This window comes from Solimonas aquatica (assembly GCF_900111015.1).
GTDB lineage: Bacteria > Pseudomonadota > Gammaproteobacteria > Nevskiales > Nevskiaceae > Solimonas > Solimonas aquatica.
On record NZ_FOFS01000007.1, the window covers coordinates 113,533 to 167,785 of the forward strand.

Below are 54,253 nucleotides of genomic sequence, written 5' to 3' on the forward strand. Positions count from 1 at the left end.
CGCTCAGCAGCGGCGGACACCAGAGCCCGCCCCAGAGGCCGCGGGGCGCGCGCCGTTCCAGCAGCAGGCGGGATTGCGCGTCGTAGATCAGCAGCAGCTGCGCGCTGCGCTGCGGGCGGGCCTTGGCGGGTTTGGCGCCCGGATAGCGCGCGGTCTCGCCGGCGATGCGCGCCTGGCAGTCCTGCGCCACCGGGCAGATCAGGCATTGCGGCGCGCGCGCGCTGCATAGCGTGGCGCCCAGGTCCATGATCGCCTGCGTGTAGTCGGCCAGGCGCGTATGCGGCAGGCGGGCTTCGGCCTGCGCCCACAGCGCTTTCTGCACGGCGGGCAGGCCGGGATAGCCGGCGATGGCGGCGTGCCGCGCCAGCACGCGCTTCACATTGCCGTCGAGGATCGCGTGCCGTTCGCCATAGGCCTGCGCCAGGATCGCGCCGGCCGTGGAGCGGCCGATGCCGGGCAGGGCGGTCATGGCTTCGATCTCGCGCGGAAATTTGCCGCCGTGTTCGCGCATCAGCTGCTGCGCGCAGCGATGCAGATTGCGCGCGCGGGCGTAGTAGCCCAGGCCTGCCCACAGCGCCAGCACCTCGTCGGCCGGGGCCTCGGCCAGCGCGCGCACATCGGGAAAGCGGTGCAGGAAGCGCTGGAAGTAGGGGATGACGGTGCTGACCTGCGTCTGCTGCAGCATGATCTCCGACAGCCACACACGATAGGCGCTGCGCGGATGCTGCCAGGGCAGATCGTGGCGGCCGTACTGGTCGAACCAGTCCAGCAGGCGCGTGGCGAAGTCCGGCGCGGCGGCGGCCGCGGCCGGACGGGAGGGGCGAGGCTTCACGGCGTGGGCGGGCTCTGTGACGGGGCGCTCTCCGGTGCGGCGGGTGCCGGCGCACTTTCCGCCGGCGCGCCCGGCTGCGGCTTGGGCTTGCCGAACAGGAATTTGTTGAGCTGATCGCCCAGCTTCTGCTTCAGCTCCTCGCGCTTTTCCTTGATCTGCTCGCGCACCTTCTCGGTGGCCTTCTGGCGCACCGCCTGCTTCACGTCGATCTTGTACTTGGGCTTGAACAGATTGCCCGTCAGGCGGATTGGCACCATCACGCCGTTGAGATTTTCCAGCGCCTTGCCGCTCTGGCCGGTGGCGGTGTTCACCACCGTGGGCTTGACGGTGTAGTCGATGGTCTCGCGCGCCAGATCCACCGAGCCTTCGCCGCCGACACGGAACAGCGGGCTGGCGGCGTTCAGATCATTGCTGCTGAGCACGCCGTTGTTGACGGAGCCGCTGACGCTGATGGTGCTGAAGTCGGTTTCCGGCGCGGTGGCCGGCTCCTGGTAGTTCATGTTGCCGCTGAGCATGGCGTCGGCCTTGCGCAGGATCTGGCCCAGGTTGAAGCCCTTCACCGCGCCATTGCGCGCCTCGGCGGCGAGCTTGCCGTTGAGAGTCGCGCGCACCGCGCCCAGGGTCTTGCCGCGGCCGCTCAGGTCCATGGACAGCGCCGCCGTGCCGCTCACGTAATCCTTGCCGGTGAGATCGAGCAGGAAGGGCGCGGCCTGGAAGCCATCGAGATTGCCGCTCCAGGCGAAGCCCGGCGTGGCACCCGGCGTGTAACGCTGGTTGAGCTTCACGCTGCCGCCGTAGAGATTGGCGCTGATGCTCTGCTGCTTGGTGTTGCCGCCGCGTCCGGCGAGCTGCAGGCGGATGTTGCTGAGCTTGAGCTTGTGGATGGTCAGCTTGCCCAGCTGCGCCGTGCCCTCGGCGTTGAGCTTGTCGAGCAGGGCGGTGGGCAGGGGCGTGGCATCGCGCGCGGCCTTGGCGGTGGCGCTGTCCACCGGCGCGTTCTTCACCTCGGGCTTTTCCACCTTGGGCGGCAGATAGCGGTCGGCGTCGATGCCGTCCACGTTCAGGGCGAAGCCGAGGGCCAGGGTCTTGAAGTCGGTGATGTCGAGATGGCCGCTGGCCTTGCTCTGGTCCAGCGTCAGGTTCAGATCGCGCAGGCTTGCGGTCTTGAAGCTGCCCACGTAATTGGCGCTCAGGCTGGCCGTGCCCAGCGCCTTCTCATCGGTGGTCTGCAGCTTCATGCCGAAGCTCTCCAGCAGCTGGCGCGGCGAGAACGGCGCGATTTTCACCGGGCCGTAGAGCATCGGCTCTTCGCCGGAAAGGTTCTTGCCGGTGAGATCGGTCTGCAGCGTCAGCCCGCCGGCCTGCAGCTCGGCCTTGGCGAAGCGCAGCGCGCCGGCCGGGACGTTGTAGGCCAGGTCGCCGCGCAGCTGCACGGTCTGCTTGCCGCCGGGCAGGCTGGGGTTCGCAGCCTCGAGGCTGAGCTTGAGGTTCTGCAGATTGAAAATCTTGCCGGCGAGATCGGCGGCCAGCTGCGCGCCGAGCTGCGTGTCCAGCTCGTAGCCGGCGGCCTTGCCCTTCACCGTGAGCTTGAAGTTCTGCGAGGACAGCTTCTGCGTGGCGAAGTCGCCGTCCATGCGCCCGCTGAGACGCACATCCACCTGCGCTTCCGGCGCACGGGAAATCAGGGTGGCGGCGAAGTCCAGATCGAAGGGTTTCTTCAGATCCAGTGCGCCGGTGTCCAGCTTGAGCTTCTGCACCTCGTAGTGCTTGCCGGCCTGCTGATCGTCATAGACCAGGGCCGCGTCGCGGATCTTGATGCCGGCGATGTCGATCTGCGTGGGCGTCTTGCCGCCCTCGGGATTTTCTTCCGGCTTTTCGGCCTCGGCCTCCTGCTTCTGGCGGTCGAGCAGGTCCTGCCAGTTGCTGAGGCCCTGTGCGTTCCTGGCCAGGTTCACGTGCAGACCGTCCAGGGTCACGGTGCTGGCCTTGACCTTGCGGTCGCGCAGCAGCGGCAGCAGTTCCACGCCCACCGACACTTCCTTGACTTCGGCAAAGGGCTGCTCGCCGAAGCCCGGCGCATTGCCCAGCCTGGCGTCGCGGATGGAGACATTGAGCCAGGGAAAGATCTTCATGCCGATCTCGCCCAGCTGCAGGCTGCGCCCGGTTTGCTTCTGCACCGCCGCCGCGATCTGCTGGCGGTAGTCGTTGGGATTGAACATCAGCACCGCCGCCACCAGCGCGGCGATGATCAGGGCCAGGAGGCCGCCGAATACCAGCAGGACAATCTTCAGGGGTCTGGCCATGAGTGCGGTCCGCAGTGTCGTGAGAGGGGCGAGTCTAGGCAGAAAAATCTGGCCGGGGTATGAACCGGCGGCGCTCAGCGCTCAGCCGCCACCGATGGCCTGCACGATCAGCAGCTCGTCGCCCTCGGCGAGCACGGTCTGCGCGTGGCGTGAGCGCGGCACGATCCGGCCGTTGAGCTCCACGGCGACGCGCTTGTCGCCCAGCTGCAGCAGCACCAGCAGTTCACTCAGATTCATGGGGCCGGCGAGGCGCTGCGCCTCGCCGTTGACGTGGATATTCATGGCCGTTTGTTTTGACTGGTCGGAAGGCCCGGCTACAATGCTCGCTCGCCAGGCGGGTGTAGTTCAATGGTAGAACTGTAGCTTCCCAAGCTACTAACGTGGGTTCGATTCCCATCACCCGCTCCAGGATTTACATCCTTGTAACAGCTCGCGGCTTGGTATTACATCCATGTAACGGCTCGCGCCATCCATGGCGCGGGATTCAAACAAAGCGAACTTCATGATGAGTGAGAACACCGATTCCCTGGTCATTGCCGGCAAGGCGTATGCCTCGCGGTTGCTGGTGGGTACGGGCAAGTACAAGGATTTGAGCCAGACGCGCGCGGCGATTGTCGCCAGCGGTGCGCAGATCGTCACGGTGGCCATCCGCCGCACGAACATCGGCCAGAACAAGAACGAGCCGAATCTCCTGGACGTGATTCCGCCCACGGAGTTCACCCTGCTGCCCAATACCGCCGGCTGCTACACGGTCAAGGATGCGGTGCACACCTGCCAGCTGGCGCGCGAACTGCTCGACGGCCATTCCCTGGTGAAGCTGGAAGTGCTGGGCGATGCCAAGACCCTCTACCCGGATGTGCCGGCCACGCTGCAGGCCGCCGAGATGCTGGTGAAGGACGGCTTCCAGGTGATGGTCTATACCAGCGACGATCCCATCATCTGCAAGCGCCTGGAGGAGATCGGCTGCGTGGCGGTGATGCCGCTGGCCGCGCCCATCGGCTCGGGCCTGGGCATCCAGAACAAGTACAACATCCTGACCATCGTCGAGAACGCCAAGGTGCCGATTCTGGTCGATGCCGGCGTGGGCACGGCCAGCGATGCCGCCATCGCCATGGAGCTGGGCTGTGACGGCGTGCTGATGAACACCGCGATCGCCGAAGCGCGCGATCCGGTGCTGATGGCCAGCGCCATGAAGAAAGCCATCGAGGCCGGGCGTGAGGCGTATCGCGCCGGGCGCATGCCGCGTCGCCGGTTCGCCTCGGCGTCCTCGCCCAGCGAGGGCCTGCCGTTCTGAACGCGGCCGTGCGCGCATGAGCCTGTACACCCCGGAGAGTTTCCACAGCCGCGACCGCGCCGCCGCCGAGCAGCTGATCGCGGACTATCCCTTCGCCACGCTGATCACCAGCGTCGCGGATCAGGCGCCTTGCATCAGCCATCTGCCCTTGCTGCGCGAGGGCGAGCTGCTCTACGGGCACATGGCGCGGGCGAACCCGCACTGGCAGCAGTTCGCGGCCGGTCGCACGCTGGCGGTGTTTCAGGGTCCGCATGCCTATGTTTCGCCGCGCTGGTATCCGGTGCCGCAGAAGCATGTGCCCACCTGGAATTACGCGGTCGTGCATGTCGGCGGCCAGCCCGAGCTGCTGGATGAAGAAGCCAGCGAGGCGGCGGTGATGCAGCTGAGCCTGCACTTCGATCCGCAATTCATGGCGGCACCCGCACGGCTCGCGCAGCTGCTGCCGGGCATCGTCGCATTCCGCCTGCCGATGACGCAGCTGGAGATCAAATTCAAGATGAGCCAGAACCGCACGCCGCCGGAGCGCGCGGCGTTGCAGGCGCAGCTGCTGGCCAGTCGCGAGCCGCTGGCGCGCGCCACCGGGCAGTGGATGAAAGACCATGGATGAGGCGCCGGCGCACTGGCGCCAGATCCGCTCCTTCGTGCGCCGCGAAGGCCGCATGACCGAGGCCCAGCAGCGCGCCATCAGCGAGCTGTGGCCGCGCTATGGCGTGGAAACGCCGGCGCAGGCCCTGGATCTGGACGCGCTGTTCGGCCGCGCGGCGCCGCGCGTGTTCGAGATCGGCTTCGGCATGGGCGACTACCTCTGCAGCCGCGTGCTCGCCGAGCCGCAGCATGATTTCTTCGGCGTGGAAGTGCATCGTCCCGGCGTCGGCCGTCTGCTCAACCGCGTGGCGGAAGCCGGCGCGCGCAATCTGCGCGTGGCCAGCCACGATGCCGTGGAAGTGCTGCGCGACTGGCTGCCCGAGGCCTGCCTGGATGAAATCGTCATCCAGTTTCCCGATCCCTGGCACAAGGCGCGGCATCACAAGCGGCGTCTGATCCAGCCGGAGTTCGCGCGTCTGGCGGTGAGCCGCCTGAAGCCCGGCGGCCTGCTGTCCCTGGCCACCGACTGGCAGCACTATGCCGAGCACATGCTCGCGGTGCTCAATGCCGAGCCGGGTCTGCGCAACGAAGCGGTGGATGGCGGCTATGTGCCGCGCCCGGCCACACGCCTGAAAACCAAGTTCGAGCTGCGCGGCGAGCGGCTGGGGCATGCGGTGTTTGATCTGGCGTATCGGCGGGTTTGAGAGGTCCCCCTCTTCGCAGGCACTTCTCCCGCAAGGGGCGCGGGGAGACAGCGGCCCCGGGATGGCGAGCTCGTCGTCACCGGCTGACCCATTCCCCTCTCCGCTCGCGGGAGAGGGCGCACCGCCATTGCTTCGCCACGCAACTGCGGTAATCTGCACCCAGCTATGTCCATCCTCCATCCCATCATCGGTATCACCGGTTCCAGCGGCGCCGGCACCAGCACGGCGGTGCTGGCTTTCATGCGCATGTTCGCGGCACTGGGACTCAAGGGCGCGCTGGTGGAGGGCGATGCCTTTCACGCCTATGACCGCGAGCAGCTGCGCCGCACCCTGGAGCGCGCGCGCATCCGGGGCGAGAACTTCTCCTTGTTCTCGCCGGCGGCGAACCTGCTGGAGCGCCTGGAAGGCCTGCTGCGCGATTACGGCGCCAGGGGTCATGGCATCAGCCGCCACTATCTGCATCGCGAGGACGAGGCCGAGGCCCACGGGCAGTCCGCCGGCACCTTCACCGCCTGGGAACGCCTGCCGCCGGACACCGACCTGCTGCTTTACGAAGGTCTGCACGGCGGCTACGTGGGCGATGAGGTCAACATCGCCGCGCACATGGATCTGCTGATCGGCGTCACGCCAGTGATCAATCTGGAATGGATCCAGAAAATCCGTCGCGATGCCGGTGAGCGCGGCTACGATCCGCAGGACGTCACGCGCACCATCCTGCGCCGCATGCCGGACTACGTGAACTACATCGTGCCGCAGTTTTCGCGCACCGATATCAACTTCCAGCGCGTGCCGCTGGTGGACACCAGCAATCCCTTCGCCTTGCGCGAGATTCCGCGCAGCGAGGAGATTCTGGTGGTGATCCATTTCAACGAGCACAGCCGCGTGGCGCCGGATTTCGAGCTGCTGCAGCGCGAGGTGCCGGGCGCGTACTCCCCGCATCACCGCACCCTGGTGGTGCCGGGACCGCAGCAGGAACGCGCGCTGGAGCTGATTTTCAAGCCGGTGATCGAGCGCCTGATCGCGCGCCGTAATGCGGCGCGCAGCGCCTAGGCGCCGCTGCCCGCGCTTTCCTTTCGCAGCGAGACTGTCATGCAATACCGTCCTCTGGGCCGCACCGGGCTCAACATCAGTCTGATCGGCCTGGGCACCATGACCTGGGGCGAGCAGAACAGCGAGGCCGAAGCGCACGCGCAGATGGACATGGCCGTGGCCGCCGGCGTGAACTTCTTCGACACCGCCGAGATGTATCCGGTGGCGCCGCGCGCGGAAACGCAGGGCCGCACCGAGCAGTACATCGGCAGCTGGTTTGCGAAAACCGGCAAGCGTCGCGAGATCGTGCTCGCCACCAAGGTGATCGGTCCGGGCATGTTTCCCTATATCCGCGGCGGCCCGAAGCTGGATCGCGCCTCGGTGCTCGCGGCCTGCGAGACCAGCCTTGCGCGCCTGCAGACCGATTACATCGATCTGTATCAGGTGCACTGGCCGCAGCGCCCCGCCAATTACTTCGGCCGCCTGGGCTATGAAGAAGGCGGCGACGGCGGCGTGAGCATCGAAGAGACGCTGGATGCGCTCGGCGAGCTGGTGCGCCAGGGCAAGGTGCGGCACATCGGCATCTCCAATGAAACGCCCTGGGGCTTGTCGGAGTATCTGCGCCTGCATCGTGAAAAAAACCTGCCGCGCGTGGCCAGCGTGCAGAACCCCTACAGCCTGCTCAATCGCAGCTACGAGATCGGCCTGGCCGAATTCGCCGCACGCGAGGACGTGGGCCTGCTGGCCTATTCGCCGCTGGCGATGGGCGTGCTGTCCGGCAAGTATCTGGACGGCGCCAAGCCCGCCGGTTCGCGCATGGCCTTGTTCACGCGCTTCACGCGCTATCAGGGCGAGCAGGCCGAAGCCGCCACGCGCGCCTACGTGGAACTGGCGCGCGCGCAGCAGCTCGATCCCGCGCAGATGGCGCTGGCCTTCGTGAACTCGCGGCCGTTTGTTGTCTCCACGCTGATGGGGGCCACCACGCCGGCGCAGCTGAAGATCGCGCTGGACAGCGCCGAGCTGCGTCTGAGCAGCAAGGTCTTGCGCGAGATCGAAGCGATTCACCGGCGCCATACGATTCCCTGCCCGTGAGCTGGGGCCTGAGGCGGCGCGGTGCCGTGCTGATGAAACCCGGTGTCATGCCTGCGAAGGCGTGCATCCCGTGTGCGCCATCGGCCGAGTGCCGTGCCGGCTCACTGGATTCCCGCTGACGCACCAATGACAAAGGCGCCTCTTTTTTTGCCTCGTGCCTCACGCTGTCCACACAGCCAATCCCCGCTTGCAGCCTGCGCCTGGGCGGCGTAGAACTGGCTGCCCATCCGTGTTTCATCTGGAGGTGCGCCATGGCGGAATGGCTGCGTGAACTGTCGGTCGGGCAGTGGTTCGAAACCGGCGGCGAGCCCTTCGAGATCGTCGGCATCGATATTCCGGCCGAGCTGGTGCTGGTGCAGCACTACGACGGCACGCTGGAAGATTTTGACTTCGAAACCTGGATGACCCTGGCGGCGAGTCCCTGCGCGCCGCCCGAGGATTATTCCGGCGCCCTCGACATCGGTCCCGAGGACTACGCGGAGCGCGACGAGCCGCCCGCGCGCGGGCACTGGGACAGTCCCGCCGATCTGGTCGAAAGCTACGAGCGCTGAGCCGCGCCCAGCGGATGACGGATCAGATAGGCCGAGAGCAACAGCGCTGGCAGCGTCAGCGCGGCGGTGTAGAGAAAGAAATCGGCATAGCCCCAGGCGTCGACGATGCGCCCGGAAAAACCCGCCAGCAGCTTGCCCGGCAAGGGGAACAGCGAGCCGAACAGCGCGTACTGCGTGGCGGTGTAAGCGCTGTTGGTGAGGCCTGACAAGAAGGCGACGAAGGCGGTGCCGGCGATGCCGATGCCGATGTTGTCCACACTGATGGCAATGCCCAGATGCAGCAGCTCCGGTGCTGGCAGGCGCGCCAGCCAGGAGAAGAACAGATTGCCGCAGGCAATCACCGCCACACCGACGAACAAGGTGCGGGCGATGCCCAGGGCCGCCACCAGGCTGCCCGCGATCAGCACGCCGAGCATGGTCATGATGATGCCGTAGACCTTGGACATCGCCGCGATCTGCGTGAGCGTGTAGCCCTTGTCCAGATAGAAGGGATTGGCCATCACGCCCATCGCGTACTCGTGCATGCGGTATACGCCGATGAACAGCAGGATCAGCGCCGCCTTGCGCCAGCCATTGCGCGAGAAGAAATCCAGGAACGGACAGAGCAGCGCGCCGATCAGCCAGGCGGCGAGCTTGCGCAGCGACGCCGGCCAGTGTCGCGAGCGCTGCAGGAAATCCAGCACGCGCTGTTCCTGCGCGTGTGCGAAGTCGCCGATGCCGCGCTGCTGCTCGTTCATCAGCAGCACGGTGAGGATGCCCACGCCCGCCAGCAGCGCCATGCACAGATAGCTCAAGGTCCAGCCGTGTTCGGCGGCAATCAGCAGTGCGCCGGCACCGGCCACGATCAGCGCGATGCGATAACCCAGCTGATACGCCGCCGCCAGCGCGCCCTGCTGCTCGCTCGGCGCGCATTCGATGCGATACGCATCCAGCGCGATGTCCTGCGTGGCGGAGGAGAAGGCCACCAGCACCGCCAGCAGCGCGGTGCGTTCCAGGTTCTGCGCCGGATCGTTGAAGGCCATCAGCGCCAGACCCGTGGCGATGCCGCATTGCGCCAGCAGCATCCAGCTGCGGCGCCGGCCCAGCCAGGTCGTGAGCAAGGGCAGCGGCAGACGATCCACCACCGGCGACCAGAACAGCTTCAGCGAATAGGTCAGGCCCACCCAGGAGAAATAGCCGATGGTGGCGCGCGACACGCCGGCCTGTGCGAGCCAGGCCGAGAGCGTGGTGAACACCAGCAGAAAGGGCAGGCCCGCCGAGAAGCCGAGAAACAGCAGGCCGCGCACGCGCGCATCGGCGTAGACGCGCGCCGCCTCGCGCCAGCGCTGCAGCGTCACAGGGCGTAATCCAGAATCAGCGGTGCGTGATCGGAGAAGCGCTGGTCCTTGTAGACGCTGGCGCTGCGCAGCGCCTCGCGCAGATTGGGCGTGATGATGTGGTAGTCGATGCGCCAGCCCACGTTCTTGGCCCAGGCCTGACCGCGATTGCTCCACCAGGTGTAGGCCTCACCCTCGGCCTCGGGATGCAGCACGCGGTAGGCGTCCACCCAGCCCAATTCGTTGAACAAGGTGTCGAGCCAGGCGCGCTCATGCGGCAGAAAGCCGGAGTTCTTCTGATTGCCGCGCCAGTTTTTCAGATCGATGTTGCGATGTGCGATGTTCCAGTCGCCGACCACGATGTACTGGCGCCCGGACTGGAGCCAGTCGCGCATCAGCGGCAGGAAGAACTGCAGGAAGCGATCCTTGCTGGCCTGGCGCTCGGGACCGGCCGAACCGGAAGGCAGATACAGCGAGACCACGGACAGCTTGCCGTAGCGCAGCTCCAGATAACGCCCCTCGTCATCGAACTCGCGCTCGCCGAGTTTGTCGAGCACCTGATCAGGCTCTTTCTTCGCGAAGATGCCCACGCCGGCATAGCCCTTCTTCTGCGCATGATTGAAATGCGCATGCCAGCCCTTGGGCGAGAAGGTTTCGTCGCCTTCCAGATCGGAGAGCTGCGCCTTGATTTCCTGCAGGCAGAGGAAGTCGGCCTTCTGCGCGGGCAGCCAGTCGAACAGGCCCTTGCGTGCGGCGGAGCGGATGCCGTTGGCATTGAGCGAAATGACTTTCACGCGGGTGTCCTGTCGATGGGGCTGGATCAGGCCGTATCATAGCGGCCCGCCTTCGCCTTTCGACCGCCATGCTCGACCATCAGACCGATTTTCTGCAGCTGGCCTTGCAGCACGAGGTGCTCAAGTTCGGGCAGTTCACGCTCAAGTCCGGGCGCCAGTCGCCGTACTTCTTCAACCTGGGAAAAATCGCCTCGGGCGCCGCGATGCGCCGGCTGGCGCAAGCCTATGCGCGCACGCTCAAGGCCGCGGGCATCGAATGCGACATGCTGTTCGGCCCGGCCTACAAGGGCATTCCGCTGGTCACCGCCGTGGCCTGCGCGCTGGCGGAGTGGGGCACGGACCTGCCCTTTGCCTACAACCGCAAGGAAGCCAAGGATCACGGCGAAGGCGGCACCCTGGTGGGTGCGCCGCCGCGCGGTCGCGTGGTGATCATCGACGATGTGCTCACCGCCGGCACCGCGCTGCGCGAGGCCGTGGCCATGCTCAAGAAAGCCGGCGCACAACCGGTGGCGGCGCTGATTGCGCTGGACCGTCAGGAGAAAGGGCCTTCGGGTCTGTCCGCCGTGCAGGAAATGGAGCGCGACTCGGGCGTGCGCGTGATTCCCATCGTCAGCGTGCGCGAGGTGCTGAGCTATCTCGCCGAAGGCCGCGTCGATGCGGCGACGCTGGAGGCGATTCGCGCTTATCAGGGGCAGTATTGCATTTGAGGGTTCCCCCTCTCCCCTGACCACTCTCCCGCGAGGGGAGAGGGGAATGGTTTCGTTTGAATCTGAAGCCTTCAATCCGGCCGCGAAACTGAAGCCCCTCTCCCCTCGCGGGAGAGGGGTTGGGGAGAGGGGGCGCTCAGCCGTGAATCAGCGTGCCGATGCCGCGATCCGTGAACAGCTCCAGCAGCACGGAATGCTCGATGCGGCCGTCGATGATGTGCGCCGACTTCACGCCGCTGTTCACCGCATCCAGGGCATAGCGCACCTTGGGCACCATGCCGCCATAGATGGTGCCGTCGGCAATCAGGCCTTCCACCTGCGTCACGGTCAGGCCGGTGAGAATGTTGTTTTGCTTGTCCAGCACGCCGGGCGCATTGGTGAGGAAGATGATCTTCTCGGCCTGCAGCACGGCGGCCAGCTTGCCGGCGGCGACGTCGGCGTTGATGTTGTAGGCCTCGCCCTGCTCGCCGTAACCCACCGGCGCGATCACCGGAATGAAGCCGCCGGCCTCCAGATGCGCGACCACGCGCGGGTCGATCTTGTCGATCTCGCCCACCTGGCCGATGTCCTGATGGCCGTCGAGCAGCATCTTGCGCGCGCGCAGCAGGCCGCCGTCCTTGCCGGTGAGGCCCACGGCGCGGCCGCCCTGCTGATTGAGCGCGGCGACCACGGCCTTGTTGACCAGACCGCCGAGCATCATCTCGACCACGTCCATGGTCTCTTCATCGGTGACGCGCATGCCCTGGATGAACTCGCTCTTCTTGCCGAGCTTCTCCAGATGTGCGCCGATCTGCGGGCCGCCGCCGTGCACCACCACCGGATTCATGCCGACCAGCTTCATCAGCACGATGTCGCGTGCAAACGAGTTGATCATGGTGTCGTCCTTCATGGCGTTGCCGCCGTACTTGACGACGATGGTCTTGCCGGCGAAGCGACGGATGTAGGGCAGGGCCTCGGTGAGAACCCGGGCGATGTTCTGCGCGTTGGAAAGATCGATGCTCATACGCTGTCCTGTGTTGGTAGGAGCGGGCTTGCCCGTGACCGGGCGTTCAAACGAGCCACTCGGTCACGGGCAGGCCCGCTCCTACAGGAAAAGATCAATGCCGGCCGGTGTGGCCGAAGCCGCCTTCGCCGCGCGCACTGGCGGCGAACTCGCTGACGATCTGGAAATCGGCCTGCACCACCGGCACGAACACCAGCTGCGCGATGCGCTCGCCGGGATTGATGGTGAAGCTGGCCTGGCCACGATTCCAGCAGGACACCATCAATTCGCCCTGGTAGTCGGAGTCGATCAGGCCCACCAGATTGCCGAGCACGATGCCGTTCTTATGGCCCAGGCCCGAGCGCGGCAGGATCACCGCCGCCAGATTCGGATCGGCGATGTAGATCGAAAGGCCGGTCTTGATCAGGGTGCTGGCGCCGGGGGCGAGTTCCAGCGGCGCATCGAGCAGGGCGCGCAGGTCCAGGCCGGCGGCGCCGTCGGTGGCATAGGCGGGCAGGGGCAGTTCCTTGCCCAGGCGCGGATCGAGAATCTTGAGTTGGATGTTTTTCTTCATGGTGGTGGCGGATGCAAATGGGCCGCGCAATCGGGTGTTGGGGTCATGCCCGCGCCAGCGGGCATCCAGCTCCGGCCCTGCATGGGGGCGGTGAATGCTGGATACCCGCTGGCGCGGGCATGGCAGAAGTAAAAAAGGTTCTGGCCTGAGGGGGGCCTCGTCGTCCGCCTGCTTCAGGATTTTTTCGCCGCATAGCGCTGCGCGATCAGCGCCGCCAGCTCGCGCGCGATCCGGGTCTTGTCGGCCTGCGCCAGTTCCTGCGCGCCGCCGTGCCAGTACACGCTCAGCGCGTTTTCGTCGCGATCAAAAGCGCGGCCATTGCCCACCCAGTTGGCGGCAATCATGTCCAGCTTCTTGCGCTTGAGCTTGCCCAGGGCGTGCTCTTCCAGCTTCTCGGTCTCGGCGGCGAAGCCGACGATGAACAGCTGGGGATAAGCCTCGCGCACCTGCGCGATGATGTCGGGATTGCGTGCGAGGCTGATCGCCATCTTCGCCTCGTTCTTCTTGATCTTCTCGGTGGCCGGCGCTTCCACACGGTAATCGGCCACGGCCGCGGCGCCAATGAAGACATCGGCGATGCGCGCCGCCGCCAGCGACTGTTCCAGCAGCTGCTCGGCGGTCTCGATCTCGATGCGGGTCACGCCCGGCGGCGCGGGCAGGTTCGTCGGGCCGCTGAGCAGGGTCACCTGCGCGCCCAGCGCGCGCAGCGCGCCGGCCAGGGCGTAGCCCATCTTTCCCGAGGAGCGGTTGCTGATGAAGCGCACCGGGTCGATGGCCTCGCGCGTGGGGCCGGCGGTGAGCACCACCTTCACGCCCTGCAGCGGGCCTTCACTCAGGCGCTGCACCACCGCCTCGCGGATCTGCAGCGGCTCCCACATGCGGCCTTCGCCGGTTTCGCCGCAGGCCTGGCTGCCGGCGCCCGGCCCCAGGAACTGCACGCCGCGCGCGCGCAGCGTGGCCACGTTCGCCTGGGTGGCGGCATGCGCCCACATCAGGCGGTTCATGGCCGGCGCCACCGCCAGGGGCTTGTCGCTGGCCAGGCACAGGGTGCTGAGCAGATCGTCGGCCGCGCCGTGCGCGAGCCTGGCCAGCATGTCGGCGCTGGCCGGGGCGATCAGAATCAGATCGGGCCAGCGCGCCAGCTCGATGTGCCCCATCGCCGCCTCGGCGGCGGGGTCGAACAGGGCCGTGCGCACCGGTCGTCCGGACAGGGCCTGGAAGGTCAGCGGCGTGACGAACTGCTGCGCGCCGGCGCTCATCACCACCTGCACCTCGGCGCCGGCGTCCTTCAGGCGGCGGACCAGATCGGCGGCCTTGTAGGCGGCGATGCCGCCCGTCACCCCCAGCAGGATGCGGCGGGATGCGAGCGTGAGCACGGTTTCGTCGGCGGGATTCATCGCAGCATTTTAGCCGGTACGGACGGGGGAGTAGGGCCATGGCGATCCGCGACTGGCCGCAGGCCGAAAGGCCGCGCGAAAAACTGCTGAGCCGGGGGGCTGGCGCGCTCAGCGATGCCGAGCTGCTGGCGATCTTCCTGCGCACCGGCGTGGCCGGCAAAAGCGCGGTGGATCTGGCGCGGGAGCTGATCGGCGCCTTCGGCGGCCTGCGTCCGCTGCTGGATGCCGATCTCAAGCGCTTCAGTGCCGCGCACGGCCTGGGCGCGGCCAAGTACGCGCAGCTGCAGGCGGTGCTGGAGCTGGCGCGCCGGCATCTGGCCGAAACCCTGCAGCGCGGCGAGGGCCTCAACGATCCCATGGCCGCCGAGCGTTATCTGCGTGCGCGCCTGCGCGATCTGGACCACGAGGTGTTCGCGGCGCTGTTTCTCGACGCCCAGCACCGCGTGCTGGCCTTCGAGGTGCTGGCCAGCGGCACCCTGGACGGTGCCGCCGTCTACCCGCGCGAGGTGGTCAAGGCCGCGATCCGTCACCGCGCGGCAGCGCTGATCTTCGCCCACAACCATCCCAGCGGCAGCGTCGAACCCAGCGCCGCCGACCGTGCGCTCACCGAGCGCCTGCGCCAGGCGCTGGCCACCATCGACGTGCGCGTGCTGGACCACCTGGTGATCGGCGAAGGCCCGCCGGCCAGCTTCGCCGCACGCGGCTGGCTGTAGGCCTCAGTCGTGCTGGGCGTGGCCCTGCAGGAAACGCAGGATCTGCGCGCGGCAATGGTGGTAGCGCGGGTCTTCGGCCAGGGCCAGACGGTCGCGCGGACGCGGCAGGTCCACATCGAGAATCTGCGCGATGGTCGCCGCCGGGCCATTGCTCATCATCACCACGCGGTCGGCCAGCAGCACCGCCTCGTCCACGTCGTGGGTGATGATCATCAGCGTCATGCCCAGCTGCGCGTGCAACTGCATGGTCACGTCCTGCAGCGCGGCGCGGGTCAGCGCGTCGAGGGCGCCGAAGGGCTCGTCCATCAGCAGCACCTTGGGTTCCATGGCCAGGGCGCGGGCGATGCCCACGCGCTGCTTCATGCCGCCGGAGATCTCGCCGGGCCGCTTGTGCATGGCGTGGGACAGGCCCACGCGGTTCAGGGCCTGCTCGGTGCGCGCGCGCAGCTGCGCGCGCTTCTCCTGCGCGCCGAACACTTTCTCCACCGCCAGGTACACATTGTCGAAGCAGCTCAGCCAGGGCAGCAGGGAATGGCTCTGGAACACCACGGCGCGTTCGGGGCCGGGGCCGGCCACTTCCTTGTTGCCGCAGATCACGCCGCCGGTCGTGGGCATCAGCAGGCCCGCGAGCAGATTGAGCAGCGTGGACTTGCCGCAGCCGGAATGGCCGATCACGGCCACGGCTTCGCCGCGCGCGATATCGAGATTGACCTCGCGCAGCGCCTCGAAGCGCGCCTTGCGGGTCTGGAAGGTGAGGCCCACCTGCTCGATGCGCACGAAGCGCGCATCGGCGGGGGCGGAGCTTTGAGGATTCATGAGCAGAGAGTCGCTTGCGTCGAACATGGCGGCGGCGTTCAGCGGTAATCGAAGCGGCGCGCCGCCAGCAGCGCCAGCTGCTCGATGGCCAGACCCACCAGGCCGACGATGATGATGGCGATGAGGATGTGCGCGACGTTGAGGTTGTTCCATTCGTCCCAGACCCAGAAGCCCAGGCCGGTGCCGCCGGTGAGCATCTCGGCGGCCACGATCACCAGCCAGGCCACGCCGATCGACAGGCGCACGCCGGTGAGCACGCTGGGCAGCACCGCCGGGAACAGGATGCGCGTGAATACCTTCCATTCGGAGAGCTGCAGCACGCGCGCCACGTTCAGATACTCCTGCGGCATCTGCCGCACGCCGTCGGCGGTGTTGAGCACCATCGGCCAGAGGCTGGAGATGAAGATCACCCAGATCGAGGCGGGGCTGGCCTTCTGGAACACCAGCAGGCCGATCGGCAGCCAGGCCAGCGGCGATACCGGCCGCAGCACGCTGATGATCGGCGCCGCCAGATCGGCGATGAAGGGCGAGCGGCCGAGGATGAAACCCAGCGGGATGCCGATCAGCGCCGCCAGGCCGAAGCCCAGGCCGACGCGCTGCAGCGAGTGCAGGATGTTCCAGCCGATGCCCTTGTCATTGGGGCCGTTGTCGTAGAAGGGATGCGCAAACAGCTCCAGCGCCGAATGCCAGGTGGTCAGCGGTCCCGGCAGATCGGCGCGCACGGCGGCCAGCGCCGCCCAGATGCCGCAGAACAGCAGCACGCCCAGGCCCATCGCCAGCGCGCGTCGCGCAAGCAGTACACGATCCATGATTCACCTCCGTCCGTGGTGCGGTGATCAAGCCTTGAGTGCGAACGAAGCCGCGTAGGCGGCGGCGTCCTTGCCGTCCCAGGTCTTGCCGTCGAGCAGCTTGGAGCTGCGCGTGACCTCCTTGGGGGCGCTGATGCCGAGCATGGTGCAGGCATCGCGATAGACATCCAGGCGATTGATCTTCTGCGCCACCGCCAGATAGTCGGGTTCTTCCTTGAGCAGGCCCCAGCGGCGATGCTGGGTGAGGAACCACATGCCGTCCGACAGCCAGGGATAGTTCACCGCGCCATCGTCGAAGAAGCGCATGTAATGCGCGTCCTTCCACTTCTTGCCGATGCCGTTGTCGTACTCGCCCTTGAGGCGGCCGGCGATCACCGAGACATCGGTGTTGACGTAGGACTTGTCGGCGACGATCTCGGCCAGCTCGGCGCGATTGGCCTCGGCATCGCACCAGCGTGCGGCATCCAGCACCGCAGCGGTCATCGCGCGCGCCGTATTGGGATACTTGGCGATGAAATCCGCGGTCATGCCCAGCACCTTCTCGGGATGATCGGTCCAGATCTCCTGCGTGGTGATGGCGGTGAAGCCGATGCGATCGACGATGGCGCGCGCGTTCCAGGGCTCGCCCACGCAGTAGCCGTCCATATTGCCCACGCGCATGTTCGCCACCATCTGCGGCGGCGGAATGGTGGTGGTCTTCACGTCCTTGAAGGGATGCACGCCGTTGGCGGCCAGCCAGTAGTACAGCCACATCGCGTGCGTGCCGGTGGGGAAGGTCTGCGCGAAGGTGTATTCGCCCTTCTCCCTGGCGATCAGCTTGCCCAGACCCTCGCCGTCCTTCACGCCCTTGGCCTGCAGCGCATTGCTGAGCGTGATCGCCTGGCCGTTGCGGTTCAGGCCCATGGTGATGGCCATCTCGCGCTTCGGGCCGCCGATGCCCATCTGCACGCCGTAGATCAGGCCATAGAGCACATGCGAGGCATCGTTCTCGCCATTGATCAGCTTGTCGCGCACTGCCGCCCAGGAGGCTTCCTTGGACGGCACGATCTTGATGCCGTACTTCTTGTCGAAACCCTTGACCGCCGCCACCACCACCGGCGCGCAGTCGGTGAGCGGAATGAAGCCGATCTTGATTTCGGTTTTTTCGGGTGCGCCGGCGGCGTAGGCCAGATGCGCGGGTAGTGCGGTTCCCATGGCGGCAGCGGCAGCAAGCTTTGCGCCATTTTGCAGCATGCGGCGCCGGATTGGGTCAAAACTATTGAGATCGTCCATGGCAATGCCCTCGTGTCGGTGAATCAGAACTTGAATTCGGCCTGCAGCCAGAATTTCCCGGTGTCGCTGGAAAAACCCCGGGCGTCATAGCTCGCGTACTTGGCCAGCACGCTGAGCTGCTTGGTGATGGGCCGGCTCAGCGAGGCATCGAACTCCTCGCCATAGGCCGCGCCGGTTTCGTCGGCCTTGAAGCCGTGCCAGACCAGCGTCGCCGTGGTTTTCCACTGCGTCAGCGCCAGGCTCGCGTACTTGTGTTGCAGGCCGTTGTTGGGTGTGGTGAGGAACTGATCGGCCCAGCCGTCGAAGGCATGCAGCGTGGCCAGCGGCGTCTGGAAGCCATAGAGGCCGTCATGGCTGCCCAGCAGCTCGTAGCCCAGCTTGAGCGTGGCGTAGGCGTAGCTGAGGCCTGCTTCGGCGTTCCAGTAGTCGGCATCCACCTTGGACGTGGCATCCGCATAGCGGCGCTGCTGCGCGTACTCGGCGGCGTAGCTGAGCTTGAGCTGCGCGGGCAGGGCGTAGCTGCCGGTGGCGCGCAGGCCGGTGCTGCGCGAATCCTGACGATTGGCGGCCGTGGACGGCATCTCGAAGTCCAGCCAATAGCTGTAGCCGACCAGCTTCAAGGCATCGCCGAAGGTGTAGGCAATGTTGGCCAGATGCGTGGCGCTCATCGGCACATTGGCATAGGCCGGTGTGTTGATGTTGTGGAAATACGCGTAGTTGATTTCCAACGCCGGCAACGGCGCCGGCTTGATCAGAACGCTGCCGCCATCGTAGGTCTGTTCGTTCTGGCGCCAGCCGACATTGCCGACGAAGCGCTGATTGTCGAGCGTGTAACGCTGACGGCCGAGCTTCAAGGTGGTCCAGGGCAGGCCGGTGTAGCGCAGCCAGTATTGGTTGAGTTCATTGCCCACCGGATCGGCAATCGCCGGACGGTTCTTCACCGTGTTCAGGCCGCTGTTGTAGCTCTTCTCCTGATACGCGGCGGTGCCTTCGTATTCCAGCTGTGCATCCAGATTGTTCCACTTGCCGGTGGTGTAGCCCAAACGGGTGCGTGCGGTGAGCGCGGATGAATCGCGTGGATTGCTGCTGGTTTCGTTGTCGACGTGCTCGTAGCGCGTGCGCAAGTCCAGATTCGGTGCGCCGCCGAGCACGGCGAAGCTCAGGTTTTCAAGTGAATCGGCAGCGCCGGCGAATTGCGAGACGAGAAGGGCCGCGCCGGCCAGCGGCCAGCAATGAATGTGCTTCATGAGTGGGAGATTCCTGGAAATGAGAAAGGCGCCCGCCGCTTGTGCGGCTGGACGCCTTTGCCCGAGGTGATCAGTCTTCGTGATTCGAGGCTGTGCCCAACATTGAGTGCGCTTGCGCGCGAGCCTGGAATCGGAATTCTCTACCGCAAGCTGCGTGCCATTTCTGCCGCAATCGCGTCCAGATTGTTTTCCTCACGCAGCACCAGACGCGCGAAGTCCGGCAGCTTCTGCGCGCGGCGCATCGCCGCGCGACGCAGATGGTGATACGCCTCGGATTCCTTCATCGCATAGCGATCCATGAGCAGGCACTTGGCGCGATCCACATCGCGGCGGTCGCCCAGCTCGGCCTGCGCGCAGGCCAGCGATTCGCGCAGCACCTGCTCGCGCTGGAACTGCGCGAGCGAGACCTGCACCAGAGACTGCAGCAGCACCGGCGAGAAATCATCGACGGCGTAGAAGCTGAAGCCGGCGTGGCTGAGCTGCTGCTGCAGCGAGGATTCCGCCTTGGCGCAGATCGTCACCACCGGCTTGGGTGCCCGCTCGTGGAACACGGCGAGGTTTTCCAGGGTGTCGCGATCCGGCGATTCGGCGTGAATCAGAATCACGTCGGGTGCGAGATCCCGCACCACGGCTTCGAGATTGAAAAGAGGTTCCGGCGCGGTGAGCACCGTAAAGCCAGCTTGTTCCAGCGCGGCGCAAAGCCGCGCCTTGTAGCCGGCAGCGCTGCCAGCAATCAACACGCGAGTTTTCATTGTGATGAACCTGTGGACGATCAACGGCACCGCCCAAGCTCGCGCCGTTGCCAGCCTGAGGCACGCAGCTTCCGCCGCAAAACCGGTGCCAAATTGGGGGAAAGCCCGCAGTTTGACGGTAACTGCCGAGCCGTGCAGCCAAATCGCCCACACGACCGGCGCGCGTGATGGACGGCTCGGCGGCGTCACTGCGCCGCCTTGGCGCCGGGCCTGCGCCAAATGCGCGCGCCGGCGCCCGGTGCTGCTGCTTGCTGGCGCATCGCGGCGCTGCCGGCGACTGGCCGGCGCTGCGCAAAGACCGCACAATATTCATCGAGCGCTTGGGCAACCGGGCGCTTTTCTTTTTTGGCTCCGTTTGAAGAGGTGTGTCCATGGCCGTGAATCTTTCCGAACCCGCGCCGCTGCTGCCGATTGCCGGCCTGCGTCTGGGCAGTGCCGAGGCGGCGATCAAGAAGCCGGGTCGTCAGGACCTGCTGCTGATCGAACTGGCCGAGGGTTCGCGCGTGGCCGGTGTGTTCACCCAGAACGCCTTTGCCGCCGCGCCGGTGCAGCTGTGCCGTGAGCGTCTGGGCGCCAGCAGCGCGATCCGCGCGCTGCTGGTCAATGCCGGCAATGCCAATGCCGCCACCGGCACGGGCGGGCTGGACGATGCACGCGCCACCACCGCCGCAGTGGCGGCGGCACTGGGCTGCGCGCCGGAAGCGGTGCTGCCGTTTTCCACCGGCGTGATCGGCCAGCGCCTGCCGGTGGATCGCATGAGCGCCGCCATTCCCAAGGCCGCCGCCGCGCTGTCCGCCGAGGCCTGGAATGGCGCGGCGCGCGCGATCATGACCACCGACACCGTGCCCAAGGGCGCCAGCCGCCGCGTGCAGACCTCGCAGGGCGCGGTGACGGTGACCGGCATCGCCAAGGGCGTGGGCATGATCGAGCCGCACATGGCCACCATGCTCGCCTTCATCGCCACCGATGCGCGGCTCACCGCCGCTGCCGCGCAGACCGCGCTGCGCGATGCGGTGAACGAGTCCTTCAACTGCGTGACCGTGGACAGCGACACCTCCACCAATGATTCCTGCGTGCTCTGCGCCACCGCGCAGCTCGGCGCGCGCGAGGTCGGCGTGGACGATGCCGACTACGCGCTGATCTACGGCGCGATCCGCGAGGTCTGCGTGCAGCTGGCGCAGGCGGTGGTGCGCGATGGCGAAGGCGCCACGCGCTTCATCACCATCGAGGTCGGCGGCGCCGGCAGCGTGGCCGAAGCGCGGCAGGTGGGCTATGCCATTGCCAACTCGCCGCTGGTGAAGACCGCGATGTTTGCCGGCGACGCCAACTGGGGCCGCATCGTGATGGCCATCGGCAAGGCCGGCGTGGCAGGCCTCAATCCCGCGACCGTGGCGATCCGCCTTGATGATGTGCAGCTGATCGAAGGCGGCGAGCCGCATCCGGATTACCGCGAGGAGCGCGGCGCGGCGGTGGTGGCCAAGCCGGAGTTCACCATCGCCGTGGACCTGGGCCGTGGCAGCGCGCAGGCGCGGCTGTGGACCTGCGACTTCAGCTACGAGTACGTGAAGATCAATGCCGAGTACCGCACCTGAGGCGCGAGGCGTGACACCTGAGACGGGAGATGCGCTGCCGCTGATCCAGGTGGCGGCGGGTTGCCTGGTGGATGCACAGGGGCGGGTGCTGATCGCGCAGCGTCCGGAAGGCAAGATCGCGGCGGGGCAGTGGGAGTTTCCCGGCGGCAAGATCGAGCCGGGCGAGTCGGCGCGGGCGGCGCTGGCACGTGAGCTGCACGAGGAGCTGGGCGTGGAGGTGATCGAGGCCCGGCCCTTGATTGCGGTGACGCACGCCTACTCGGACCGCCGCGTGCGCCTGGATACCTGGAAGGTCACCGCCTGGCGCGGGCAGCCGCAGAGCCGCGAGCAGCAGGCCTTTGCCTGGGTGGCGCCGCAGGACATCGAGCGCTATCCGGTTCTCGCTGCCGACGGGCCGATTCTCGCGGCGCTGAAGCTGCCGGCGCATTACGTGTTCACCGCGCCGGCGCAGTGCGAGCCGGAGATCGTGGCCGGGCTCTCGCAGCTGCCGGCGAACGCGCTGCTGCGTCTGCGTCTGCCGGCGCTTGCCGATGCCGAGTACGCGGCGCTGGCGCAGCGGCTGCTGCCCCTGGTGCACGCCCGGGGCCTGCGTCTGCTGCTGGATCGCGCGCCGGCCCTGGTCGGCGAGCTGGGTGCCGATGGCTGGCACGCCACGTCCGCGCAGCTGCGGGCGCTGGACCAGAAGCCGGCAGGCCTGTGCATCGCTTCCTGCCACGATGCCGCAGAACTGCAGCGCGCCCGCGCGCTGGGCTTTGACGCCGCGGTGCTGGGCAGCGTGCTGGCCACCGCCTCGCATCCGGGCGGCGCGACGCTGGGCTTGGCGGCGGCGGGCGCGCTGACGCAGCAGGCGAATCTGCCGCTGTTCTGGATCGGTGGCTTGTCGCCGGCGGAACTGGACCGCGTGCAGCAGGCTTACGCGCAGGGCATCGCCGGCATCGGCGCTTACTGGCGGCGCTGAGAAGCCGCCATGTCCTCGCTCAGGGGCTCGTCCTCGGCGGGGATGCTGTAACGCTCCTCAAACCACTGGCCGAGATCGATCAGCTTGCAGCGTTCGCTGCAGAACGGCCGCCAGCGGTTCTCGGTTTCCAGCAGCGAAGGCTGGCTGCACTGCGGGCAGCGGCCGCGACGCACGGACCGGCTCACAGATTGCAGCACTGCAGGGCGAAGGGAATGTCCACGCGTGCCTGCTGGGCACGGGTGGCCAGATCACGCACCTGCATGAAGCGCACCGTGAAGCGGTGGCGGCCGGCGCTGATTTCCGGATAGACCTCGGCGCTCTGCTTCACGTGCACGCGCACCAGCAGGCAGGGGCCGGTGGGCGTGTGCAGATAGATGCCGCTCTGCGCGGACAGGGTTTCCGCCGGGGCGCTGGCGCGCAGCAGGCGCAGGTACAGCTCGATGCCGCGCTCGAAGGGTTCCAGATCGGCGAACCAGGCTTTCAGATCGCGGTCGATGCGCTCGTAAGGCTGCGACAGCCAGTGCTGGAAATGCGGCAGGTCGAAGCCGCAGGTGCCGCCGGGTATTGTCGAGCGGTTGAGCACGCTGACCAGAAAATCGCTGCCGCGCAGCAGGGCGCTGGCGAACTGCGTGGTGAGCTGCTGGAAGCCGTTGATGGCGGTGGCCAGCTCGCCGAGCACGCCCTGCAGCTGCTCGCGGTTCTCGGCCGACTGCGCGGCCAGGCGCGTCAGGTGCAGATGCTGGTCGGAGAGTTCCTTGACGATGTCGGACTTCAGGTCCGAGCGCGAAATCACCACCAGCAGGTCCAGCAGGGAATGCAGGCTGGCGCGCACGCCGCACTGGCTGTGATCGCGGCGATGGTGCCGGTGCTGGGCGAACAGCAGTTCCAGGCGCAGGAAGCTGCGCACCCGCTCGGTCAGCGGCTGCTCGAAAACCAGCAGAGACGGCGTCCCTTCCGACACGCGGCTTGAATCCCGAATCAATGGGGGCCGGAGATTCTGACGGACTCGGCAGGCTGCGGCAAACGCAGGCCCGGTGCACGCGGCGTGTTACGCGCCGCCAGATCGAGGTAATAGCGATGCAGCTCACGCACCGCCGCGCACAGGGCCTCGGGCGTACCCGCGTTGACCAGCACATCGTCGGCGGCCGCCAGGCGCTGGGCGCGCGTGGCCTGCGCGGCCAGCATCTGTGCGGCCAGCTCGGCACCGATGCTGTCGCGCGCCTGCAGGCGCGCCCGCTGCAATTCCTCGGGCGCATCCACCACCAGCACGCGCTGCACCAGGCTCTGCATGCCGCCCTCGATGAGAATCGCGACGCTGAGCATGGCGTAGGGCGCGGTCTGCTGCGCCAGCCAGTCGCGCATCTGCGCGCGGATCAGCGGATGGGTGATGGCCTCCAGCTCGCGTCGCGCCTCGGGCCTGGCGAAGACATGCTCGCGCATGCGGCGGCGGTCGAGCTGGCCATCGGCCTGCAGGAAGGCCGGCCCGAAGTGCGCGGCAATCGCCGCCAGCCCCGCCGAACCGGGCGCGACCACGGCGCGCGAAACCTGATCGGCATCCAGCACCGGCACGCCGAGCGCTTCGAACTCGCGCTGGGCCAGGGATTTGCCGCTGGCGATGCCGCCGGTCAGACCGATGCTGAGGCTCATGAAGTCAGGAACTCGAAATACCAGCGCTGCAGCTGCGGGCCGAACACCAGCACCAGCCAGCCCGCAGCGGCGAGATAGGGGCCGAAGGGAATCGCACTGTGACGGCCGGCGCGGCGCAGGACAATCAGCACGATGCCCACCAGCGCCGCCGAAATCGAGGACAGCAGCACGATGGCCGGCAGCGCCTGCCAGCCCAGCCAGGCGCCGAGCAGGGCCAGCAGCTTGAAGTCGCCATAGCCCATGCCTTCCTTGCCGGTGGCGAGGCGGAACAGCCAGTACAGCGACCACAGGCTCAGGTAACCGAAGGCCGCGCCCAGCAGCGCCGCCGGCAGCGGCGCGTAGATCGGCACCAGGGCCGCGAGCAGGCCCAGCCAGAGCAGCGGCAGGGTCAGGGCGTCGGGCAGCAGCAAGGTCTGAAAATCCATCACGGCCAGCGCCAGCAGCGTCCAGCTCAGCAGCAGGGCGGCGGCCAGCTGCGGGCTGTAGCCGAAGCGCCAGACGCAGGCCAGGGCCATCAGCGCAGCCGCCAGCTCCACCAGCGGATATTGCAGGCTGATGCGCGCGGCGCAGTGCGCGCAGCGGCCGCGCAATAGCAGAAAGCTCAGCAGCGGAATGTTCTGCCAGGGCCTGAGCGGGGTCTTGCAGTGCGGGCAGTGCGAGCCCGGCTGGAACAGATCCGCCGGCGGGGTTTCGGTCTCCGGCAGCTCCAGCACCGCGCGCGCCTCCAGACGCCAGGCGTATTCCAGCAGCGGCGGCAGACGCAGGATCAGCACATTGAGAAAGCTGCCGACGATCAGGCCGGCCAGACCTGCAAGCAGATACAGCAGGCTCGTGTTGCTGGCCAGCGCTTGGGTAAGGCTCATGCTCGCAGGACTAGGATTTTCTAAAGGGACTGGCCGAGCCGGAAGATCGGCAGATACAGGGCCAGCACCAGACCGCCCACCATGATACCCAGGATCAGCATCAGCAGCGGCTCCAGCAGCCGCGTCATCGCCTCGATGCGCGCGTCCAGCTCTTCCTCACAGAGCAGGGCCAGACGCAGGGCCATGGCCTCCAGCTGCCCGCTGCTTTCGCCGATCTGGATCAGCTGCACCGCCAGCGGCGGAAACAGTGCATCGTCCTGCAGGGCTGCATGCAGCAGCGTGCCGGACAGCACCTGCTCGCGCAGGCGCGTCACGGTGCGGGCGTAGGCCGCGTTGCCCGCAGTGTCGGCCACGGCCTGCAGGGCTTGGGCCAGCGGCACGCCGGCCGCCAGCAGGCTGGCGAGGCTGCGCGCGAGGCGCGCCAGCGCCGCTTGCCGCAAGAGCGCGCCGAACAGCGGCAGATGCAGCAGCAGCGTGTCGCAGCGCAGGCGAAAGGCTGCCTGCTGGCGGTAGCGCTGGCGCAGGATGAGCGCGGCGCTCAGCAGCAGCGCGCCGGCCGGCAGCGCCAGTCGCTGCGTCCAGGCCGAGAGCTGCAGCACCGCGCGCGTGAAGGCCGGCAGCTCGCCGCCGAAGCTGGCGTAGAGCGCGGCAAACTGCGGCACCGCAAAGCGCAGCAGGCCGAAGGCCACCAGCATCGCCACCAGCAGGACCGCCAGCGGATAGCTCAGGGCCTTGATCAGCTTGCGCCGCAGCGCCTCGGCTTTTTCCTGATCCAGTGCCAGGTCGGCCAGGGTTTCGCTCAGGCTGCCGGCACGCTCGGCGGCGGCGATGCGCGCCCGCAGCGAGCCGCTGAACACGCCCTCGGCCTGGGCCAGGGCCTCGGCGAAGCTGCTGCCGGCTTCGATCTCGGCGCTCAGCGCGTCCAGCAGCGCACGCAGCGGCGGCCGGGCCTGCTGCGCGGTACTGCGCAGCGCGCTCAGCAGCGGCAGGCCGGCCTTGAGCAAGGTGGCCAGCAGGCGCAGCCACACCGCCAGCTCGCGGGCGCGAAAGCGCAGCCGCTGGCGCGGCGGGGCCTGCAGCCGCTGCGGGCGTATGCCCTGGCGCAGCAGCTGCAGGCGGGCTTCTTCCGGGCTGGCGGCGATCAGCTCGCCCGCCACGCGCTGCTGCTGCGGGTCGAGACCCTGCCAGCGGAAGCGCAGCGGCCGCGCCATCAGTCCGCCACCGTCGCGGCGTAGACCTGCGCCAGATCGGTGAGCCCGGCTGCGGCCTTGCGCAGCGCCGCGCGGCGCAGGCTCAGCACGTTCTCGCGCGTGGCCTGCGCAGCCAGCTCGCGCGCGCTGGCGCCGCGCAGCAGCAGCGCGCCCATGGCTTCGGAAAACGGCATCACCTGAAACACCCCGCAGCGACCGGCGTAGCCGTCCTGGCACTGCGCGCAGCCGCGCGCGCGATAGAGCTGAAAATCCGGCGCCTGCAGGTCTTCGGCGCTGAAACCCTGTTCGAGCAGCGCCTCGCGCGGCAGCTGCAGCACCTGCCGGCAGACCGGGCAGAGCTTGCGCACCAGGCGCTGCGCAATCACCAGACTCAGGGTCGCCGCGATCTGATAGGCCGGCAGGCCCATGTGCAGCAGGCGCGTCACGCTCTGCGGCGCGTCGTTGGTGTGCAGGGTGGAGAGCACCAGATGCCCGGTCTGCGCGGCCTTGATCGCGATCTCGGCGGTTTCGCTGTCGCGGATTTCGCCGACCATGATCACGTCCGGGTCCTGGCGCAGGAAGGCGCGCAGGGCCGTGGCGAAGTTCAAACCCGCTTTGGGATTGATGTTGAGCTGGTTGATGCCGGGCAGATCGATTTCCGCCGGATCCTCGGCGGTGGCGATGTTGCGCGACTCGCCATTGAGCTGCGCCAGTGCGGCGTACAGCGACACGGTCTTGCCCGAACCCGTAGGACCGGTGACCAGAATCAGGCCCTGCGGCTGCGCCAGCGCGCGCTGATAGGCCTCGCGCTGCGCGGGCTCATAGCCCAGGGCATCGAGGTCCAGGGGCATGGCCTTGGGATCGAGAATGCGGCAGACGATCTTCTCGCCGTGCAGGGTCGGGCAGCTGGACAGGCGCAGGTCCACGCGCTGCGCGCCGCTTGCGCCCGGCAGGGCGTAGTCGATGCGGCCATCCTGCGGCAGCCGCCGCTCCGCCAGATCCAGGCCCGCCATCACTTTCAGGCGGGCGGCCAGGCGCGGCGCCAGACTCGCCGCGGGCCGTGCCACCACGCGCAGCTCGCCATCGAGACGGCGACGGATGCGGTAGCGCTGCGCATAGGGTTCGAAGTGCACATCGGAGGCGCCGGCGGCGATGGCCTCGCGCAGCACGCGGTCGATCAGGCGCACGGCGGATTCGTCCTCGGCGTGCTCGCTGCTGCCGGGTTCCGCCGGCGTCTGCGCGCGGCGTCGCTGCAGCGCGCGCTGCAGCTGATCCTGCGCCACCAGCACGGGAATGAGCGCGGCATCGGCCGGCAGGCGCTGTGGATCGGCCAGCGCCACCACCAGCGCCTGATCCTGACGACACAAGGGCAGCAGCTGCGCGTCGGGCATCGGCAGCGCGAGTGCCTCGCTGTCGAACACAAAGGCTTCCAGATCCAGCAGCGGCCAGCCGGTTTCGCGGCTGAAGGCCTGGGCCAGGGCGGATTGCGGCAGGCTGGTGTCCTGCAGCAGCTGCTGCACCACGCCGGTGTTCTGCAGTCTTGCCCGTTCGCGCAGCGCGCCGAGCTGTGCGCTGCTGAGCAGGGCTTCGGCCAGCAGGCGGCGCAGCAGCGGCTCGGCATCGGCAGCGTAGTCGGCGCGGTTCTGGCTCATGGCGAACGGCAGCGGCGGGCTTGATGCGAATCTAGGCCCGAGGCCGCGACAGCGCCTGCGCACTGCCGCACAAAACAAAACGGGCGACCCGATGGGCCGCCCGTTTGCGATACCGCTGCAGCAGACTTCTAGTTGCGCTTCATCGAATCGAAGAAGGCGGCATTGGTCTTGGTCTGCTTCATGCGGTCCATCAGCAGTTCCATGGCGGCGATTTCGTCCATGTCGTGCAGCAGCTTGCGCAGGATCCAAACCTTGTTGAGGTCGGCCGGGTCCATCATCAGCTCTTCCTTGCGGGTGCCGGAGCGGTTGATGTTGATGGCCGGGAACACGCGCTTCTCGGCGATGCGGCGCTCCAGGTGGAGTTCCATGTTGCCGGTGCCCTTGAACTCTTCGTAGATCACCTCGTCCATCTTCGAGCCGGTTTCCACCAGCGCGGTGGCGATGATGGTCAGCGAGCCGCCTTCCTCGATGTTGCGCGCGGCGCCGAAGAAGCGCTTGGGCTTCTGCAGGGCGTTGGCATCGACACCGCCGGTCAGCACCTTGCCGGAGGACGGCGCCACGGTGTTGTAGGCGCGGGCGAGGCGGGTGATGGAGTCGAGCAGGATCACCACGTCGCGCTTGTGTTCGACCAGGCGCTTGGCCTTCTCGATCACCATTTCCGCGACCTGCACATGGCGGCTGGCGGGTTCGTCGAAGGTGGAGGCCACCACTTCGCCGCGTACCGTGCGCTGCATGTCGGTGACTTCTTCCGGACGCTCGTCGATCAGCAGCACGATCAGATAGGCATCCGGATAGTTGCCGGCGATCGACTGCGCGATGTTCTGCAGCATGATGGTCTTGCCGGCCTTGGGCGGGCTGACGATCAGGCCGCGCTGGCCTTTGCCGAAGGGCGCCACCAGATCGATGATGCGCGCGGTGATGTCCTCGGTGCTGCCGTTGCCGCGCTCCATCTTGTACTGCTTGTCGGCGAACAGCGGCGTGAGGTTTTCGAAGCTGACCTTGCGCTTGGAGACTTCCGGTGGCTCGAAGTTGATGGTGTCAACCTTGAGCAGCGCGAAATAGCGCTCGTTGTCCTTGGGGCTGCGCACGCGTCCGGCGATGGAATCACCGGTGCGCAGCGCGAAGCGGCGGATCTGGCTGGGCGAGATGTAGACATCGTCCGGGCCGGCCAGATAGGAGCTGTCCGGACCGCGCAGGAAGCCGTAGCCGTCCTGCATGATTTCCAGCACGCCCTCGGTGTAGATGTGCTCGCCGCGCTTGGCGGCGGCGCGCAGGATCTGGAAGATCAGGTCCTGCTTCTTGATGCGTGCGATGTTCTCCAGGCCCTGCGCTTCGGCCAGCTCCAGCAGCTCGGAGGCGGTCATGCGCTTCAGGTCCGGCACGCGCACGATCTTCGGCGGTTCCGGCGGCGTGGCCGGCATGACCTGCACGGTCACGCCTTCTTCGCTGCCGTCGTCCGACATCTGCGGCGCCGGCATGGCCGGCTGGCCGGCATGCGCCTCGGCGCTCAAGGACAGGGCCGAAGCCTCATCACCACCCTCGACATCCTCGGGCTGGATGTCTTCGGGAAAGCCGTTGCCGTTGAAGGGATGATTCTGGTTTTGGTTTCCCTGCTGGCGGTTGTTCTGACCACCACGCGAGAAACGGCGACGATGCTTCATAAGGGGGAGCGACTCAGGCGACGGAGAGATGAGGAGCGACGAAGGCGGCGAGCTGCGCCTTGTGCACGGCACCGACCTGGGTGGCGGCCGGCTGGCCGTTCTTGAACAGGATCAGCGTGGGAATGCCGCGGATGCCCATGGCGGCGGGCGTCTGCGGGTTTTCATCGACATTGAGCTTCACCACCTTGAGCTTGCCGACGTTGTCGGCCGCCACCTGCTCCAGGATCGGCGCGATCATGCGGCAGGGGCCGCACCACTCCGCCCAGAAGTCCACCAGCACCGGCTGGTTGTTGCTGGCGGCGCGGACGTCCTGCTCGAAGCTGGCATCGGTGACTGCGGAGATGTTTTCGCTCATGTGTTGCCTCGTGGGGAGAAGAAGAGTACGGGCCAGGCCCGCACGTTCCGGTAGTGGGGATCGCGACCTGCGAGCCGGAGCCGCGCAAAAAGCGCGGCGGATCGCTATGATTTGTCTTTCAGAGACGGGGAAGTGACTCGGCTCGGCAGCTCGAAGCGATGAACCAGACGCCGCAGCCTTCAAAGATACCCGTTATTTGAGCCGAAACTTATCCGCCTTGCAAGAGCCGCCCGCCGGCCGCCGCAGGACGCTCATTCCTCATACGCAATGCAACCCGACCATCTCTCCAGTCTCGCTTTTGCCGATCTGCCCTTGCATCCGCGCCTGCAGAGCGGCCTGCAGAAACTTGGTTTCTCGCACTGCACGCCGATCCAGGCGCAGGCGCTGCCGCGCGCGCTGGCGGGCGAAGATCTCGCCGGACAGGCGCAGACCGGCACCGGCAAGTCCGCCGCGTTTCTGCTCGCCACCATGCAGCGCCTGCTCACCGTGCCGCGCGCCGAACAGGACGAACCGGGCCAGCCCCGCGCGATCATCCTGGCGCCCACGCGCGAGCTGGCGGTGCAGATCTACAACGATGCCGTGGGCCTGGGCGTGGACAGCGGTCTGCGCCTGACGGTCTGCTACGGCGGCGCCGGCTACGAGCTGCAGCGGCAGAACATCGAGGCCGGCGTGGACATCCTGATCGGTACGCCGGGCCGTCTGATCGACTACTTCAAGCAGGGCACGTATCACCTCAAGCAGATCGAGGTGCTGGTGCTGGACGAGGCGGATCGCATGTTCGATCTCGGCTTCATCGCCGACATCCGCTATCTGATCCGCAAGATGCCGCCGCCGGCGCAGCGCAAGAACTACCTGTTCTCGGCCACGCTCTCGCAGCGCGTGCTGGAGCTCGCCTACGAGCACATGAACAGCCCGCAGAAGATCGAGATCGCGCCCGATCAGGTCACCGCCGAGCGCGTGCGTCAGCAGCTGGTGCATGTCGCCAATGACGAGAAGCTGCCGTTTCTGGTCGGTCTGCTGCGCAAGCTCAATGCCTTCCGCTCGCTGGTGTTCATCAACACCAAGCGCGGCGCCGAAGATCTGGAGCGCGGCCTGCGCGCCAATGGTTTCGAGGCGCGCGTGCTCTCCGGCGATGTCTCGCAAGGCACGCGCCTGCGCCTGCTGGAGGACTTCAAGGAAGGCAAGCTGCCGGTGCTGGTGGCCACCGATGTCGCCGCGCGCGGCCTGCACATCCCCGGTGTGGATCTGGTGGTCAACTACGATCTGCCGCAGGACCCCGAGGACTATGTGCATCGCATCGGCCGCACCGCGCGCGCAGGCGCTTCCGGCGACGCCATCTCGCTGTGCTGCGAGACCTGGGTGTACTCGCTGCCGGAGATCGAGAAGTACATCGGCAACCGCATTCCGCTGATGGCCGATGCCCATGCCCTGATCCCCGAGGACGTGGTGCGGGTGGCGCGTGAGGGCCGCTCGCGCCCGCGCAACGGCGGTGGCGGCGGTGGTGGTGGCCATGGCCGTCGGTCGTCGCGCCGCCGGCGTTGATCAGGGAATCCCCGACAGGCATTGCGCCTAGAGAAAATGCTGCCTATATTTCGAGGCTTAGATCACAAACTTCGACCATGAACCCGGCCGAGCCTCGAACCCAGCGGGATTTTGCGAACCAGCCAGCGACCGCCCGGCGCTCCCGGGGTCTACAGCTGCTGCTGGGCCTGTTTGCCGCCGGCTGCTTCGGCAGTGCCTGGTTGCTGGGCGAGCAGGGCGATGCACAGGCCAGCGCCCGGCTGGCGCAGACGGTCGATGTCACGCCGGAACCGGCCGCAGCGGCACAAGCGCCGGCGGCCGAGCAGCTGGCCCTGGCCGAGCCGGCCAGTGCTGCCAGCGAGCCGGCGCAGGACGAGGTGCCGGAAGCGGCGGCGCCCAGCCAGGAAGAACGCGAAGTCATCGAAGGCATCGACGCGCAGATCAAGGCCGCGCCGGTGCGTCGCAAGCTCACGCTGCCGGCCGGGCTGCGCCTGCGCTCCAGCGGCGTGCTGGTGATCGACCAGAACAGCGGCGAAGTGCTGGCCGAGCAGAATGCCGATGTGGTGCAGCCCATCGCCTCGCTGACCAAGCTGATGACCGCCGTGGTGGTGCTGGAAGCCCATCAGCCGCTGGACGAGGTGCTGGAAATCACCGGTGACGATATCGACCGCGAGAAGCACAGCTACTCGCGCCTGCGCACGGGGCTGAAATTCACGCGACACGAGCTGCTGCAGCTGGCGCTGATGTCCTCGGAAAACCGCGCCGCCTCGGCCCTGGGCCGCAATTATCCGGGCGGGCAGGCGGCGTTTCTGAAAGCCATGAATGCCAAGGCGCGCAGCCTGGGCATGGGCAGCACGCACTACGTGGACGCCAACGGCCTGGGCGATGGCAACGTGTCCACCGCGCAGGATCTGGCCAAGCTGGTGGCGGCCGCCTACAAGGTGCCGCTGGTGCGCGAGCTGTCCACGGCGGTGGAACGCACCGTGCGGCCCGGCAAGCGCGATATGCATTTCGTCAGCAGCAACAGCCTGATCCGCGCCAAGAGCAGCGACTGGCGCATCGGCCTGCAGAAGACCGGCTTCACCAACGAGGCGGGCCGCTGTCTGGTGATGCAGGCCACGGTGAAGAACCGGCCGCTGATCATGGTGCTGCTGGATTCCGACGGCAAATTCACCCGCTTCGCCGACGCCCAGCGCGTGCGCGCCTGGCTGGAAGATGGCGGCCGCACGCAGAAGACCGCCAGCCGCAGCAACAACAAGCGCCATGGCCGGCGTGTGGCTGAGGCGGGCTGAGGCGGGCTTTCAAGAATCACCCTGAGGCGCTCGGAACGCCAAGGCCAAAACCGCTTTTGATCAAGCGAAAGCTTCAGGCCCGCAGACCTTTGTTTCCGTCATTCCCGCTTGTGCGGGCATGACTGCCGGATAGAGATTCGGCGCGGATCACAATCCCGCTTCACGCTCTGATGGCGCCTCTGCGTGATTCTGTCGCCCTCAGGGCGTCTAAGCCGGCACCCCCGCCGTCAGCTCCGCGATCGTCGCCACCGAGCGCATCGCCGGCAGCGGCCGCTCCGGCAGATTGCGGTCGGGCTTGCGGATTCCGATCACCTGCGCGATGCCGTAGGCCTCCGCCGCCGAGAGCACCGGCATCGAGTCGTCCACGAACAGGGTGCGCGCCGGATCGAAAGGCTGCTGCGCCTGCAGGGCCTGCCAGAAGCGCTGGTCTTCCTTGGGGTGGCCGTAGTCGTGCGAACAGATCACCTGCTCGAAATACTGCCCGATGCCGGTGACCTCCAGCTTCAGCCGCCAGCTGTCGCGATGCGCATTGGTGGCCAGCCAGATGCGCCGGCCGCTGCGCCGGACCGCGCGCAGGAATTCCTCGGCACCGGGAATCACGCCGATGCGGCCGCGCACCTCCTGCTTGAGCGCCGCCAGGTCCAGGCCGGTTTCGCGGCTCCAGTGGTCGGTGCAGTACCAGGGCAGGGTGTGCTGCACGGCCAGGAACTTCGGCTCCAGCTGCGCCCGCGCGTCCTCCAGCGCCAGGCCGTGCTTCTCGGCGTAGCGCATCGGCACGTGCTCGCGCCAGAAGAAATTGTCGAAGGACAGATCGAGCAGGGTGCCGTCCATATCCAGCAAAACCCAGTCGATATCCGCCCAATTCAGAAGATGTGCATTCGCCAAGTGTTCCATGCCCTTATGATACGCAGACCATGAACGCCAATACCGCAGTCTCCGCCGCTCTTTTTGATGAGGTCGTGCGCATCGCCCGCGAAGCCGGTGATCGCATCATGACCGTCTACCGCAGCGACTTTGCCGTGCAGCACAAGGGCGATGATTCGCCCCTGACGCAGGCCGACCTCGCCGCGCACACCCACATCCTGCTCGAACTGGGCAAGCTGCAGCCGCAGCTGCCGGTGCTGTCCGAGGAAGCCGCCGACATCGCCTACGAAGTGCGTCGCAGCTGGACGCGCTACTGGCTGGTGGACCCGCTCGACGGCACCAAGGAATTCATCAAGCGCAATGACGAATTCACCGTCAACATCGCGCTGATCGAAGACGGCGTGCCGGTGCTGGGCGTGGTGCACGCCCCGGCACTGGAGGAAACCTATGCCGGCGCGCGTGGCCTGGGCGCCGTGCGCTGGAAGAAGGGCCAGCGCGAAAAAATCCAGACCCGCCGGCCGCCGGCCGCCACGCCGGTGTTCGTGGTCAGCAAATCGCATCGCGACGCCGCGCTGGAAACCTTCCTCGCCAAGGCCCCGCCGCACGAAGCGGTGAGCCGTGGTTCCTCGCTGAAGTTCTGCCAGGTGGCCGAAGGCTCGGCCGACGTCTATCCGCGCACCGGCCCCACCTCCGAGTGGGACACCGGCGCCGGCCAGTGCGTGGTCGAGCAGGCCGGCGGCATCGTGCTGCGCACGCCCGAGCTGGATCCGCTGCGCTACAACAGCAAGGACTCGCTGCTCAATCCCACCTTCGTGGTGATCGGTGATCCGGCCTTCGGCTGGCAGCAGAAGCTGTACTGATCGCGCAGGCCATGCGCGCGCGCCTGCCCGCCAGCGTCCGCGCGCTGTTCGCCGAGTTCGGCATCGAGCCCGCGCTGCCTGTGCAGCGCGGGCTTGCCTTTGTGCCTGAGGCGCGGAGCCTGCGCTTTGTCGAGCTGGGCACGGATGGTCGCGACAAATTCCTCACCCCCGCCGCAGCGCGTGCCTACAAGCAGCTGCGCGAAGCCGCGCAGCGCGACGGCCTGGCGCTGCAACTGATCTCCGCGTTCCGCAGCATCGACTTTCAAGCCGCGCTGATCCGCGCCAAGCTCGCACGGGGCATCAGCCTGGACGAAGTGCTGCGCATCAACGCCCCGCCGGGTTACAGCGAACACCACAGCGGGTGCGCAGTGGACCTCGGCGTGGCCGACGTCGCGGCGCTGGACGAAGCCTTCGAGAACACCGCCGCCTATGCCTGGCTCCGCGAGCATGCGGCGCGCTTTGGCTTCGTCCTTTCGTATCCAAGGGGCAATGCGCAGGGCTATTGCTATGAGCCTTGGCACTGGTGTTATCGCGCCTGAGGCACGTTCATGCTTGGCTTCGTGCGCCTGTCGGCGACGCCATGGCGGGTTACGGCGCTTCGCGCCTAACCCGCCCTACGATGCATCGATGTGTCGATGCGACAGGATCAACCCATCAGAACGGCTGATCGATCCGCCGCGACTCCGCCGGCCCGCGAAAAATCAGCGGCTGCTCGGTGAGCTTTGGCTGCGTGGCCTGCTCGCGTGCCTGCAGGATCAGCTCGTGATGCGCTGATTTGTCGCAGACCGGATCGGTGGCGCCGGCGTCCTGCGTGAGCATGTAGGCCTGACAGCGGCAGCCGCCGTGATCCTTCTCCTTCTCCGGGCAGCTGCGGCAAGGCTCCGGCAGCCAGCCCGTGCCGCGATAACGGTTGAAGCCTTCCGAGCGCAGCCAGATGTCTGCGACGTTCATCTCGCGCACGTTCGGAAAGGCCAGGCCCGGCAGCATGCGCGCGGTGTGACAGGGCAGGGCGGTGCCATCCGGCGTGACGGTGAGAAAGACATTGCCCCAGCCGTTCATGCACTTCTTCGGCCGCGACTCGTAATAGTCCGGCACCACGAACAGCAGCTTCATGCGCGTGCCCAGACGCTCGCGCCACTGCTGGGTGATTGCCTCGGCACGCTGCAGCTGCTCGTGCGTGGGCATCAGCTGCGCGCGATTGCGCTGCGCCCAGGCGTAGAACTGCACGTTCGCCAGCTCCAGATAATCCGCGTCCAGTTCCACCGCCAGCTCGATGATGCGCTCGATATGCTCGATGTTGAGGCGATGGATCACGCAGTTCATCACCATCGGATAGTTCTGCGACTTGATCAGCGCCGCCGCCTTGCGCTTCAGATCGAAGGTGCGCGTCGAGGAGAGAAAATCATTGACCTCGCGCGTGGAGTCCTGGAACGAGAGCTGGATGTGATCCAGGCCCGCGTCCTTCAGTGCGCGGATGCGGCGCTCGTTCAGGCCGATGCCGGAGGTGATCAGATTGCTGTAATAGCCCAGGCGATGCGCCTCGGCGACCAGCACTTCCAGATCATCGCGTTGCAGCGGCTCGCCGCCGGAGAAGCCGCATTGCACTGCGCCCAGGGCGCGCGCCTCGCGCAGCACGCGCAGCCAGTCCTCGGTGGAAAGTTCTTCCTCATGCCGCGCGAAGTCCACCGGGTTGTAGCAGAAGGCGCAGTGCAGCGGGCAGCGGTAGGTGAGCTCCGCCAGCAGCCAGAACGGTGGGCCGATGGCTTCGCTCATGCCCATTGCAGCCAGCGCTGTTCCGTGGCCAGATTCAGAAACGCGCGCACCTCGGGTTCCAGGCCGGTGCAGGCGTACTGCTGTTCCAGTTCGGCGATGATCTCGGGCACGCTGCGCGCACCATCGCAGCGGCTCAGGATCGCACCGGCGCTGGCATTGAGCTTGACCATGCCTTCCGGATACAGCAGCACGTGCGCCTGCTGCGCCTCCTCCCACTGCAGGCGAAAGCCGCGCCGGATGCAGGGATGTCCGCTATCCATCAGGCGACGCCGTAGGCCTGCGCCATGGCATCGTTCATCACCCACAGGATGTCGAGCTTGAACTTGAGGATGTCCAGCGCGCGCTGCTCGGCGGCCGGGCCCTGGAAGTAATCCAGCGTCACGCGCAAACCTTGCTCCACATCGCGCCGCGCCTGGGTGAGGCGGTTGCGGAAATACTGCAGACCGATGGGCTCGATCCAGGGATAGTGCTGCGGCCAGGTGGACAGGCGCTCCTGATGAATCTTCGGCGCGAACAGCTCGGTGAGCGAGGAGCACATCGCCTCCTGCCAGGGCGCGCGGCGCGCGAAGTTCACATAAGCGTCCACCGCGAAGCGCACGGAAGGCAGCACATGGCGCTGGTCCTCCACTTCCGCGCGGCTCAGACCCACGGCCAGGCCCAGGCGCGTCCAGGCTTCGATGCCGCCGGGGTCTTCGCCGTGGCCATCGTGATCGAGAATGCGCTGAATCCATTCGCGGCGCGCCTCGCGGTCCGGGCAGTTGGAGAGAATGGCCGCGTCCTTGATCGGAATCGCGATCTGGTAGCAGTAGCGGTTGGCCACCCAGCCGCGAATCTGCTCCGGGCTGGCGCGGCCTTCGTTGAGCATGCGGTTGAAGGGATGGTAGATGTGATAAGCGCTGCCCTGCGCGCGCAGGCGTGATTCAAAGTCGGCAGCTCGGTCGAGTACGGCGCTCATAGCGAGAATTCCATGCAGTCGTGGGCGAGTTCCACGCCTTGCGCGCGCAGCTGCGCATGCTCGGCGCTGTCCTCATCGAGAATCGGATTGGTGTTGTTGATGTGAATCAGGATGCGGCGGGTGCGCGCCGGCAGCCGCGCCAGCTGCGCGAGCATGCCCTGCTCACCGCTCTGCGGCAGATGGCCCATCTCGCGCGCGGTCTTGTGCGAGATGCCCAGCGCGATCAGTTCATCGTCCTGCCAGCAGGTGCCGTCCACCAGCACCACGTCGGCGCTGCACATCGCATCCAGTACCGCCGGCTGCATCACGCCCAGGCCTGGCGCGTAGAACAGCCGGCCGCCGCTGCGGATGTCTTCCACCAGCAGGCCGATGTTGTCGCCGGGCACCGGACGGTCGCGATGCGGCGAGTAGGGCGGGGCATTGCTGATCAGCGGGATCGCGGCGAAGCGCAGGCTGGGCAGCTGCGGCACGGTGAAGCTGCGGCCATCGGCCTGCAGGCAGTGCCAGTCCACGCTGCAGTAGTGCGCCAGCAGACGCAGGATGGGATTGCCCTGCGTGAGGTCTTCGTAAACCGGCTGCGTGCACCACAGCGCCAGTTTCTCGCGGTGCTCGCGCAGCATGTACAGCCCGGTGCTGTGGTCGATCTGCGCGTCGATCAGCAGCACGCCCGCCAGCGCGGTGTCGCGCAGCGCGCGCGCCGGTTGCGCGCCGGGGAAGTGCTGCAGCTGGGTGAGGATGTCGGGCGAGGCATTGCACAGGAGCCAGTGGCCCTCGTCGTCGCCGATGGCGATGGACGACTGCGTGCGCGCCCGCGCCTTGAGCGTGCCGGCGCGCAGGCCGGCGCAATTGCGACAGTTGCAGTTCCATTGCGGGAAACCGCCACCGGCGCCGGCGCCGAGGACGTGGATGCGCATGAGGCTCCTCTTCTTGTCGTAAGGCTGTCGTGTCCGCGTTCGCGGGCAGGACAAGCCCTTAGTTGTTTCGCGTGCGGCTAGGCTTGCGCCGCTGCGCTCGGCCAGCGCTTGATGCGCGCTGCCGTGACGGGAAAAGCTGTCATTCCCGCATCAGCGGGAATCCAGTGCCGGCGCCGGGCTGCTGCTGCGCCGGATCGCTGGATGCCCGCTTGCGCGGGCATGACAAGCCGGTTTCCTCAGCGTGCGGCGATGTACATCGTGATTTCAAAGCCGAACCGCATGTCGCAGGCCTTCGGGGTTTCCCATTTCATCGTGTGCCTCCAGATCGTGTGGTGAAGACGGCCGGAATGGACCGTCGCGACCAAGTCTGTCCGCTGTGCCGGCGCTGGCGCGTCGCGAATGGCGTGATTGCGCACTCACGATTTTCTGTAGTTTGCCGGGCGGTGCCCGCGCAGTAGCATGCGGGTCGGCAGGGTGATGCAAAACTAGTTTTGCATCACCCTGCTAAACCAGAGCGACGGCCGTCGTCGCCAGCGAGGAGTCCGGGCATGAGCGGTATCAGCGGCGCCAGCCTGCGCCTGCGCATCAATCTTCTGATCACCGGCCTGCTGCTGGCCTTCATCCTGGTGCTGCTGGCCTTGCAGCTGGCCGGCACGCGCAAGAGCGTGCAGGAGGAAATCACCGCCGGCAGCGAGGTGGCGGGACGTCTGCTGGGCTCGATGCTGGCACCGGGCTGGATGATCCGCGCGCAGACCCTGCAGGCCTTCCTGCAGCAGATGGGCCGGCTGCGCGCCACCGAGCTGAGCCTGCGCGACGGCAGCGGCCGCGAGCTGTATCACTCGCCGCCCTCGGCCTACAAGGCCGGCCGCGATGCGCCGGACTGGTACGCGCGTCTGGTCTCGCCGCCGGCCGTGCAGCGCCGTTTCACGCTGCAGGATGGCGAGCTGCTGATGCAGGACAATCCTTCGCGCGCCGTGCTCGATGGCTGGGACGACATGCTGCGCCTGCTGGCGCTGGGGCTGGCCGCGCTGCTGCTGGCGCAGGCCCTGGTGTACTGGCGCGTGGGCCGGCTGACGCAGCCGCTGCGGCAGATCGCGCAGGGCCTGCAGGACATGACGCAGGGCGCCTATCACACGCGCCTGCCGGCGCTGCCCGGCGCCGAGGCCGCCGCCATCGGCAGTGCCTTCAACCGCATGGCGCAGGCCATCGAGGACAATCTGCAGGCGCGCGCGCAGGCCGCCGAAGCCGAGGCGCGCCTGCAGCAGAGTCGCGAGATTGCGCAGCTGGTGGAGCGCCGCCTGGAAGACGAGCGGCGCCAGATCGCCCGCGAGCTGCACGATGAAACCAGCCAGAGCGTCACCGCCATTCACAGCCTGGCGCTGCTGCTGGCGCAGCGCGGCGGCGATGCGCACAGCCGGCAGATCGCGCAGACCATCGTCGAGGCCGCCGGCCAGCTGCATCGCGCGGTGCAGCAGATGATTCCGCGTCTGCGCCCGCCCGCGCTGGACAATCTGGGTCTGGGCGATGCGGTGCAGAACCAGATCGACGACTGGCGTCTGCAGCATCCGCAGCGGCAATTCGAGCTGCGCCTGCCACCGCTGCCGGCGGAGCTGGATGCCGACGTCTCCCTGGCCGCGTTTCGCGTCATGCAGGAAGCCTGCGCCAATGCCCTGCGTCACGGCCGCGCGCAGCGCCTGAGCTTCACCCTGGGGCTGGATGGGGACGGCCTGCAGCTCTGCGTCGAAGATGATGGTGTGGGCCTGCCGCCCGACTGGCCGCAGGCGCGCGGCTTCGGCATCCGCGGCATGCAGGAGCGCGCGCAGATGCTGCGCGGCGAGCTGCAGCTGTCCGCACGCACACCGCGCGGCACGCGCGTCGAGCTGCGCCTGCCGCTGCCTGGGGCGGCGGCATGAGCGCCAGGCTGCGGGTGATGCTGGCCGATGATCACGCCATGGTGCGCATGGGTTTTCGCATGCTGCTGGCCAGTCATGCCGACATCGAGGTGGTGGCCGAGGCCGAGGACGGCGAGCGCGCCTATCAGCAGTACGAGCAGGTCAAACCCGATGTGCTGGTGATGGACCTGTCCATGCCCGGCATGGGCGGCCTGGAGGCGCTGCGCCGGCTCACCGCGCGCGATGCGCAGGCGCGCGTGCTGGTGCTGTCCGCGCACGAAGACAGCGCGCATCCGCGTCGCGCGCTGAAAGCCGGCGCCCTGGGTTATGTGTGCAAGCGCAGCGCGCCGGAAGAGCTGGTGGATGCCGTGCGCAGCGTCGCCGCCGGGCGCCTGTATCTGGGCGCGGAGCTGGCGCGGCGTCTGGCGCTGCAGGATCTCAACGGCGGTGCCAGCCCGGTGGAGCAACTCTCCGAGCGCGAGTTCGCGGTGTTCCTGCGTCTGGCGCAGGGCGAGTCGGTGGCGCAGATCGCCGAGGTGCTGCATCTGTCGGCCAACACCGTGGGCACGCATCTGTACAACATCAAGCAGAAGCTGGGCGCCAGCAATCAGGCCGAGCTGACCCTGATCGCGGTGCGCAACGGCCTGCTCGACGTCTGATGCCGGACACGCCGCCATGCCGCCGGCTGCGCCTGGGCAATGGCCTGCGTCTGCTGCAGGTCCCGGCACCGGGCGCCGGCCTGGTGGCGGTGCATCTGGCCTATCGCGTCGGTGCCGCCGATGAGCCGGAAGACGCCAGGGGCCTGGCGCATCTCAGCGAGCATCTGATGTACGCCGGCAGCCGCGCGCTGCCGGGTTCGCATCTGCGTCATCTCGATGCCGTGGGCGCCAGCGATCTCAATGGCCGCACCGGCCTGGACAGCACGCATTACTTCCAGACCGTGCCGCTCGCCGCGCTGGAGTTCGCACTGCACGCCGAGGCCGCGCGCATGGCCGCGCCGCTGCTGCGCGCGCGCGATTTCGTACTGCAGCGGCGCGTGGTGATCGAAGAGCTGCGCCAGCGCCGCGCGCAGGCCGAGCAGCGCGTGGCCGAACACTGGCAGGCCTGCCTGTATCCCGCGCCGCATCCTTACCATCGTGGCAGCGGAGGTGATGCACAGCAGCTCACGGCCTTGTCGCTGACCACGCTGCGGTACTGGCAGCAGCGCTATTACCAGCCCGGCAATGCCGTGCTGGCGCTGGCTGGTGATCTGAGCTTTGCGCAGGCGCGGCAGCTGGCGCAGCGCTACTTCGGCCAGCTGCCCGCCGCGCCGTGCTGCGCGCCCGCGCCGCTGCCGCTGCGCTCGACCGCGCCGCCGCCGTTCCGCCTGCAGGAAGCGCTGCCGGCGCCGCGCCGGTATCAGGCCTGGCGTCTGCCACCCGCGCTGGCGCGTGCGCAGCATGAGGCCTTCTGCTGGCTGCGCCAGCTGCTCGCGCAGCGCCTGCAGGCGCGCCGGCCGGCGACGGCGGAGCTGCTGGTGCATTTCGATGCCCTGCGTCTGGGTGCCGCGCTGAGTCTGGAACTGCGCGGCGCCAGCGCGCCGCATCAGGTCTGGCTGTCCGCGCAGTGGCAGCAGCTGCTCGCGCAGGGTTTCAGCAAAGACGAGTGGCGGCAGGCCGGCGCTGAGCTGGCGCGGCAGCGGCAGCTGCGCCGCGAGAGCCTGCAAGGCCTGGCGGCGCAGGCAGTGGAGGCCGAGCTGCAGCGCGGCGACGCGCGCCTGGCTTTTTCGCAGCCGGCTGGGGCACCGGATGCGGATGCCTTGCTGGCCCTGCTGCGCAGCTGCGCCAGCTGCGCGCCGCTGCAACTGGACGTGCTGCCGGCGGCGCCGGTTTCACGCCGCAGCAAGCCGCTGCCAGCCGCGCGAGCCTCATCGCGCAAGGCTGCACGCGAAACGCCGGCGCCGCTGCCGGGCGAGCATCGGCTGGATGCCTGGCTCGCCACGCGGCGCGGATCGGGCCTCATCGCCGGCAGCTTGCTGCTGCCTGCCGGCGCCCGGCATGAGCGTGCGGCTGAGGCAGGGCTGGCCGCGCTGTCCGCACGTCTGTTCGCCGCTGATGAGGTGCTGCGCGCCAGCGCCGAGGCCTGGCAGCTGCGCATCGACGCGCAGCGCGAATCCACGCAGCTGCGCTGGTGCTGCCGCAGCGAGGAGATGCCCGTGCTGCTGCGGCGCCTGGCGCAGGCGCTGCAACAGCAGCAGATCACCGAGGCGATGTTCGCGGCGCAGCGTCAGCGCCAGCACGAGGCGCTGCAGGCGCAGCACGCGGACATCGTCGCGCGCACCCAGCAGCTGCTGGGCCGGTTGCTATGGAAGGCGCCGCCACTGCTCGGCACGCCAGCCACGCTGGCGCAGCTGGACCTCGCGGCGCTGCAAGCGTTTCGCGCGCAGCAATATCGCCCTGGTGGCGCACAGCTGCTGCTGGCCGGTGATCCGGGCCGCTTGCAGTTGGATGCGGAGCTGGCCGCTTGCCTCGCGCCCTGGTCAGGCACCGCCGCCGCGCCACAAAAATCTGCCGCCGCGCTGCGCAAGAGCATTGCGCATTGCGAAGCCGTGCCCGGCGCCCGCGCCGTGCTCCTCACCATGGCCTGGCCGCTGCCGCCGCCCACGCCGCAAGGTGAAGCGGTGCAGCAACTGGCCGATCAGCTGCTGGCCGGCAGCTTTGCCTCGCGTCTGAACCTGCGTCTGCGCGAACAGCTGGGCTGGACCTATGGTTTGCGCAGCGCGGCGCAGGGCGAAGCCGCGCAGCGGCATTACCAGATTCAGTGCTGGCTGCCGGCTGATCGTGCGCTGGCCGCTGTCGAGGAAGTGCGCGTGGCCTTGCGCTGGCTGGCAGAGGCGGTGAGCGCCGCGCAGCTGCGCCGGGCACGGGATCGCCTCTGGTGGTCTGCGGCCGGGCGCGTGGAACGCAGCGAGCAGCTGCTGGACGCGCTGCAGCGCCATGTGCGCCTGGGTTTCGATGAAGTGCAGTGGCGGCGGCAGCATCAGGTGCTGGCGGAGGTCTCGCTGTCGCAGATGCGGCAAAGGGCCGAGCAGCTGCTCAATCAGCCTTCGCTGTGCCTGCTGGTGGGCGAGGTGCTGCCCTTGCATCGGCTCCTCTCCTAGCCGGTTTCAGGCAGAGGTGAGCCGTCGCCAGGCCATTCACGTAGCCCGGATGCGGCTGGCCGAGTGGAATCAGGCCCTAAACTCCCACCCCAGAAAAATCCCCCGCCTGCGCATGCGCCGCAAACGGCTTGGCCTTGTCATCGCGAATCAGCTGGCAAGTCTGCAGTCCGGCCGCTCGCGCGGCGTCGAGTTCTTCGCCCACGTCGGAGAGAAACAGCACGGACTCGCCCTGCAGGCCGATCTGGCGCAGGATCTCGCGGTAGGACGCGGTTTCGCGTTTGCCGCCGATGCGGGTGTCGAAGTAGCCGGAGAACAGGGGCGTCAGATCGCCGTAATCGGTGTGGCCGAAGATCAGCTTCTGCGCTTCCACCGAGCCGGAGGAGTAGACGTAGAGCTTGAGGCCCTGCGCATGCCATTGGCGCAGATACTCGGGCGTGTCGGCGTAGACGTGGCCCTTGAGTGCGCCGCTTTCGTAGCCGATCTTCCAGATCATGCCCTGCAGGGTCTTCAGCGGCGTGAGTTTCTTGTCCTCGACGATCCACTGCTCCAGCACATCGGCCGCCTCGTTCAGGGACAGGTCGCGACTGACGATCTGCTCGACGTCGTCGATCAGACGCTGCACCTGCTCATCGCCGGCCTGCTCGCGCAGGAAGCTGCGCAGATGCGCCTTGGCGTAGGGGAACAGGGTCTGGTGGACGAAGTCGATGGAGGAGGTGGTTCCTTCGATATCGGTGACAATTGCTTTGATCATTTTTCTCCTGAGCCGTCCATGGCGCTTTGGTCCTGCCCGGCCATCCCTGGCCGTGCGTTCGCCGGGTCGAATGTCCCCCGGACATTCGACAAGTCCCGGCTCACCCCTCAATGTCCGTAACGATTGCTTTGATCATGTTTCTCCTGAGCCGTCCGTGGCGCTTTGGTCCTGCCCGGCCATCCCTGGCCGTGCGTTCGCCGGGTCGAATGTCCACTGGACATTCGACAAGTCCCGGCTCACCCTTCGATATCGGTGACAATTGCTTCGATCATTTTTTTCGGGCCGCTTTGAGCGACCGGGGTCAAGCCGCCGCCTCGTACTTCGGGAAGCGCTCGGCAATCGCATCGCCGGTGAAGCGGCCCACCCAGCCTTCCGGAATGCGGAAGAAGCGGATCGCCTTGAAGTTGGGCTTCGGGCCCATGTCGAACCAGTGCGTGGTGTTGGCCGGCAGGTTGATCAGATCGCCCTGGGTGCAGATCAGCTGGTAGACCTTGCCGCCGGCGCGGATGTAGAAGGCGCCGGCGCCGTCCACGAAGAAGCGCGTTTCGAAATCATCGTGCGTGTGCTCGGCCAGGAACTTGCCGCGCGCCTCGGCGGCGTTCGGATGTTCCGGATGCATGCTGACCACGTCCACGGTGACGAAGCCGTACTTCTTCTTCAGGGTCTCGATGGCATCGGCATAGGCGGCGAACACTTCCTCCGGCGCGGCGGTGGCCGAGAGCGGACGGCTGGCCTCCCAGCGTTCGAATTCCACGCCTAAACCTGCGAGCAGTTCGCGGATGGCGCCGAAGTCCTGCAGATGGTTCAGCGCGCGGCTGGCGTCGGTTTCGGCATAGACGGTGAGGGTGGTCATGGCAGGGCTCCTTTACGGCCGGTGGCTGTGCAGCTCGCAGTCGAGCATGAATTCGATGGCTTCCACGCGCCAGCGCGCCTGCGCCACATCGGCGCCCCAGGCGTAGAGGCCGTGGCCGGCAATGAGATAGGCCGGGGTTTCGGGATGCTGTTTCATGTGCGCGTCCACCCGCGTGGCCAGGCGCGGAATGTCCTGGTCGTTGGCGAACACCGGAATGCTCACGCGCGCCTCATGCGTGCGGATGCCGGGCAGCAGCTTGAGCAGCTCGTAGCCGGCCAGCTCGATGGCGGGCAGGCGCCGTGACAGCACGGTGTTGGCGATGCTGTGCGTGTGCAGCACCGCGCCGATGGCCGGGTCGTGGCGATACAGCTGGCAGTGCAGCAGGGTTTCGTAGGAGGCCTTGCGCGCGCTGCCGATGGGCACGCCGTCGAAGCCGGCGACGAGAAAATCCTCGCGGGCCAGCTCGCCCTTGTGGCAGCCGCTGGCGGTGATCAGCATGCGCGTGGCATCGAGCCGTGCGGAGAAATTGCCGCCGGTGGCCGGCACCCAGCCGCGCTGGTGAAACAGGCGGCCGGCGGCAATCAGCGCCTCGGCGTAGTCGGTAGGGGTGTTCATGGATCGCGCATTGTGGGGCAGCGTGCTTTGCATGCCAATGACTATGCTTATGGCGGCTGGGACTGCCCGGTGAGGCGTGAGGTGGGGCGGGCTTTTGCGGGATGTCCGGGCGTTTGTCAGATCGCGCCTGAGCCGGCTGAGTGACGAGGGCGGCCTTCTCTTACGGAATCAGAATCAGCGAAGCCAGGCCCAGGAAGATGAAGAAGCCCATGCTGTCGGTGGTGGCGGTGAGCATCACGCTGGAGCCCATGATCGGGTCGCGGCCGAAGCGCTGCAGCAGCACCGGAATCAGCAGGCCGGCGGTGGCGGCCAGCAGCAGCTCCAGCAGCATCGCCGAGCCGATCACGCCGGCCAGCTTCCAGTCGTGATAGAGCAAAAAGGTGACGCCGCCCAGGGCCGAGCCCCAGACCGTGCCGTTGATGCCGGCGATCAGCACCTCGCGCAGCAGCATCTTGCGCAGCTGCTGCGGACCCATCTGGTTGAGTGACAGGCCGCGGATCACCAGGGCCATGGTCTGGTTGCCGGTGTTGCCGCCGATGCTGGCGACGATGGGCATCAGCGTGGCCAGGGCCACCAGCTGCGCGATGACGGGTTCGAAGGCGTCGATCACACGCGAGGCGACGAAGGCGGTGAGCAGGTTCAGCGCCACCCAGGGCCAGCGCTTGCGGGCGCTGGTGACGGGCGAGGTGAACAGGTCTTCGTCGTCCTCGGACAGACCCACCTGACGCAGGCCCTCGCTCTGCGCGCGCTCGTTGATCTCGTCGATCACCGCATCCACGGTGATGCGGCCCACCACCTGGCGGTGCAGGTTCACCACCGGCGCCGAGATCAGATCGTATTTCTCGAAGGCGTCCACCGCGTCGCGGTCGCGGTCATCGGTGTAGAAGAAGGTGGGCTCGGGCAACATCACCTTGCTGACCTCGTCCTCCGGTTCTTCCAGCAGCAGGCGGTCCAGGGGCAGCACGCCGCGCAGGCTGTTGTTGCGGTCCACCACGATCAGTTCGTTGGTGTGCGGCGGCAGCGGCTTCTTGCGTCGCAGCAGGCGCTGCACGGCTTCCAGCGAGGCGTCCTCGCGTACCGCGATGAAGTCCAGGTCCATCATCGCGCCGACGCTGTCCTCGGGGAAGCTCAGCACCGAGCGCACCTCGGCCTGGTCGGCGCGGTCCACGTGCTCCAGCACGGCGGCGCGCTGCTCGTCGGGCAGACTGCTGACCAGATCGGCGATGTCGTCGGAATCCAGGGTGCGCATCACCGCCGAGATTTCCTCGGGCGCCATGCTTTCCACCAGCGAGCGGCGCACGTTGTCGGAGGCCTCCAGCAGCACCGCACCGCGCCGCTCGCCGCGCACCAGCGCCCAGGCCATCTCGCGGGCCTCGGGCGCGAGGTTTTCCAGCACGAAGGCGATGTCGGCGGGATGAAAGCGCATCAGCCGCTGTGCCAGCGCCGCCTGATGCTGGCGCACCACCAGCTGCGCCACCACGTCGGACTTGCGGTTCTCCGAGCGCGACAGCAGATCGCGCTCGATCGCCTGACGCGACAGCAGCTCGATCACCTGGGCACGGGCGTGCTCCAGATGTCGGTGATGGGGCGTGTCGGTGGATTCGGGCATGGCGGCGCGGGCAGGCGCGCCACGGTTGCGGCGCGTCCCGCGTATCTTACGCCTGCGCTTGCGACAGCCGCAGCGCGACCCGCGCCTATAATGCCGGCATGCGCTTCCGTTCCCCGTTTTTCTTCTCGCTGCTTCTGCTGGCCGCCCTGCACGGGCGCCCGGTGTGTGCCGAACCGGCGTCGCCGCCAGCCGATGCACCGCCCGCGCCGGTCTATCTGATTCCGGAACAGGACGCCAGGCGCGCCGTGGTCGCGCAGACCCGCGCCAGGGAAGAGGAGCGCGAGGCGGTGCAGACGCGCATCCAGGGCACGCTGGGCGCGATGCGGCACATGGGCTGGGTCACGCTCTCGGCGCTGGCCATGCTGTTCGGCTCCGCCGTGCTGGGCGTGGTGCTGGCGCTGGGCCGCAACCTCTACCAGAAGCGGCGCGGAACCTGAGCGCGGCGCGGCAGGAAAAGCCGCAAGGTTTTTACGCCCGCACCAGGCGCAGATGCGTGATTTCCGCCGGCGCGCCCAGGCGCAGGGGCGGGCCCCAGTAGCCGGTGCCGCGACTCGTATAGACCCAGAGCGACTGCCAGCGCTTCAGGCCGGCAATGAAAGGTTGCTGCAGGGGCACGAAGAAGTTCCAGGGCAGGAACTGTCCGCCATGCGTGTGACCCGAGAGCTGCAGGTGAAAGCCGGCCTCGGCGGCGCGCTCGGCGCTGCGCGGCTGGTGGGCGAGCAGGAGCTTCATCGCGATATCTGCCGGCGCACCGGCCAGGGCCTGATGCGGATCGCTGCGATGCTCGCGGTGAAAGACATGCGCGGAATAATCGGTGACGCCGGCCACCAGCAGACGCTCGCCCTCGTGCTCCAGCACCGCATGCTCGTTGAGCAGCACGCTCAGGCCCAGCTCGCGCCAGTGCGCGATCCAGTCAGGTGCGCCGGAGTAGTACTCGTGGTTGCCGGTGACTGCGTACACGCCATGGCGCGCCCGCAGCTGCGCCAGCGGCGCGACATGCGCGCGCAGCGCCGCCACGCTGCCGTCCACCACATCGCCGGTCACGGCCACCAGATCGGCATTCAGCGCGTTCACCGCCTGCACGATCTTGTGCAGGTAATCGTGCTTGATGGTGGGGCCGACGTGGATATCGCTGATCTGCGCGATGGCAAAGCCGTGCAGCGCCTCCGGCAGGCCGGCGATGGGCACATCGACCTGCACCACGCGTGCCAGCATGCGCGCATTGCGGTAGCCGATGAGCACCAGCCCGGCGCTGAGCGCCAGCACCGCGAGCGCCGAGACCTGCGCCAGCGTGGACAGCGGAATCAGTTCCGGGTGCAGCCAGTCGAGCACCTGCGCCAGCAGCAGGAGCAGTTCGCGCAACAGGCTCAGCACGAACAGGAAGGAGAACACGCCCATGGCCAGAAAGCCCAGGCCGCTGAGCGCATCGGGCAGATCGCGCTGCCAGACGATGCGCGCCAGCAAGGGCAGGGGCAGCAGCAGGGCGGAGGCCAGCAGATACGCGCCGGCCAGCCAGGGCAGCGGGCCGGCCGGCAACAGCGGCAGCAGGCGCCAGGCCAGATAGCCGTGCAGCGCGGCGCTGAGCGCCAGCAGAATCCAGGCGGCCGAAGATCTCATTACGTTCCCCAAAGCGGTTGATGAAGTCTGGTTTTCCGCATCGCCTGGCGATGGGGGGAAGGGTCAGGGCGAGGCATTGGCCACCATCGACTGGCGCTGCAGCCTGATCCGGCGGCGTCCCCTCAGCCTACCTTCCCGCCCGGCATGCGCCGAGAGGCAGAGCCAGAGCCTGCGTTGCGCCGACCGCTCTGATCCGCTACTGCGCATTCAAGGTCCCTTATGGCGCCGTTGCCGCCACTTGCAAGAGCCGGCCTTGATCCCTGTGCCTGCCACCCCCAAGTCTGAAGGCTCTACAGTAGCGCCCCATCGCACGCCGCCGACCGCCACGTGAGTCTTCGCCCGCCCCCTCTGCCCAAGCTGCAGCGCCCCGACACCGGACTATCGGGCTTCCTGCGCGTGTTCCGCTATACGCCGCGCGCGCTGCGCCTGGTCTGGGAGACCAGCCCGTTTCTGCTCATTGCCCTGGGCCTGCTGACCCTGGCCTCCGGCCTGCTGCCGGCGGCGGTGGCGTATGTGGGCGCGCGCATCGTCGATGCGGTGGTGGCGGCGATTGCCGCGAGCAAGGCCGCCGGCACGCCGGTGTACGGCGAGGTGCTGCGCTGGGTGCTGATCGAAGGCCTGCTGGTGGCGATCACGGCCGGCGTCAGCCGTGCCACCTCGCTGAGCCAGGCCCTGCTGCGCATCCAACTGGGCCAGCGCATCAATGTGATGATTCTGGAAAAGGCGCTGACGCTGGAACTCACGCACTTCGAAGACTCCGAGCTCTACGACAAGCTCACCCGCGCGCGGCGCGAGGCCTCGGTGCGGCCGCTGTCGCTGGTGATGCGCAGCGCCACGCTGATGCAGAGCGCGGTGGCCCTGCTCAGCTACGGCGCGCTGCTCACGCAGTTCTCGCCCTGGGCGGTGGCGGTGCTGCTGCTGGCCGGCGTGCCGGCCTTCATTGCCGAGGCGAAGTTTTCCGGTGAAGCCTTCCAGCTGTTCCGCTGGCGCTCGCCGGCCTCGCGCATGCAGATGTATCTGGAAACCGTGATCGCGCGCGAGGATCACGCCAAGGAAGTGCAGCTGTTCGGTCTGGGCCCGATGCTGCTGGGCCGTTACAAGGGCATCTTCGATCAGCTCTACGGCGAGGAGCGGCGTCTGGTGATCCGTCGCGATGGCTGGGGCTTCGGCCTGGGCCTGATCGGCGTGCTGGCCTTCTATGGCGCCTATGCCTGGGTGGCGCTGGCCACCATCGCCGGGCGCATCACGCTGGGCGCGATGACCCTGTATCTCAATGTCTTCCGCAACGGCCAGAGCGCAGTGACCAGCGGCCTGGCGGCGGTCAGCGGCATGTACGAGGACAATCTCTACCTGTCCACGCTCTACGAATATCTGGAAACGCCGGTGGCGCCGGCGCAGGGCAGCGCCACGCAGGGACCGCTGCCGCAGGACGGCGTGCGTTTCGAGAACGTCGCCTTCGTCTATCCCGGCAGCCGCGAGCCGGCGCTGCAGGACATCACGCTGCACATCCGGCCCGGCCAGTCGCTGGCCATCGTCGGCGAGAACGGCGCCGGCAAGACCACGCTGATCAAGCTGCTCACGCGCCTGTACACGCCCACGCAGGGCCGCATCCTGCTCGATGGCCTGGACCTGCAGGACTGGGACCCGCAGGCCCTGCGCGCGCGCGTCGGCGTGATCTTCCAGGACTTCGCGCGCTACCAGCTGCTGGTGGGCGAGAACATCGGCGCCGGTGATGTGCGCCATTTCAATGACGAGCCGCGCTGGCAGCAGGCCGCCGAGATGGGCATGGCCAGCGCCTTCGTCAAAGGCCTGCCGGCGCAGTACCGCACGCAGCTGGGCAAATGGTTCCGCGACGGCCGCGAGCTGTCCGGCGGACAGTGGCAGAAGATCGCGCTGTCGCGCGCCTTCATGCGCAGCGGCGCCGACATCCTGGTGCTGGATGAACCCACCTCGGCCATGGACGCCGGCGCCGAGGCCGAGGTCTTCACGCACTTCCGCCAGCTCATGCAGAGCCGCATCGCCATCCTGATCTCGCACCGCTTCTCCACGGTGCGCATGGCCGACCAGATCGTGGTGATCGACAAGGGCCGCATCGTCGAGCGCGGCGACCACGCCAGCCTGATGCGCGAAAACGGCATCTACGCGCAGCTGTTTTCCCTGCAGGCGCGCGGCTACCAGTAAGGCCCTGCTGCATTCCGGTGAGGCGCGCGCCGCGCCGCTGACGCACAATTCCCCCATCCGAACGAAAAGGGGAGATGAACATGCTGTCCTTCGAAAATCGCGTCGCCATCGTCACCGGTGCCGGCAACGGCCTGGGCAGGCAGCATGCGCTGGCGCTGGCCAGACGCGGTGCAAAGCTGGTGATCAACGATCTGGGCGGCGCGCGCGACGGTCGCGGCGGCAGCTCGGCGGCGGCCGAGGCGGTGGCGCAGGAAATCATCGCGGCCGGCGGTCAGGCCATCGCCAGCGGCGCTTCGGTGACCGATGCCGCGGCCGTGGAAGCGATGGTGGCGCAAGCGGTGGCCAAGTGGGGCCGCGTGGACATCCTCATCAACAACGCCGGCGTGCTGCGCGACAAGACCTTCAGCAAGATGACGCTGGAGGATTTCCGCTTCGTGGTGGAAGTGCATCTGATGGGCGCGGTGATCTGCACCAAGGCGGTCTGGGAGCGCATGCGCGAGCAGAACTACGGCCGCATCCTGATGACCACCTCGTCCACCGGCCTCTACGGCAACTTCGGCCAGTCCAATTACGGCGCCGCCAAGCTCGCGCAGGTGGGCCTGATGCAGACCCTGGCCCTGGAGGGCGCCAAGTACAACATCCGCGTCAACGCCCTGGCGCCGGCCGCCGCCACGCGCATGACCGAGGACATCATGCCGCCCGAGGCGCTGGCCAAGCTGCAGCCGGAAGCGGTGAGCGAGGGCATGCTGCATCTGGTGTCGGAGCATGCGCCCACGCGCGCCATCCTCTGCGCCGGCGGCGGCGCGTTCGAGGCCGCGCACATCACGCTCACGCAGGGCATTTACGTCGATGACTTCGGCGCCATCGCCGAGACCGTGGCGCAGCGCTTCGATCAGGTCCGCGCGCGAGAGAACGAGTTCGTGCCTGACAATGGCATGCAGCAATCGGTGTTCGAGCTGGAGAAGATTCAGAAAGGCCTGAAGCGCGGCTGAGCATGCGCCGCGGCCTGCTGCTGGCGCTGTTGCTGCTGGCCACCACGGCCGGGGCGCAGGAGGCGCTGCGCGAAGGCCGCTGGCGCTTTGCCGAAACCCTGGCGCTCGACGGCCTGCCGGCGCTGCCGCAGGCGCCCGGGCCGCGATCGTTCGAGGTCTGCCTGAGTCAGGCCCGGCCGCTGCCGCTGGATGCGCAGCACGAGCGCAACTGTCGCGTCGCCAGCCTGCGCTGGGAGCAGGCGCAGCTGAGTTATCTGGTCAGCTGCGAACGGCTGGAGGGCGGCATCGCCGAGTCGGCCGGCAAGGGCAGCTACCGCGAGGACGGCGCCGATTTTTCGGTGAGCACCAAGGTGATGGGCGCCGGTCATCCGATGTGGATGCGGCGCCACCTGCAGGGCGTTTATCTGGGTGCTTGCGAGTAGTGGGCTGTAACGGTCATTTCGGTAGTGAGCCGGCGAGCGCATCCGGCGCCGCTGTCGAGGCGCGAGGAGGAGGCATAGCCTGGACTATGGTGACGACGAGCAACGAGGGCAGCGGTGGCGGGGCGCCGCCGGACGCTATCGAAATGGCTGTTACAGTCCACTAAAGCCTCAGCTGTCGAAGGCGCCGCCGGCCGCGAGCTTGCGATACACCTGCTGCGTACCCTGGAAGTTTTCCGGCAGCGCCGTTTCGCCGCCGCGACAGACCAGCGCGCCGGTGGACAGCAGCGAGCCCGCCATGCTGGTGGCCACCGTCACGATCTTGCGCACCATCAGGAAGGAATCCAGGACGCCGGCGGCATGCAGATCGCCGTAGCAGCCGCGCGCGGCGTCCAGACCGTGGAAGCAGTCCGCCTCGCTCAGCACGCGATCCAGGCACTCTTCGGGCTGATGGCCGCTGTTGCGCACCACCCAGGCAAACGGCGCCTGCAGTGCCGACAGCAGCGCTTCGGCGCCCAGCCGGGCATCGTCCTGCAGCGTGCTGAGGCGGCTCCTGGCGGCCAGCGCCGCGCGCAGCATGGCCACGCCGCCGCCGGGCAGCACGCCCGTGCTCGCCGCGGCCAGCAGGGCGCGGCGGCCGTTCTCGGCAATCGGCATCCTGGCCTTGATCGCCACGTCCGTCGCCCCGCCCAGCTGCAGGCTTGCGGTGGCGCCGAGCAGGATCTGCAGGCGCTCCTGGCATTTGTCGCTGTGATCGAGCTGGCCGCTGGGGGAGGCCGTGCTGCGGCCCGAGCCTTCCATCTCGCTGCGCAGCAAGGCGATGCGGTCCTGCCGCTCGCGGGCATCGCCATGCGCGCCGTGCAGGATCGCGCTGCCGGCGTCCACCACCGCGCGATCCACACTGCCCAGATCGTCGCGGGACAGCGCGGCGATCGTGCGAAAGCCGTTCTCGACGAACGCGCTGCCGCCGCACAGGGCCGCCAGATCGCCCAGACATTCCTGGCGGGTGTCGCCGAACATCGGCGCTCTGACCACGGTCACATCGACCACGTTTTCGCGGGCATTGCGGACGATGGCGGTGCGCACGCCATCGGAGACATCGCCGGCCAGAATCAGCAGCGGACGCTGCTCGGCACGGGCGATCTCCATGGCCGGAATCAGGGCCTGCAGATCATCGAGTTCGCCATCGTGCAGCAGCGTCAGGGGCCGCAGCAGCTGACGTTCACCCGCAGACGCCGGCAGGCCGCTGGCCAGCAGGAGGCTTTCGAAGCGGTGACCGAGTTTCACGTCCAGCACATCGTGCATGGCATTGCCCATCTCGATCTTGATGACGCCCTCGCTGCCGACACGCGCATACGCATCGGCGAGCAGCGCGGCCAGCGGCGCATCGCCGTTGACGGCGGTGCGGGCCACGGCCTGCAGTGCGTGCTGATCCGCCGGGCGCGCCATCGCCGCCAGCTCGCTGAGCACCGTGGCGCCGGCCATCGCCAGGCCATAACGCATTTCGCTGACATTGAGCGGATGCGAGCTGGCGGCCATGCAGCGCGTCGCCAGCGCCGCCGACAGCACGATGGCGGTGGTCGTGCCGTCACCCACGGAAGCGGAAATGCTGATCGCGGCATCCCGCAGCAGGCGCACGCCCATCTCCTCCTCGCGGCCGGCGACTTCCATGGTGCGCGCGATCTCGACGCCGTCCTTGCTCAGGCGCGGTGCCAGACCGCTGCGATGTTCCAGGATGACATGCCGTCCACCAGGGCCCAGGGTGACCGCCACCACCTCGGCCAGGATGCGCATGCCCGAGGACAGCTTGCCCAGGGCACCGAAGCCGTCGCTCACCCGGCAGTTCTTTCCATTAGTCATCGTCTTGCCTGTTCGTGTTGAGATGCTTCATTGCGCTGCGCCCGACGTCCCGTCGCAGGGCGTGCAGCTTCGCCAGCCGGGCCCAGGTCCACAGCAGCTTGCGCTCCCAGTAAGCCAGGGAGTTGCGGACCTCGATCCCTTCTTCCCGATCGAGGCGCTGCTCGAACAGCGCCTGCAGTCGTTCAATCTGTTCCGCGCCCAGCTTCTCGTGCAGCATCTGACGCCGTTCTTCCAGACGAAGGATTTCCTCATCCAGCGCCCGCGCCGCATCGGAGAAAAAGAATTCGATCTCGTCGCTGCTCAAGCCGGCCTGCTCCCTGGCTGTGCCTTAGAACCTATCCGTGAATTGCGCACGTCTGCGTTGCTGCCGAAAATCGCGCCGGGCAAGGCGCGAAACGCAGGCCTTGGTGGTTCCAAGGCCAAGTTTCGCAACGCCGCACGGCGCGATTTTCGGCGCAA

At 67.6% G+C, this 54,253-nt stretch carries 55 protein-coding genes and 1 tRNA gene (1 of these 56 cut by a window edge); 22 read left to right on the forward strand and 34 right to left on the reverse strand.

Going from position 1 to position 54,253, the window contains the following annotated elements; all coding sequences use genetic code 11:
* From mutY to thiS, 3 genes are all read right to left on the reverse strand, one after another.
* On the reverse strand, positions 1 to 832 hold the 5' portion of the coding sequence (gene mutY, locus BMY12_RS10030) for an A/G-specific adenine glycosylase (protein ID WP_093285398.1). It extends 260 nt beyond the left edge of the window; the window shows 832 of its 1,092 coding nt (coding positions 1-832); its start codon is at positions 830 to 832; the stop codon falls past the left edge of the window.
* On the reverse strand, positions 829 to 3,135 hold the full coding sequence (locus tag BMY12_RS10035) for an AsmA family protein (protein WP_093285401.1): 2,307 nt from the start codon (positions 3,133 to 3,135) through the stop codon (positions 829 to 831). Before BMY12_RS10035 ends, mutY begins: the two co-directional genes overlap by 4 nt.
* An 81-nt stretch (positions 3,136 to 3,216) precedes the next feature.
* Positions 3,217 to 3,417 (reverse strand): sulfur carrier protein ThiS, encoded by a 201-nt coding sequence (gene thiS / locus BMY12_RS10040; protein WP_093285403.1) that lies wholly within the window; start codon positions 3,415 to 3,417, stop codon positions 3,217 to 3,219.
* 52 nt (positions 3,418 to 3,469) lie between these two features.
* On the opposite strand from thiS, the gene BMY12_RS10045 reads away from it, so the two are divergent.
* The 7 genes from BMY12_RS10045 (at position 3,470) to BMY12_RS10075 (ending at position 8,390) form a co-directional block, all read left to right on the forward strand.
* A tRNA-Gly gene (locus BMY12_RS10045) sits at positions 3,470 to 3,543 on the forward strand.
* Between the two features lie 94 nt (positions 3,544 to 3,637).
* The gene (locus BMY12_RS10050; protein ID WP_093285406.1) at positions 3,638 to 4,429 is read left to right on the forward strand and encodes a thiazole synthase; all 792 of its coding nucleotides are present in this window, start codon (positions 3,638 to 3,640) and stop codon (positions 4,427 to 4,429) included.
* 16 nt (positions 4,430 to 4,445) lie between these two features.
* Entirely contained in the window at positions 4,446 to 5,036 is a 591-nt protein-coding gene (locus tag BMY12_RS10055) for an FMN-binding negative transcriptional regulator (RefSeq protein ID WP_093285408.1), read from the forward strand.
* Positions 5,029 to 5,718, forward strand: coding sequence for a tRNA (guanosine(46)-N7)-methyltransferase TrmB (gene trmB / locus BMY12_RS10060; RefSeq protein WP_093285411.1), 690 nt, complete (start codon positions 5,029 to 5,031; stop codon positions 5,716 to 5,718). Before BMY12_RS10055 ends, trmB begins: the two co-directional genes overlap by 8 nt.
* Positions 5,719 to 5,883: 165 nt before the next feature.
* On the forward strand, positions 5,884 to 6,768 hold the full coding sequence (locus BMY12_RS10065; RefSeq protein ID WP_093285413.1) for a phosphoribulokinase: 885 nt from the start codon (positions 5,884 to 5,886) through the stop codon (positions 6,766 to 6,768).
* A 39-nt stretch (positions 6,769 to 6,807) separates the two neighbouring features.
* A complete protein-coding gene (locus BMY12_RS10070) occupies positions 6,808 to 7,839 on the forward strand; it encodes an NADP(H)-dependent aldo-keto reductase (protein WP_093285416.1) in 1,032 nt (343 codons plus the stop codon).
* Between the two features lie 251 nt (positions 7,840 to 8,090).
* The gene (locus BMY12_RS10075; RefSeq protein ID WP_093285418.1) at positions 8,091 to 8,390 is read left to right on the forward strand and encodes a DUF6763 family protein; all 300 of its coding nucleotides are present in this window, start codon (positions 8,091 to 8,093) and stop codon (positions 8,388 to 8,390) included.
* Here the strand turns inward: BMY12_RS10075 and BMY12_RS10080 are convergent.
* Positions 8,378 to 9,727: an AmpG family muropeptide MFS transporter gene (locus tag BMY12_RS10080; protein WP_093285421.1), complete on the reverse strand. Its 1,350-nt coding sequence runs from the start codon at positions 9,725 to 9,727 to the stop codon at positions 8,378 to 8,380. The two genes, BMY12_RS10075 and BMY12_RS10080, sit on opposite strands and share 13 nt — an antisense overlap.
* Complete coding sequence (locus BMY12_RS10085) at positions 9,724 to 10,500, reverse strand: exodeoxyribonuclease III (RefSeq protein ID WP_093285423.1); 777 nt, start codon at positions 10,498 to 10,500, stop codon at positions 9,724 to 9,726. Before BMY12_RS10085 ends, BMY12_RS10080 begins: the two co-directional genes overlap by 4 nt.
* Positions 10,501 to 10,568: 68 nt before the next feature.
* Between BMY12_RS10085 and pyrE the strand changes: the two genes are divergently transcribed.
* A complete protein-coding gene (pyrE, locus tag BMY12_RS10090; RefSeq protein WP_093285426.1) occupies positions 10,569 to 11,207 on the forward strand; it encodes an orotate phosphoribosyltransferase in 639 nt (212 codons plus the stop codon).
* A 136-nt stretch (positions 11,208 to 11,343) separates the two neighbouring features.
* Here pyrE and argB read toward each other — a convergent pair whose 3' ends face one another.
* The 3 genes from argB to coaBC all read right to left on the reverse strand — a co-directional run bounded on the left by argB (position 11,344) and on the right by coaBC (position 14,160).
* Positions 11,344 to 12,210, reverse strand: a complete 867-nt coding sequence (gene argB, locus BMY12_RS10095; protein WP_093285429.1) for an acetylglutamate kinase — start codon at positions 12,208 to 12,210, stop codon at positions 11,344 to 11,346.
* Between the two features lie 94 nt (positions 12,211 to 12,304).
* Entirely contained in the window at positions 12,305 to 12,763 is a 459-nt protein-coding gene (gene dut, locus BMY12_RS10100; RefSeq protein WP_093285431.1) for a dUTP diphosphatase, read from the reverse strand.
* A 173-nt stretch (positions 12,764 to 12,936) separates the two neighbouring features.
* Positions 12,937 to 14,160: a bifunctional phosphopantothenoylcysteine decarboxylase/phosphopantothenate--cysteine ligase CoaBC gene (gene coaBC, locus BMY12_RS10105; protein ID WP_093285434.1), complete on the reverse strand. Its 1,224-nt coding sequence runs from the start codon at positions 14,158 to 14,160 to the stop codon at positions 12,937 to 12,939.
* A gap of 38 nt (positions 14,161 to 14,198) precedes the next feature.
* Between coaBC and radC the strand changes: the two genes are divergently transcribed.
* Entirely contained in the window at positions 14,199 to 14,873 is a 675-nt protein-coding gene (radC, locus tag BMY12_RS10110; RefSeq protein ID WP_093285436.1) for a RadC family protein, read from the forward strand.
* A 3-nt stretch (positions 14,874 to 14,876) separates the two neighbouring features.
* Here radC and BMY12_RS10115 read toward each other — a convergent pair whose 3' ends face one another.
* From BMY12_RS10115 to BMY12_RS10135, 5 genes are all read right to left on the reverse strand, one after another.
* Positions 14,877 to 15,689, reverse strand: a complete 813-nt coding sequence (locus BMY12_RS10115) for an ABC transporter ATP-binding protein (RefSeq protein ID WP_093285679.1) — start codon at positions 15,687 to 15,689, stop codon at positions 14,877 to 14,879.
* A 38-nt stretch (positions 15,690 to 15,727) separates the two neighbouring features.
* Complete coding sequence (gene ntrB, locus BMY12_RS10120; RefSeq protein WP_093285439.1) at positions 15,728 to 16,498, reverse strand: nitrate ABC transporter permease; 771 nt, start codon at positions 16,496 to 16,498, stop codon at positions 15,728 to 15,730.
* Positions 16,499 to 16,525: 27 nt separating this feature from the next.
* Positions 16,526 to 17,770 (reverse strand): CmpA/NrtA family ABC transporter substrate-binding protein, encoded by a 1,245-nt coding sequence (locus BMY12_RS10125; RefSeq protein ID WP_093285441.1) that lies wholly within the window; start codon positions 17,768 to 17,770, stop codon positions 16,526 to 16,528.
* A gap of 23 nt (positions 17,771 to 17,793) precedes the next feature.
* Entirely contained in the window at positions 17,794 to 19,017 is a 1,224-nt protein-coding gene (locus BMY12_RS10130) for an alginate export family protein (RefSeq protein ID WP_093285444.1), read from the reverse strand.
* Between the two features lie 140 nt (positions 19,018 to 19,157).
* Positions 19,158 to 19,769 (reverse strand): ANTAR domain-containing response regulator, encoded by a 612-nt coding sequence (locus BMY12_RS10135; RefSeq protein ID WP_093285446.1) that lies wholly within the window; start codon positions 19,767 to 19,769, stop codon positions 19,158 to 19,160.
* A gap of 371 nt (positions 19,770 to 20,140) precedes the next feature.
* On the opposite strand from BMY12_RS10135, the gene argJ reads away from it, so the two are divergent.
* Both argJ and BMY12_RS10145 read left to right on the forward strand, forming a co-directional pair.
* Positions 20,141 to 21,361, forward strand: a complete 1,221-nt coding sequence (gene argJ, locus BMY12_RS10140) for a bifunctional glutamate N-acetyltransferase/amino-acid acetyltransferase ArgJ (protein ID WP_093285448.1) — start codon at positions 20,141 to 20,143, stop codon at positions 21,359 to 21,361.
* A 10-nt stretch (positions 21,362 to 21,371) separates the two neighbouring features.
* On the forward strand, positions 21,372 to 22,319 hold the full coding sequence (locus BMY12_RS10145) for a Nudix family hydrolase (RefSeq protein WP_177188936.1): 948 nt from the start codon (positions 21,372 to 21,374) through the stop codon (positions 22,317 to 22,319).
* On the opposite strand, the gene BMY12_RS10150 is transcribed toward BMY12_RS10145, so the two are convergent.
* From BMY12_RS10150 to trxA, 8 genes are all read right to left on the reverse strand, one after another.
* On the reverse strand, positions 22,304 to 22,492 hold the full coding sequence (locus BMY12_RS10150; protein ID WP_218140157.1) for a DNA gyrase inhibitor YacG: 189 nt from the start codon (positions 22,490 to 22,492) through the stop codon (positions 22,304 to 22,306). The two genes, BMY12_RS10145 and BMY12_RS10150, sit on opposite strands and share 16 nt — an antisense overlap.
* Before the next feature lie 8 nt (positions 22,493 to 22,500).
* Positions 22,501 to 23,280 carry a cell division protein ZapD gene (gene zapD / locus BMY12_RS10155; RefSeq protein WP_177188937.1) on the reverse strand — a complete coding sequence of 260 codons (780 nt, stop codon included), beginning with the start codon at positions 23,278 to 23,280 and terminating at the stop codon, positions 22,501 to 22,503.
* A gap of 17 nt (positions 23,281 to 23,297) precedes the next feature.
* On the reverse strand, positions 23,298 to 23,966 hold the full coding sequence (coaE, locus tag BMY12_RS10160; RefSeq protein ID WP_093285456.1) for a dephospho-CoA kinase: 669 nt from the start codon (positions 23,964 to 23,966) through the stop codon (positions 23,298 to 23,300).
* Positions 23,963 to 24,829 (reverse strand): prepilin peptidase, encoded by an 867-nt coding sequence (locus BMY12_RS10165; protein ID WP_093285458.1) that lies wholly within the window; start codon positions 24,827 to 24,829, stop codon positions 23,963 to 23,965. Before BMY12_RS10165 ends, coaE begins: the two co-directional genes overlap by 4 nt.
* Before the next feature lie 20 nt (positions 24,830 to 24,849).
* The gene (locus tag BMY12_RS10170) at positions 24,850 to 26,040 is read right to left on the reverse strand and encodes a type II secretion system F family protein (RefSeq protein ID WP_093285461.1); all 1,191 of its coding nucleotides are present in this window, start codon (positions 26,038 to 26,040) and stop codon (positions 24,850 to 24,852) included.
* Positions 26,040 to 27,671: a GspE/PulE family protein gene (locus tag BMY12_RS10175; protein ID WP_093285464.1), complete on the reverse strand. Its 1,632-nt coding sequence runs from the start codon at positions 27,669 to 27,671 to the stop codon at positions 26,040 to 26,042. The genes BMY12_RS10170 and BMY12_RS10175 overlap by 1 nt, the downstream gene beginning before the upstream one ends.
* A 128-nt stretch (positions 27,672 to 27,799) precedes the next feature.
* Positions 27,800 to 29,092 carry a transcription termination factor Rho gene (gene rho, locus BMY12_RS10180; RefSeq protein WP_436278860.1) on the reverse strand — a complete coding sequence of 431 codons (1,293 nt, stop codon included), beginning with the start codon at positions 29,090 to 29,092 and terminating at the stop codon, positions 27,800 to 27,802.
* A 253-nt stretch (positions 29,093 to 29,345) separates the two neighbouring features.
* Positions 29,346 to 29,687 carry a thioredoxin gene (gene trxA, locus BMY12_RS10185; RefSeq protein WP_093285466.1) on the reverse strand — a complete coding sequence of 114 codons (342 nt, stop codon included), beginning with the start codon at positions 29,685 to 29,687 and terminating at the stop codon, positions 29,346 to 29,348.
* A 267-nt stretch (positions 29,688 to 29,954) separates the two neighbouring features.
* Here trxA and BMY12_RS10190 point away from each other — a divergent pair, with 267 nt between their 5' ends.
* Positions 29,955 to 31,229 (forward strand): DEAD/DEAH box helicase, encoded by a 1,275-nt coding sequence (locus tag BMY12_RS10190; protein WP_093285469.1) that lies wholly within the window; start codon positions 29,955 to 29,957, stop codon positions 31,227 to 31,229.
* A 77-nt stretch (positions 31,230 to 31,306) separates the two neighbouring features.
* A complete protein-coding gene (gene pbpG, locus BMY12_RS10195; RefSeq protein ID WP_093285471.1) occupies positions 31,307 to 32,500 on the forward strand; it encodes a D-alanyl-D-alanine endopeptidase in 1,194 nt (397 codons plus the stop codon).
* A 207-nt stretch (positions 32,501 to 32,707) separates the two neighbouring features.
* Here pbpG and yrfG read toward each other — a convergent pair whose 3' ends face one another.
* On the reverse strand, positions 32,708 to 33,394 hold the full coding sequence (gene yrfG, locus BMY12_RS10200; protein WP_093285474.1) for a GMP/IMP nucleotidase: 687 nt from the start codon (positions 33,392 to 33,394) through the stop codon (positions 32,708 to 32,710).
* A gap of 20 nt (positions 33,395 to 33,414) precedes the next feature.
* Between yrfG and cysQ the strand changes: the two genes are divergently transcribed.
* Both cysQ and BMY12_RS10210 read left to right on the forward strand, forming a co-directional pair.
* Entirely contained in the window at positions 33,415 to 34,224 is an 810-nt protein-coding gene (gene cysQ, locus BMY12_RS10205; protein ID WP_093285476.1) for a 3'(2'),5'-bisphosphate nucleotidase CysQ, read from the forward strand.
* A gap of 11 nt (positions 34,225 to 34,235) precedes the next feature.
* Positions 34,236 to 34,763 carry a M15 family metallopeptidase gene (locus tag BMY12_RS10210; protein WP_245732440.1) on the forward strand — a complete coding sequence of 176 codons (528 nt, stop codon included), beginning with the start codon at positions 34,236 to 34,238 and terminating at the stop codon, positions 34,761 to 34,763.
* 115 nt (positions 34,764 to 34,878) lie between these two features.
* On the opposite strand, the gene pqqE is transcribed toward BMY12_RS10210, so the two are convergent.
* The 5 genes from pqqE to pqqA form a co-directional block, all read right to left on the reverse strand.
* Positions 34,879 to 35,997 (reverse strand): pyrroloquinoline quinone biosynthesis protein PqqE, encoded by a 1,119-nt coding sequence (gene pqqE / locus BMY12_RS10215; RefSeq protein ID WP_177188938.1) that lies wholly within the window; start codon positions 35,995 to 35,997, stop codon positions 34,879 to 34,881.
* Positions 35,994 to 36,257: a pyrroloquinoline quinone biosynthesis peptide chaperone PqqD gene (gene pqqD, locus BMY12_RS10220; protein ID WP_093285481.1), complete on the reverse strand. Its 264-nt coding sequence runs from the start codon at positions 36,255 to 36,257 to the stop codon at positions 35,994 to 35,996. The genes pqqE and pqqD overlap by 4 nt, the downstream gene beginning before the upstream one ends.
* Positions 36,257 to 36,952 (reverse strand): pyrroloquinoline-quinone synthase PqqC, encoded by a 696-nt coding sequence (gene pqqC, locus BMY12_RS10225; RefSeq protein ID WP_093285484.1) that lies wholly within the window; start codon positions 36,950 to 36,952, stop codon positions 36,257 to 36,259. Before pqqC ends, pqqD begins: the two co-directional genes overlap by 1 nt.
* Positions 36,949 to 37,866 (reverse strand): pyrroloquinoline quinone biosynthesis protein PqqB, encoded by a 918-nt coding sequence (gene pqqB / locus BMY12_RS10230; protein ID WP_093285487.1) that lies wholly within the window; start codon positions 37,864 to 37,866, stop codon positions 36,949 to 36,951. Before pqqB ends, pqqC begins: the two co-directional genes overlap by 4 nt.
* Before the next feature lie 236 nt (positions 37,867 to 38,102).
* The gene (gene pqqA / locus BMY12_RS20895; protein WP_143068920.1) at positions 38,103 to 38,177 is read right to left on the reverse strand and encodes a pyrroloquinoline quinone precursor peptide PqqA; all 75 of its coding nucleotides are present in this window, start codon (positions 38,175 to 38,177) and stop codon (positions 38,103 to 38,105) included.
* A 237-nt stretch (positions 38,178 to 38,414) separates the two neighbouring features.
* Here pqqA and BMY12_RS10240 point away from each other — a divergent pair, with 237 nt between their 5' ends.
* The 3 genes from BMY12_RS10240 to BMY12_RS10250 are packed head-to-tail and all read left to right on the forward strand — an operon-like array spanning position 38,415 to position 42,897.
* On the forward strand, positions 38,415 to 39,779 hold the full coding sequence (locus tag BMY12_RS10240; RefSeq protein ID WP_093285492.1) for an ATP-binding protein: 1,365 nt from the start codon (positions 38,415 to 38,417) through the stop codon (positions 39,777 to 39,779).
* Positions 39,776 to 40,417 carry a response regulator gene (locus BMY12_RS10245; protein WP_143068916.1) on the forward strand — a complete coding sequence of 214 codons (642 nt, stop codon included), beginning with the start codon at positions 39,776 to 39,778 and terminating at the stop codon, positions 40,415 to 40,417. Before BMY12_RS10240 ends, BMY12_RS10245 begins: the two co-directional genes overlap by 4 nt.
* Positions 40,417 to 42,897 carry a M16 family metallopeptidase gene (locus BMY12_RS10250; protein WP_093285494.1) on the forward strand — a complete coding sequence of 827 codons (2,481 nt, stop codon included), beginning with the start codon at positions 40,417 to 40,419 and terminating at the stop codon, positions 42,895 to 42,897. The genes BMY12_RS10245 and BMY12_RS10250 overlap by 1 nt, the downstream gene beginning before the upstream one ends.
* A 76-nt stretch (positions 42,898 to 42,973) precedes the next feature.
* On the opposite strand, the gene mtnC is transcribed toward BMY12_RS10250, so the two are convergent.
* The 4 genes from mtnC to mgtE form a co-directional block, all read right to left on the reverse strand.
* Positions 42,974 to 43,648, reverse strand: coding sequence for an acireductone synthase (gene mtnC, locus BMY12_RS10255; protein ID WP_093285497.1), 675 nt, complete (start codon positions 43,646 to 43,648; stop codon positions 42,974 to 42,976).
* A gap of 301 nt (positions 43,649 to 43,949) precedes the next feature.
* Positions 43,950 to 44,501 carry a 1,2-dihydroxy-3-keto-5-methylthiopentene dioxygenase gene (locus BMY12_RS10260; protein ID WP_093285500.1) on the reverse strand — a complete coding sequence of 184 codons (552 nt, stop codon included), beginning with the start codon at positions 44,499 to 44,501 and terminating at the stop codon, positions 43,950 to 43,952.
* A 12-nt stretch (positions 44,502 to 44,513) separates the two neighbouring features.
* Entirely contained in the window at positions 44,514 to 45,116 is a 603-nt protein-coding gene (locus BMY12_RS10265) for a methylthioribulose 1-phosphate dehydratase (RefSeq protein ID WP_093285692.1), read from the reverse strand.
* 160 nt (positions 45,117 to 45,276) lie between these two features.
* The gene (gene mgtE / locus BMY12_RS10270; RefSeq protein WP_093285503.1) at positions 45,277 to 46,725 is read right to left on the reverse strand and encodes a magnesium transporter; all 1,449 of its coding nucleotides are present in this window, start codon (positions 46,723 to 46,725) and stop codon (positions 45,277 to 45,279) included.
* A gap of 98 nt (positions 46,726 to 46,823) precedes the next feature.
* Here mgtE and BMY12_RS10275 point away from each other — a divergent pair, with 98 nt between their 5' ends.
* Positions 46,824 to 47,162, forward strand: a complete 339-nt coding sequence (locus tag BMY12_RS10275; RefSeq protein ID WP_093285505.1) for a hypothetical protein — start codon at positions 46,824 to 46,826, stop codon at positions 47,160 to 47,162.
* A 31-nt stretch (positions 47,163 to 47,193) separates the two neighbouring features.
* On the opposite strand, the gene BMY12_RS10280 is transcribed toward BMY12_RS10275, so the two are convergent.
* The gene (locus tag BMY12_RS10280) at positions 47,194 to 48,342 is read right to left on the reverse strand and encodes a metallophosphoesterase (RefSeq protein WP_093285508.1); all 1,149 of its coding nucleotides are present in this window, start codon (positions 48,340 to 48,342) and stop codon (positions 47,194 to 47,196) included.
* A 327-nt stretch (positions 48,343 to 48,669) separates the two neighbouring features.
* Between BMY12_RS10280 and BMY12_RS10285 the strand changes: the two genes are divergently transcribed.
* From BMY12_RS10285 to BMY12_RS10295, 3 genes are all read left to right on the forward strand, one after another.
* Positions 48,670 to 50,523 carry an ABC transporter ATP-binding protein gene (locus BMY12_RS10285; RefSeq protein ID WP_218140159.1) on the forward strand — a complete coding sequence of 618 codons (1,854 nt, stop codon included), beginning with the start codon at positions 48,670 to 48,672 and terminating at the stop codon, positions 50,521 to 50,523.
* A gap of 80 nt (positions 50,524 to 50,603) precedes the next feature.
* Positions 50,604 to 51,515, forward strand: coding sequence for an SDR family NAD(P)-dependent oxidoreductase (locus tag BMY12_RS10290; protein WP_093285694.1), 912 nt, complete (start codon positions 50,604 to 50,606; stop codon positions 51,513 to 51,515).
* A 2-nt stretch (positions 51,516 to 51,517) separates the two neighbouring features.
* Complete coding sequence (locus tag BMY12_RS10295) at positions 51,518 to 51,937, forward strand: DUF3617 domain-containing protein (RefSeq protein WP_093285513.1); 420 nt, start codon at positions 51,518 to 51,520, stop codon at positions 51,935 to 51,937.
* 168 nt (positions 51,938 to 52,105) lie between these two features.
* On the opposite strand, the gene groEL is transcribed toward BMY12_RS10295, so the two are convergent.
* Together groEL and BMY12_RS10305 are read right to left on the reverse strand one after the other, a co-directional pair.
* A complete protein-coding gene (gene groEL, locus BMY12_RS10300; protein ID WP_093285515.1) occupies positions 52,106 to 53,794 on the reverse strand; it encodes a chaperonin GroEL in 1,689 nt (562 codons plus the stop codon).
* The gene (locus tag BMY12_RS10305) at positions 53,787 to 54,098 is read right to left on the reverse strand and encodes a hypothetical protein (protein ID WP_093285518.1); all 312 of its coding nucleotides are present in this window, start codon (positions 54,096 to 54,098) and stop codon (positions 53,787 to 53,789) included. Before BMY12_RS10305 ends, groEL begins: the two co-directional genes overlap by 8 nt.
* Between the last annotated feature and the right edge of the window lie 155 nt (positions 54,099 to 54,253).

Coding starts and splice junctions, on each gene's coding strand:
- BMY12_RS10245 (WP_143068916.1), top strand. CDS start 39,776: ATGAGCGCCAGGCTGCGGGTGATGCTGGCCGATGATCACGCCATGGTG.
- BMY12_RS10035 (WP_093285401.1), bottom strand. CDS start 3,135: ATGGCCAGACCCCTGAAGATTGTCCTGCTGGTATTCGGCGGCCTCCTG.
- BMY12_RS10265 (WP_093285692.1), bottom strand. CDS start 45,116: ATGAACACCCCTACCGACTACGCCGAGGCGCTGATTGCCGCCGGCCGC.
- pqqE (WP_177188938.1), bottom strand. CDS start 35,997: ATGAGCGAAGCCATCGGCCCACCGTTCTGGCTGCTGGCGGAGCTCACC.
- mtnC (WP_093285497.1), bottom strand. CDS start 43,648: ATGATCAAAGCAATTGTCACCGATATCGAAGGAACCACCTCCTCCATC.
- BMY12_RS10260 (WP_093285500.1), bottom strand. CDS start 44,501: ATGACCACCCTCACCGTCTATGCCGAAACCGACGCCAGCCGCGCGCTG.
- cysQ (WP_093285476.1), top strand. CDS start 33,415: ATGAACGCCAATACCGCAGTCTCCGCCGCTCTTTTTGATGAGGTCGTG.
- pqqD (WP_093285481.1), bottom strand. CDS start 36,257: ATGGATAGCGGACATCCCTGCATCCGGCGCGGCTTTCGCCTGCAGTGG.
- BMY12_RS10175 (WP_093285464.1), bottom strand. CDS start 27,671: ATGAGCCAGAACCGCGCCGACTACGCTGCCGATGCCGAGCCGCTGCTG.
- rho (WP_436278860.1), bottom strand. CDS start 29,092: ATGCCGGCCACGCCGCCGGAACCGCCGAAGATCGTGCGCGTGCCGGAC.
- BMY12_RS10250 (WP_093285494.1), top strand. CDS start 40,417: ATGCCGGACACGCCGCCATGCCGCCGGCTGCGCCTGGGCAATGGCCTG.
- BMY12_RS10240 (WP_093285492.1), top strand. CDS start 38,415: ATGAGCGGTATCAGCGGCGCCAGCCTGCGCCTGCGCATCAATCTTCTG.
- BMY12_RS10065 (WP_093285413.1), top strand. CDS start 5,884: ATGTCCATCCTCCATCCCATCATCGGTATCACCGGTTCCAGCGGCGCC.
- BMY12_RS10130 (WP_093285444.1), bottom strand. CDS start 19,017: ATGAAGCACATTCATTGCTGGCCGCTGGCCGGCGCGGCCCTTCTCGTC.
- trxA (WP_093285466.1), bottom strand. CDS start 29,687: ATGAGCGAAAACATCTCCGCAGTCACCGATGCCAGCTTCGAGCAGGAC.
- BMY12_RS10055 (WP_093285408.1), top strand. CDS start 4,446: ATGAGCCTGTACACCCCGGAGAGTTTCCACAGCCGCGACCGCGCCGCC.
- pbpG (WP_093285471.1), top strand. CDS start 31,307: ATGAACCCGGCCGAGCCTCGAACCCAGCGGGATTTTGCGAACCAGCCA.
- pqqB (WP_093285487.1), bottom strand. CDS start 37,866: ATGCGCATCCACGTCCTCGGCGCCGGCGCCGGTGGCGGTTTCCCGCAA.
- BMY12_RS10210 (WP_245732440.1), top strand. CDS start 34,236: ATGCGCGCGCGCCTGCCCGCCAGCGTCCGCGCGCTGTTCGCCGAGTTC.
- BMY12_RS10135 (WP_093285446.1), bottom strand. CDS start 19,769: ATGAAAACTCGCGTGTTGATTGCTGGCAGCGCTGCCGGCTACAAGGCG.
- BMY12_RS10165 (WP_093285458.1), bottom strand. CDS start 24,829: ATGAGCCTTACCCAAGCGCTGGCCAGCAACACGAGCCTGCTGTATCTG.
- coaBC (WP_093285434.1), bottom strand. CDS start 14,160: ATGAATCCCGCCGACGAAACCGTGCTCACGCTCGCATCCCGCCGCATC.
- BMY12_RS10070 (WP_093285416.1), top strand. CDS start 6,808: ATGCAATACCGTCCTCTGGGCCGCACCGGGCTCAACATCAGTCTGATC.
- BMY12_RS10050 (WP_093285406.1), top strand. CDS start 3,638: ATGATGAGTGAGAACACCGATTCCCTGGTCATTGCCGGCAAGGCGTAT.
- yrfG (WP_093285474.1), bottom strand. CDS start 33,394: ATGGAACACTTGGCGAATGCACATCTTCTGAATTGGGCGGATATCGAC.
- BMY12_RS10170 (WP_093285461.1), bottom strand. CDS start 26,040: ATGGCGCGGCCGCTGCGCTTCCGCTGGCAGGGTCTCGACCCGCAGCAG.
- groEL (WP_093285515.1), bottom strand. CDS start 53,794: ATGACTAATGGAAAGAACTGCCGGGTGAGCGACGGCTTCGGTGCCCTG.
- trmB (WP_093285411.1), top strand. CDS start 5,029: ATGGATGAGGCGCCGGCGCACTGGCGCCAGATCCGCTCCTTCGTGCGC.
- BMY12_RS10075 (WP_093285418.1), top strand. CDS start 8,091: ATGGCGGAATGGCTGCGTGAACTGTCGGTCGGGCAGTGGTTCGAAACC.
- BMY12_RS10275 (WP_093285505.1), top strand. CDS start 46,824: ATGCGCTTCCGTTCCCCGTTTTTCTTCTCGCTGCTTCTGCTGGCCGCC.
- BMY12_RS10280 (WP_093285508.1), bottom strand. CDS start 48,342: ATGAGATCTTCGGCCGCCTGGATTCTGCTGGCGCTCAGCGCCGCGCTG.
- pyrE (WP_093285426.1), top strand. CDS start 10,569: ATGCTCGACCATCAGACCGATTTTCTGCAGCTGGCCTTGCAGCACGAG.
- mgtE (WP_093285503.1), bottom strand. CDS start 46,725: ATGCCCGAATCCACCGACACGCCCCATCACCGACATCTGGAGCACGCC.
- dut (WP_093285431.1), bottom strand. CDS start 12,763: ATGAAGAAAAACATCCAACTCAAGATTCTCGATCCGCGCCTGGGCAAG.
- radC (WP_093285436.1), top strand. CDS start 14,199: ATGGCGATCCGCGACTGGCCGCAGGCCGAAAGGCCGCGCGAAAAACTG.
- BMY12_RS10115 (WP_093285679.1), bottom strand. CDS start 15,689: ATGAATCCTCAAAGCTCCGCCCCCGCCGATGCGCGCTTCGTGCGCATC.
- pqqC (WP_093285484.1), bottom strand. CDS start 36,952: ATGAGCGCCGTACTCGACCGAGCTGCCGACTTTGAATCACGCCTGCGC.
- thiS (WP_093285403.1), bottom strand. CDS start 3,417: ATGAATATCCACGTCAACGGCGAGGCGCAGCGCCTCGCCGGCCCCATG.
- BMY12_RS10295 (WP_093285513.1), top strand. CDS start 51,518: ATGCGCCGCGGCCTGCTGCTGGCGCTGTTGCTGCTGGCCACCACGGCC.
- BMY12_RS10125 (WP_093285441.1), bottom strand. CDS start 17,770: ATGGACGATCTCAATAGTTTTGACCCAATCCGGCGCCGCATGCTGCAA.
- coaE (WP_093285456.1), bottom strand. CDS start 23,966: ATGAGCCTCAGCATCGGTCTGACCGGCGGCATCGCCAGCGGCAAATCC.
- argJ (WP_093285448.1), top strand. CDS start 20,141: ATGGCCGTGAATCTTTCCGAACCCGCGCCGCTGCTGCCGATTGCCGGC.
- BMY12_RS10290 (WP_093285694.1), top strand. CDS start 50,604: ATGCTGTCCTTCGAAAATCGCGTCGCCATCGTCACCGGTGCCGGCAAC.
- argB (WP_093285429.1), bottom strand. CDS start 12,210: ATGAGCATCGATCTTTCCAACGCGCAGAACATCGCCCGGGTTCTCACC.
- BMY12_RS10190 (WP_093285469.1), top strand. CDS start 29,955: ATGCAACCCGACCATCTCTCCAGTCTCGCTTTTGCCGATCTGCCCTTG.
- ntrB (WP_093285439.1), bottom strand. CDS start 16,498: ATGGATCGTGTACTGCTTGCGCGACGCGCGCTGGCGATGGGCCTGGGC.